This is a genomic window from bacterium (assembly GCA_013360195.1).
Lineage (GTDB): Bacteria > Electryoneota > RPQS01 > RPQS01 > RPQS01 > JABWCQ01.
Window position 1 is genome coordinate 57,672 of the sequence record JABWCQ010000015.1, and the last position, 55,389, is coordinate 113,060.

Genomic DNA, 55,389 nt, shown 5'->3' on the forward strand with positions numbered 1-55,389 from the left:
TTGTTTGATGATCCGTCTAAGTTCACAATTGGACTTCTGCTCGACCCGTTATCGCTCGTGATGCTCTTCGTCGTCGCAATAATCTCGTGGCTCGTCCAGTGGTACTCCCTGTCTTACATGGAAGATGACGAACGACAAGGCAAGTTCTTCGCATTCATATCGCTTTTCAGTTTCGCAATGATGGGTTTCACGATTGCTCCAAATCTTTTGCAATCGTTTATGTGCTGGGAGCTCGTGGGATTAGGTTCCTATCTACTGATCGGATTCTGGAATCATCTACCGTCTGCGGCAACGGCGGCGCGCAAGGCTTTCGTGGTAACCCGTTTAGGTGACTTAGGGTTCTTTGCGGCGCTATTGCTTGCCTGGACAGGTTTAGGCACACTAGACTTTGGAGTGATGTCCGGAAACTCAATGGGCGCAAGTTGGCAAGCTTCATTTGGCGGCGCAGATTATGGAGTCTGGATTTCGATTGCATTATTCCTTGCGGTCGCTGGAAAGAGCGCACAGTTCCCATTGTATGGCTGGCTGCCGGATGCAATGGAAGGTCCGACACCTGTCAGTGCGCTCATTCATGCTGCGACAATGGTTGCCGCCGGTGTGTATCTGCTTGCTCGAATGAGCTTTGTGCTTGTACTTGGAAGCGAAGCCGCGATTTCAGCCTGGCATTGGTTGGCCGTTATTGCCATGATTACTGCCTTAATGAGCGGCGCCGTGGCAATCGTTCAAAGCGATATCAAACGTGTTTTCGCCTATTCAACCATCAGCCAGCTTGGCTACATGATAGTCGGGATCGGAACCGGTGCGGTCGTGGCAGGGATGATGCACCTGTTCACCCACGCATTTTTCAAGGCACTCCTCTTCTTGACGGCGGGCGCTTTCATCCATGCCGCCCACTCAAATTCAATCACAGATATTGCCCGGGCGGGCGGCGCGAAGCTGAAGTTACCAATGATTGCGCTGTTCGCAGGATCAATGGCGCTAATGGGCTTCTTTCCGTTTGCAGGATTTTACAGCAAAGACGCCATACTTGAGCATTTATTCGCAGAAGGTGACTGGATCCTGTTCATAATGGCTCAAGTAGGTGTGTTTATTACTGCGTATTATACGGCACGAGTCATCTACCTGCTGTTGAAGGTCCCAGCAGAGACTAAACACGAACCGGGTCACAAAGACATTCACGGCCATGGACTTCATGTCGGAGGTTGGATGAAGCTTCCTCTGGGATTTCTTGCTTTTGCTTCCCTTATTGCAGGGAACGTGTGGTTATGGAAATCCCACAGCTGGTTCGCAATCCCAGAAGCGGAACATGGTAATGCAGCCCTGATAACCGCAATTGTATCCACGGCAATAGCTGTTGCCGGCGCGTACTATTCGGCCAGAGTTTTCTATTGGCGGAATTCGTCTGATCCGCTTGCGACGATGACAGGTCTCGCGCGGTTGCTTCGTGAGAAGTGGTATCTCGATGAAGCCTATCGGGTTATCGTTCACAATTTCTATTTGCCAATTACTGCCTTTCTCCAAAAAGTGGAAACCAATGTCGTCAAAGGCGCTTTGGACGGCATTGGCACTGTCAGTATGACATTGGCTCGCGGCTTTGCGAAGGCACAGACCGGCGAGGTGCAACATTACCTCGGCATGTCGTTTGTGGTCGTTGCCGCGGTCGTATTAATCATGATGAGTCGGTAAGAAAATATGGAATTTCCGATTCTCTCAATTATCATGCTCTGCCCGGCAATTGGCGTGGTATTACTATTCCTCGTGCCGGACGGTAATGACCGTATGGTGCGCGGCCTTTCGCTTGCCGTGTCCATCGTTGCCATGTTCTTTGCAGGATGGATGTACCTCGCGTACGACAGGGCGGCAGCTGGTTACCAGTTTATCGAGCAATACCCCTGGATGCCGGGCCTGAATTCGACCTATCATGTGGCGGTCGACGGCGTGGGGGCGACTCTTGTTCTCCTGAATGCCATAGTCCTTCTGACGGGCGTCATAACGTCTTTCAGCATTGACTTTCGTGTCAAGGAATACTTCATTCTATTCCTTCTCCTTGTGACGGGAGTGTTCGGCAGTTTCATCTGCATGGACTTTCTGCTGTTTTTCATCTTCTTTGAGATCGCCGTTCTTCCGATGTATCTTTTGATTGGCATTTGGGGATCAACTAACCGGGAATACGCGGCGCTCAAGTTGACAATTATGCTCCTCGCAGGAAGCGGTCTCGTGTTCGTCGGCTTGATAATGACGTACTTCACAAGCGATGTCAGGTCGTTTGACTTCTTCGCATTGCGGGACGGCGGCGGGTTTTCGCCTGGATTTCAGAACATTGTTTATCCATTGATGTTCCTTGGCTTTGGAACGCTTGCGGCCGTCTTTCCATTACACAACTGGTCTCCTGACGGTCACGTTGCTGCACCGACAGCAGTATCCATGCTTCATGCAGGCGTGTTGATGAAACTGGGTGCATATGGTGTGCTTAGGTATGGTATTGAGCTGTTTCCGCTGGGTGCCGACCATTGGGCACCGGTTGCCGCAGTTTTGGCTGCCTGTGGTGTCGTGTACGGAGCGCTTGTTGCAGCTCAGCAGACTGATCTTAAGTATATGATTGGATATTCATCAGTGTCTCATATGGGGCTTGTGATGTTCGGTTTGGCTGCGGGCAACGAGCTGGCAATTACCGGTGCCGTCTATCAAATGTTTTCACACGGCATTATGACAGCACTTTTCTTCTCGGCAGTCGGCTTCTTCTACGAGCAAACCCACTCGAGAAACATACACGAATATGGCGGTTTGGCGCGGAAAACGCCTTGGGTCGCGACATGCTTCATTATTGCCGGCCTTGCAGGCGTCGGTCTTCCCGGACTGGCGGGCTTTCCGGCTGAATTCATGATCTTCCTGGGCGGTTACGAGCGATTCCCTGTTCTGACCTTAATTGCAGTTCCCAGTCTTGTCTTCGGGGCGTTCTACATGCTTCGCGTGCTGCAACGAGTCTTCTTCGGCCCGGAAGCGGGTCATACTCCGAAAGTACATGATGTCGGAGTTTTCAGTGGTTCGGCGCGCGTTATTCTTGCCGGCCTGATCATACTGTTTGGAGTCGCACCGAGATTGTTGTCCGACCTGATTTCACCTTACGCAATGGAGTTTTTCAAATGATTCTCCAATTGCTCCCTGAATTTGCGGCACTTGGCGCATTATTGATATTGTTTATTGTCACACTTGGCAATAATGTCTCAGATCGCACGGCCCGCTGGATTACTCTTCTGCTTTCCGCGGTTGTAACTGTGGCTGCAATAATGGCTCAGAGTCAAAGTGGCCTGTTGTTCTCAGAGAGCTACAAGCTCGATAGCTATTCGCAGTTCTTCAAAATTCTAATGGCGGCCGGCCTGTTTGCGAATGCTCTGCTGGGCTGGCCCCTTCGTTCAGTACCCTCGGTGCAGCGAAGCGAATATTACTTCCTCTTCTTTGCCGCCGGGCTAGGTATGATGCTGCTGGCGAGTGCCTACAGTTTTCTTGTGCTTTATGTGTCGATGGAACTGCTCTCATACTCTCTTTATACGATGGTCGGTATGCGCCGCGCCCGAACAGAGTCTATCGAGAGTTCAATCAAGTATATCATCATCGGCGCAACAGCAAGTGCTATTGGCTTGTTCGGCGTCTCTTACATCTATGGCGCGACGGGAAGTTTGAATTTCGGCGACCTAATGAACATGTTGAAAGGCACTTCAACCCCGAGCGCGCTGTTGATGCCCGGTCTGGTCATGGTCCTCAGCTCGTTCCTGTTCAAGCTTGCGGCATTTCCCTTTCATGCTTGGGCTCCCGACGCTTACGAGACCGCTTCCTCTCCGGTGGCGATGTTTCTGGCTTCGGTTTCCAAGCTTGCAGGTATTGCATTTTTGTTTAGATTAGTCACTATGGTCAAGCCCTATATGCCGGAGTTCGAAATCGTAATCGGCATTCTCGCGCTTGTCACCATGACGTTTGGCAACCTTGTTGCATTCAGGCAGAAATCGGTCAAGAGACTTTTCGCCTATTCGAGTATTGCGCAGGCCGGCTATTTAATGCTTGGCATGATCGGCTTTGGAGACAGCGCTCCGGTGGCCGTAGTATTCTATTCCGCGATCTATCTGTTGATGAACCTCGTAGTCTTTGCCGTCGTACTTGAACTGGAAAGACAAGGTGAGGATCCGACCTTATCTGACTTTCAGGGCCTGTACAAGCGAAATGCTCTGATAGCCATGGCACTTCTTGTGTCGCTGTTTTCCCTTGCAGGAGTACCTCCGCTTGCCGGCTTCTTCGGGAAATGGCTGCTGTTTTCGAGTGCGGCCGAAGGTGGACATATTTGGTTTGTGGCGATCGCGATCTTGAATAGTGTACTTTCGCTGTACTATTATTTGTTTCTCGTCAAAGCCGCTTATTTCGGCGACGTCCCTGCCCAGGCCGCACCGCTGGACAAAGGTGGCCCGCGGCTGGCAATTTTGCTGACCACAATTGCCATCGCGTTGCTCGGAATATACCCCCGCGTGTTAACTGAGTACCTGAGCGGTCTGAATTTACCAGGCTCGCTGCTTCCTTAATATCACAGAATCAACTAAATACACTCAAGAAGGAGTCCATCATGGCGCTTCACATTGACGAAACCTGCATCAACTGCGGAGCCTGCGAGCCCGTTTGCCCGACAAAGGCAATCACGGAAGGACCGGACATCTTTGTCATCGACCCGAATACTTGTGTCGAATGTGTCGGTCACCATCCTGAACCACAGTGCGTCAAGGTCTGCCCGGTAGACTGTATTGCCAAAGCAAGTTAATCGCCCACTGAGCCAAGTCGCCGTGCGCCACTATGCACGCGGTGCAATGAATCGAGATAGTTTCCATGAGTAAGCAATATGCGACGGTGGACGGCAACGAAGCTGCGGCTCACGTTGCTCACCGTTTATCCGAAGTCTGCGCGATTTACCCTATCACTCCTTCATCCACAATGGGTGAATTGGCGGATGAATGGTCGGCGCGCGGCAAGAAGAATATCTGGGGCACCGTACCAACGGTCATCGAAATGCAGAGTGAAGGCGGTGCGGCGGGCGCAGTCCACGGATCGCTGCAGACGGGAGCGTTGACCACGACCTTCACAGCGTCGCAGGGTCTCCTTCTGATGATTCCGAACATGTACAAGATTGCAGGTGAACTGACGAGCACTGCGTTTCATGTCAGTGCCCGTACAATCGCCACGCACGCGTTGTCCATTTTCGGTGATCATTCCGATGTCATGTCCGTTCGCTCGACAGGCTGGGCTTTGCTGGCTTCCGCGAATGTTCAGGAAGCACATGACCAGGCGTTGATTGCAATGGCGGCGACCCTTGAGAGCCGCATTCCGTTTCTGCACTTCTTCGATGGATTCCGCACCAGCCATGAAGTGCAGAAGATTGAACTTTTGAGCGACGAGGACCTTCGTTCGCTGATTCGTGACGAATTAGTCTTTGCCCATCGGGACCGAGCCCTTTCGCCGAATCATCCTGTGATTCGCGGAACGGCCCAGAATCCTGATGTATTCTTCCAGGCGCGCGAAGCCTCTGCGCCGTATTACAAGGCATGTCCGGATATCGTCCAAAGAGTCATGGATGAGTTTGCGGCAAGAACTGGTCGGCCTTATAAGCTGTTCGAATATTACGGTGCACCTGATGCTGAACGGGTAATCGTACTGATGGGCTCGGGTACGGATCCTGCCTATGATACGATTGACAGTTTGAATGCCAAAGGCGAGAAAGTTGGAATGGTAAAGGTGCGTCTTTATCGTCCGTTTTCAGCGATTCACTTTGTGAACGCTTTGCCGAAAACCGTCAAGCAGATATCCGTTCTAGACCGCACAAAAGAGCCAGGCGCAACAGGCGAACCTTTGTTCATGGACGTCGTTTGCGCGTTGAATGAAAGGCAATACGAAGACTCAAGTACTGTTCGGCCGCGAGTGGTCGGAGGTCGGTATGGTCTTTCTTCCAAGGAATTCACACCTGCGATGATAAAGGCGGTCTTTGACGATTTGAGAACAGGATCACCAAAGAATCACTTCACGGTCGGCATAGACGATGATGTAAGCAATTCAAGCCTGAAATACGATCCGGCTTTCTCTGTGGAGGGCGATGACGTCTTTCGCGCGCGGTTCTACGGACTTGGCGCTGACGGCACAGTTGGTGCGAACAAGAATTCGATCAAGATCATCGGCGATGAGACTGACCTTTTTGCGCAGGGCTATTTTGTGTATGATTCCAAGAAGTCCGGTGCAATTACTGTGTCCCATTTGCGGTTCGGACCTCGGCCAATCCGTGCCAGCTATCTGGTCAGTAGCCCGAACTTTGTTGCCTGCCACCAGCCCGGTTTCCTTGACAAGTATGACATGCTTAGCGATGCGAAGGTCGGCGGTACGTTCCTGCTCAACACAGCGATTCCCGCTGACAAAGTGTGGGATACTTTGCCGCGAGAAGTGCAGAACGACATCTTGAACAAGAAACTTAATGTCTTCTGCATTGACGCTTACCGTGTGGCCGCGGAAGCGGGCATGGGTGGATTGATAAATACGATTATGCAGACGTGCTTTTTTGCGATTTCCGGCGTATTGCCTCGTGACGAAGCAATAGCCGCGATCAAGAAGACGATTCGCAAAACATACGAAAAGAAGGGCGAAAACATTGTCCAAATGAATTTTGCCGCTGTCGATCGCACGCTTGCGAACCTGTGCGAGGTCAAAGTTCCGGGCACAGCCACAGCCACTCGAAAAAGGCCGGACACAGTGTCTGATAAAGCGCCTGACTTCGTGAAGAATGTGCTTGCTGCAATCATCGAAGGAAGAGGTGACTCTCTCCCCGTTTCCGCCTTTCCACCGGACGGCACTTTCCCGCTTTCTACATCGATTTGGGAAAAACGCGCTATTGCCCAGGAGGTTCCGATTTGGGATACGGAATGGTGCATTCAATGCAACAAGTGTGTGATGGTCTGTCCGCACGCGGCGATTCGTTCCAAAGTGACAGCCGGCGAAATGGTAAATGGTCACCGCCCCGCTGACTTCAAGACGATGAAATACGGCGGCACCGATTTGCCGGGCGAAAACTTGCTTTACACTCTTCAGGTTGCGCCCGAAGATTGTACGGGTTGCGGGCTGTGCATAGAGGTTTGCCCTGCGAAGAACAAGCGTGAGCCGAAGCTCAAAGCAATCAATCTCGAGCCGCTGACCGATGTTCGCGAAAGGGAACGCAGGAATTGGGAGTATTTCCTTGAACTTCCTCAAGTTCCACGGGAAGATATTCGAATCAACACGGTTAAGGGCGCTCAACTGCTCGAACCGCTATTTGAGTTCAGTGGAGCTTGCTCAGGCTGCGGTGAGACTCCCTACATCAAGTTGCTGACGCAGCTATTCGGTGACCGTCTACTGATTGCAAACGCCACAGGCTGCTCGTCAATCTACGGAGCGAACCTGCCGACGACTCCATACTCTATAAATGCGGAAGGTCGCGGACCTGCATGGGCAAACTCGCTTTTTGAAGACAATGCCGAGTTTGGATTAGGTTTTCGCGTGACGATTGACAAACAGACTGAGTATGCACGCGAATTGCTTACTCAGCTGCGTGACGCAGTCGGCAGAACTCTGGCCGATGAACTTCTGTCCGCAAAACAGGATACCGAGCGCGAGATAAAGGAGCAGCGTGCGCGTGTGTCGGTACTGAAGTCCAAGCTGTCTCAGGTTAAGGCACCTGAAGCGCGGCAACTCGGTTCGCTTGCAGACAAACTTGTGAAACACACAGTCTGGATAGTCGGCGGTGACGGGTGGGCGTACGACATTGGTTACGGTGGTCTCGACCACGTGCTTTCAATGGGTCGAAATATCAATGTCCTTGTACTTGATACAGGAGTTTATTCAAACACAGGCGGACAGTGTTCGAAGGCAACACCGCTTGGTGCCGTGGCGAAGTTTGCGTTCGGCGGGAAGCCGGTTGCACGTAAGGATTTGGCGATGATGGCCATGAACTACGGTAGCGTTTATGTTGCCCAAGTCGCGCTCGGCTCAAATGACCTGCAAACACTAAAGGCAATTCAGGAAGCGGAAAGCTATGACGGACCATCCCTCGTCATTGCCTATTCTCATTGCATAGCTCACGGCATTGACATGGGGCAGGGACTCGGGCAGCAGAAGAAGGTTGTGGACAGCGCGTCCTGGCCGCTCTTCAGGTTTGATCCCCGCAGGCTTGCAGAAGGTGAGCGGCCACTTCAGTTGGATTCCAAGCCGCCCAAAATAAAGGTTCGTGATTGGGCCTACACTGAAACAAGATTCAAAATGCTGACGCGCAGTAATCCGGCTGAAGCGGAGCACCTGATGCAGCTTGCCGAAAACGAAGTGAAGCATCGTTGGGAATTGTATCAGGAACTCGCAGGTGTTGCTGACACGGCGAAGTCACCGGAAGGAGAGAGCAAATGAAACTGACGACAAAATACCTCGGATTGACATTGAAACATCCGGTTCTGTCATCAGCGTCCCCGCTTGCGCAAAATCTCGATGGTGTCCGCAGGCTTGAAGATGCGGGTGCCTCGGCGATAGTCCTGCCGTCACTGTTTGAAGAGCAAATCGAACAGGAGTCCATGCATATGCTGCATACAATGCAGCAAGGACGAGAAAGCTATGCAGAAGCCACAAGCTATTTGCCTGAACCCGAGAAGTTTCTTGTCGGGCCTGAAGAATATCTGACACTGATTTCACATTCGAAGAAGGCCTGCGAAGTTCCTATAATCGCCAGCCTGAATGGCCGCGCCCCCGGTTCGTGGGCGGAGTACGCCCGCTTGATGGAAAGTGCCGGTGCAGACGCGTTGGAACTGAATGTTTATTATCTTGCGACTAATTTCAATATTTCGGGTGCCGAAGTCGAAGAGAATTATTTAAGCATTCTGCGCGCGGTTAAGAAGGAAGTGAAGATTCCAGTCGCCATGAAGCTCAGCCCGTACTTCTCTGCAATGGCAAACATGGCCAAGCGCTGCGACGATGCCGGTGCCGACGCATTGGTTCTCTTTAATCGTTTCTACCAACCCGATCTTGACGTTGAAGAGCTCGAAGTTCAGCCCAAAGTGGATCTATCAACCTCCGCGGATATTCGGCTGCCTCTTCGCTGGCTCGCTGTATTACATGGACACATGAAATGTAATCTTGCGGCAACTTCCGGAGTGCATACGCCGGAGGACGCCATTAAACTCATTATGTCGGGTGCAGACGTCGTGATGATGTGTTCTGCATTGTTTCAATGGGGTGTTCGCAGACTGGGACGGTTAGCCGAAGAGATTGATGAGTGGGGAACGGAGCACGGTTACGACTCCATAGACGTCATGCGCGGATCGATGAGTCAGAGGTCGGTTAGGGACCCCGAAGCCTACGAGCGGGCTAATTACATGAAAACTCTGCAGAGTTTCCGGCACATCGCATAGATCAACTTCCAAGAGGAGTAGAAAGAGCCGGAACCCACCGGCTCTTTTGTTAAATATAGTCAAAACAACAAATATGGCGCCTTGAAGGCGGTCAAATGGCGGGGGACAGACTTGACATGAAAGGCGGAATGTGTTATTTTTCGGGTTCTAAAGTCGCAAGGAGACAGTCATAGCCGCACCACGCAAAGCCCCTGTGTCAGGCGGGTCTGAGAAGACCACTGGCAAGGGTCGTGAGACCCAGGCCCCGCGCTTTTCTGTGCCGTTTACGCGCAAGAACTACATGATTCTTGGCGTAGGGGTACTTTTGCTTGTGATCGGCTATTTCTTCATGAATCAACCGCCTCACGATGGCTTTATGAGCTTGACGTTGGCACCCTTGATTTTGACGGCTGCTTACTGTGTGATTATTCCGTGGGGTATTTTGGCTCGGGAGAAGACACCGACAGAAAGCCCGGCGGCCAGGGGCGATTAGCTCAGCTGGTCCAGAGCGCCTGCTTTACACGCAGGATGTCGGGGGTTCGAATCCCTCATCGCCCACGAAGTTCGACAGATTTCATTTTAGCCGGGGTCGTAGTTCAGTTGGTTAGAACGCTGGCCTGTCACGCCGGAGGTCGCGGGTTCGAGTCCCGTCGGCCCCGCTAAAAAAGCTTGTAAGTTCAATAATTGATGTTGAATTAGCAGGAATTGTTCTACGGTAGAAGCATTTTTTGACAATTTTAAGCTTGAAGTCCAGAAGGACAAGGATTCGAGTACAACCCCCCCAAGATGATCACGTTCTTTGAGCTTCCAGTTTTAGAACCAATCCTTGCCTTCTGGATGTTCAATGTTTGGAGTGGAAGCAACTGTAGTTAATGCAAATCGCAGTCCAGTACCAATATAAATGCGAATGCAATAGATTCGTGATGTTTTGAAACTATAAAGTTGAGTAAACATGGAAAGTGTTGCCGAGAATACCGTAAGCCCCGCCAGAAATGGCGGGGCTTACCATTTTGCTGACATCGGCAAATTGGTTACAGCGACTCGAGCTGAATGTACTTGTCGGCCTCAGCAAAGAGATTCGGACAGCCTGCGGCTTCCATGTCAGCCTGAGCGTCGGCGGTGAACTTCGCCCACGCGGCGTCGTCAATGCGGGTTTCCGTGGCGGTTTCAACGTATTTCTTGACTTCGGTGCCGCCGCACGCGACAGCCAGATACGCCATCTGCTTCTTTTCCTGATGCTCTGCCGGAATCTCACCGGTCAGACCATTGACAATCGCGGGCAATGCCGCAATGATCAGGGGTTCAAGCAATCCAAATGGGATTTTCATTTTCATCGTCCTTTCGGTTTTGTTCTAAGCTACCGTGATTCGGTTGCTTGTTTATTATCGTTCATTTTCAGGTTTCTTTGTAATCGGGAAGTTCAACCGTCTGTCCAGCAAGTTCATGCTCGCAATCACCTAAGAATTGTATCATGCCGTCAATCACAAACGAATGACAGCGCATTGGATGGTCTTGTCTGCGATAAGTCCCACCTTTAACAAGTAGTGATGGTGTGAATGTCGGCTTGTCCATTGAGCCGTTCCATATCCAGCGAGACAAATCAAACGGGTGGTCACATTGACAACCTGGACAAAAGAACACCATCGTAGATGGCCCGCCCGCGTGATTCTTGTATTCTTTAAGCTTCATTACCTTTTGAACTTCGGCACAATCGCCGCGAGAGAGTCAATCCACGTCTGATACTGCCAGTTGAATAGAATCACTTGCTGAACTTCGTAGTCGCGGACCGCTACCGCTGCCGAATCAATGTTGTTGGTTCCAAGATAGACTGCGGCAGCCACGGAACCCGTGTCAAATCGCGCAAGCTCCGCTCGCAGCGCGTTTGGTCGCGATTCATTCCATGCAAAGCCCAGAAACGGCGTGCCATCCGTCACGCCTTCATTTTCCATACCGAATGATGCTCGCGTGAAGGTCGTGCTGTTGTGCCCGCCAAGACAGTCGTTCCAGCCCCAGGATTCTTTTCCCCAAAGTGAATAGTTGAACCACGCGGCATCCGCCACAAGCTGCGCAAACGCTTCCCCTGCGTTCGGGGCACGGTCGTACTCATGTTGTCCGAGCAGCGCAACTTCGTCCAACGAAAACCAGACGCCCGCTATCGCCGGTTCATTCTGAAATTCCTGCCAGAATAACAGCGACTGCCGCATGGCGATCCCATAAAACGCCGCGGTACAGTCCGGATTCATGGTTCGCGCAAGGTAGAATCCTGTTTGACCGTCATGGCCATAGTACCTGTATTGCGCTTGCGCGCCCGTATAAGCCGGAGCCTCCGTCACGGTGGGTGCGCGCTCCGATAACCCGCGCACGAAAATGCGAGTCGGTGTGGAACCGGACGGCGAAAGGTAAATGAACCAGCCGGTGGAATTCTCAAGCGAATGAAACGTGAGGCTGCGTTGTCCCGGTTGCGCGGTGTATTTGGCAACAAGTTCCTGTCCGGGAGTGTCACGAAAAAACTGGATGTTCGCGGGTGCGCCAGAAACTTCGATTTCAAGATTAAATAGCCTGCGAGTGAACTGTTCAGGCAAGTCAAAGAATAGAAATTCGCGTTGCCCGGGCAGAATGGTGTAGGCCTTCCAAAATGTTTCTGCAAGTCCGACCGGCGCGGTCGTCTCAATGAAATCGGGATAGCCGTAATGATACTTCGAGCCATTCCACACCAGCGGCCGCAATTCAAGTCCCAGCGAATCACAGAGCCTGCACATGACGTGCATCGAATCGCGCCATCGGGCGTCCGCGCGCGGGTCTCCGTTCTTGCTCCACTGGTCAAGGCCGACAATGCCATCGCATCCGGCAGCAGCGGCCTTCGTAATCAATTCACGAGTTAGTCCAGGTCTAACGCCTTCCAGCACGTTAATTCGCTCGCCGATATAATAGTGGACGGACGGTTGTGCGATTGCCGGTGTAACAAGAAGAAACGTCAACAGCATAAACAGCGCGCCATTCTTCTGCACACGCTTAATGATTTTATGGCCGCCGCCGATACCGATGCCCAACGTAGCAAGCAGCGGCAGGATCCAGTCCCAGGGCACACACCAGCCACCGATAATCGGGATCTGCTGCGGTATGGGCAAGCAGTCAGGATACATCTGTACCAGCTGTGCGAGCTGATAGCCCAAGATTGTGCAGATGGTGCTCCAAAGCTTCTTACCATCAAGTCGTTGCCAGACCCACTGGAAGATTTTCTTCATTGTGGTTTTCCTTTGAATACTTCACGTTCGAGGTTTACGATTTTCTGATTGTGAACAGCAATGGTTGCGTTTGTCGCGGAGTCAGACTTATAGAGCTCGTCAATCTTGCTCATGATTCTGTCGGCGTTATCTTTCTCGCTGGCCTTTAGCTCATGCAATGAACGCGTGATTGACGTTGCCCATGCGCCGGCGAAGCCCGCGACAAGCAGGACCAGCACGCCGATTACCCACCAGAGAAGTGTCATGATTTGCTCGTAATTCTGTTCAGGGGTCATGGTGTTCCTACTTCAAAGAATGTGCTGGTGACTTCGTTAATGTTGGGGTCGAGCTCTTGCTCAATAAGTCTGAACCGGCTGCTGTTATTGATTGACGCCGGAAGCAAATCATGAGACAGTTTCACGAGGTCCAGAGGTTCATATTGAATCATTGCCAATCCGGTCTTTCCGGAGGGAATGTACGGACGTCTCGATAAGTGAGTCACGGCTGCTTTGAACAGCAATTCAGCGGTCGCCGCGTCCCGAATGTTCTTGGCAGTGTATTCCCAGCGGTTGACCTGTAGCGTTGAATTGTAAGCCGCCGCGCACAAATCCCAGTAATCTTCGCCGTCCGCGCTTAGATTCGTATAAGCAGAATCGAACGCGGCGGAATCCGGATTGGTCAGGTATAGCGTTTCCTCCGGCTCACCTGTGACAACGTTGACTTTGTAATGAAGCACAAACTCATTGTACCAGTACTTCAAGTTTCCACGCTTGACAGCAAACGAAGAGCGGTCGCCTATAAGCCGGAAATTTGAAATCGTCGGCGGGGTTTCAGCAACTTCACCGGCGTCAATGCGCGCAACGGTATCCTCGCCCAGATAATTCGTGAAGAATGCGATATGCGCTTCCTTGCACAGCTCCTTTATCATGTCCATGGAATTGCGCTGGTCAAGGTAGTCGCGTGCAAATTTCCATGCACTGCGCTTGGCCGCAACAATATCAAATCCCGCTGCGGGATAAGCCACGGATAAATCCGTTTCCTGAATCTCCGACTCAGTGAACGGAACTTTAGCGCTCGTTCCCGAAACATACCGCATGTTCGAATGATTGTTCGAAGATGCGGTATTTCCGTTTCCGGAATAATCTGTCGCGTTGAACGCGCCGCTGGGAGTGCTGCCGTCAGATTGCTCCCGTGCTGCATCGTCAAACCGCCACCATGCCTTTGTATTCCCGGGGAAATACGGTTTCGGATAACCGGCACCGCCGTTGTATAGCTGCTTTGCCTCGCCTTCCGAAATAACCCTGTCCCAAATCCTGAGTTCGTCAAGAATCATATTCGTGCGCGTGGTCGCGCCCGCGCGCAATCCGATTCGCAATACATTCCCCGAATCTGCTACGGCCTGAACAATGCTTGAGCCGTTATCGTACGCACCATTGATGTGAATGTACCGAGTAGCGCCTGAGCCGCCTGCGGCGGTTGCAACAATGTGATACCAGACACCTGTTGACAACGTGGCGGCGGATTCCAAATAATTTGAAGTGCTTCCGTCACCGCGCCAGAATCTGATTTTGCCACCGGTGGAAACTGACAGCGCATACGGTGAAATATCACCGCCCGCGTCAATCTTTGCCACAATGAAATTCTCGCCTGCGGCAACGAATGAAATGAACTTCACCCAGCATTCGATAGATACCACGGAATCCAAGGCGAGGCTCGAATGATGTGCGACCTGAAAAAACGGCGTTGAAATCGCAGCGTCTTGGAACTGAATGGCTCCGCCGTGCTGCTTGACCGCTAACCCAAGTTCATCTGTCAACAATGACTCAATAACATACGCGGGGTTCTGAATGAGGTCGCCGGAGTTGAATGCGTTCGAATGGTCAGGAGAGTCAATCCATGGGCCGAACTCCCTGCCTTTGCCGGTCTGCATGATTTCAACAAGTTCTTCGTCATCCGGCTCATCAATGTGAACGTACACGGATTTGATGCGAAACGAACAACCGGCATCATGGCCGCCGACGTCCACGTACTTGAACTCAATTTGATACCCTGCATACGAGCCGTTTTCAGAGCCTAATGCCGGTGAGGCAGCGGTAGCGATGTCAATGGTCACAAACGAACCATACGCCGGAACATCTGTCCACGTAATGTGAACGGAGTTGTCTTTGGATATGCGATACTGAACCTTGTCGTCAACACGGCTAACAGCATCAATCCGGAACTTCCAATCTACGTTTGACGCAGCCTTGCCTGTATCGCCGATGGTCGCAAGTATTTCATATGACGCAACTTCGCCATTTGCATCAAGGACCGTGTAATTTGTGTCGTCCTCGTCGACCGCGAAGTCCGGGTCTGTCGCCCCGCTTGTTGCAACAGTATCGACAACCGGAACAAGGTGAACCGTCCTGAACAGGGAATTTGAGGCCTTGAAAACTTCGTCTGCAGTAGCTCCGGAGACAACCGAACCAAATGCCGCCTGCGTGTGCCGAACGTTCGTCAATGAGTAAATCTTACGCTCGTCAATCCATCGGGTGAGCTTTCCGTCCGGAGTCGGATAACTGCGGGAATTCATATCATGTCCGCAATAGACGGCATACGGTCTCCCGCTACCGGTGCCAACGTCACTGTACTTAAGGCCTTTTGTCAAGTAGCCTTTGAAATAGTCATGATGCACGATGGAACTTGATCCAGGCGACAGGTTGCTCGCAATACCGGACTTGTTCAATCCGTTTCCGGAATTCTCAAGCCAGTCGCCAATGAGAATCGGATAAGGCTTGTTCTCATTGGCCTTTGGTATGTCCGGGTGTTCTGCCCGCGTCATCAGTCGCTTTGGCAGCATGCGATGGCGTTTCATCCAGCCGTCCACACAATAGAAAATCACTGCATCTTCATCCCAGTTCACGTCCTCTACAAATCCGGAAGGTGCAACCGGCAAAGCGTTCATCCATGAAGGTGCCGTTTGGTCGGTGAATATCAGCCGAATTTCCGCGCGCCGTCCGATAAATTCCTCAGCCGCCAATGAATCTGAAATCAAACCCTGGTTCAGAATCTTGACACTCCACTTTTGCACCTGCGCTACGTTTCCGCCCTCGCTGATGTCGATCGCACGCCGGATTTTTCCTAATCCCCGTTTGGCAATCTTCGACTCAAAACTCGGCCCCGTCCAGCCGGCTACATTGGTGGAATCGCAAGGGAAAGTCGCCCAGCGGTAAAGCGCGGACGCGCTTTCAATCTCGACCAGATACTGCGTTGCGCGGGAGTTTGCGGCAAGGCCTGCGCTAATGTTTGCTGACAACACCTTGCTCATGACGGCGCACCCGTGCCGGTGGAGCGATAGCGCACGGTGAACTTCTGCTCGTACAGGGTATTCGCATACAGGCGGTGCGGCGGGAGTTTGCCAATCAATCGTGCCGTGACGGCTGTGCCGTTTCCTACACCGAGGTCAACACTCGCGCCAGGCGTAAGCGTAAACTCGTGCTTCGAGCCTTTTACGGTGTTGATAAAGAAGTTCCGGAGAGTCGCAAGCTGGGCCTGTGTCATGCCCCGAATGTAGAACGTGGCAACCCAGATCGTCACGTCGCGGTCATCGACTTCAAGCGTGCCGTCTTCGTACTCACCGATGTTCTGCAGCCGCTCGGGTTGAATGTCCAGAGGCAGACGCGGTTCAAGTCGTCCCGTCAGCGTGACGGTCGTTGCAGAGTATTGTAATGTCATGCGGCGAAACTCATGCTGAATCTGCGTTCATCCAAGGCTCGTTCTATCGCACGTGGAAGCATCTCTTCCACGAGGTCACGAATCTCAAGCCGCTTTTCCAATGACAGACCCTGTCCGTCGATGTACAAGGCAATCGGGACAGTCACGCTTCCGCCGACAGAGCGACCGCTGTTCATTGCCTGCAATGCGCCGTAATTCTGTTGGGCTGCGGACCTGCGGACCACAAATTCACCTGGCTCCAGCATCGCCGGAACTTTGTCTCCAAACCCAGACCCGGGGACAACACCGCCCTCGGCAAACCGCAGCCCGCGAATAGCTGCGATAATCGCAGCAACAGTAGCGGCGGCAGCCGGAATGCCAAAAGGACCAAAAGACGCATACCAAGAATAAATCTTGGTCGCGAGCTGTGTCAGATAGCCTTGATTCGTGGCAGCAGTTGCCGCTTGCTCAGTCGCCGCTGCGCCTGTTACGGCCGCCGTGCCCGCAACCGTGCTCGTGACTTTGCTTTGTGTCATCAGGATATCAGAGGCAATAGCATGCTTAACCTGCTGACTCAGCAGCTGAATGGCGAAAGAAGCACCAGCACGAACAATTGCATCTCTGCGCTGCCGGCCGGTCATTTCGATGTTCACAAGCGTATTCGTGAACGTATCGAATCCCGCGCCGAGTATTCCCAAGTGCCCGCGCCACAACTCCTGCTCCGCAGCGTAGGCTTCTATTCGGCGCGCTCGAGCCTGCTCATCCGCCTGCTCCTGCAGTTCGATTCCCTGAATGTAAATCTGTCCTTTCGCGCCTACGAGGTCACGATAATCCGCAAGCTCCTGTTCATGAGCATCAGGCGACGTCGTCGATACTTCTTGAGTAGGGAGGACGGCGCCGCGAGCCAAAGCCGCGGCCTCCTGATACTCAAGTCCGGCATTCATCAGGTCTCGAATAGCAGAGGCGTTGATGCTGACCTGTTCTGCGGCTACCTTGTGCGCGGCGCTGTTCTTGTTAACCTGCTGCTCTGTCATTGCCAACGGTTCTTTCGCCGCGTACAAAGACAACACGTAGTTATCCCAAGCCGCACGCTGCGCATCGGTGCCGCTACGGTAATCCGCGAACTTTCCGAAAATCTCTTCCTGCTTAATTCGCAGAGACTGGTACGATACGCCCGTCTCTTCGGTGATTTTCTTCAGGTTGCCTTCGCTCTTGGCCGTGGCAGTCATAGCATCCGACAACTGCCACGCGACGCCCGCAACGGCAATGATTCCGGTGGCGACCACCGTCCACGGCGAAGCCGCCAGCGCGATGGCCGCTGTCTTCAGCATGGCCATGCCCGTCACGACTTTCGGGATCACCAGCGCAATACTGCTCGTGACCGTCAAGAATCCCGTTAAGCCGATTGCGCCCGCACCGATTGCCGCAACAACGCCCTGGTGCTCCGCCGCCCATTCACCGGTTTTCTGAACCACCGGCGTGAGGCGCTCGGCAGTCGTGCGGATAATCTCAAGAAACGGATTGCCTGCATTCTCTACAGCCGCCGCCATTTCCTGCTTGAGCTTATTGACAGCACCTGCCGTGTTATCAGCAGCAGCCGCCGCCCGGCCTTCAAATTGCGCCAATCGGTCGAAGATAACCGCAACAATGTCAGCCTGCTTCGCATTTTCACCGAGAGCGCGAACTTGCTCATCAAGCCCGGGCATGATTCGGGCGAGAGCGCCGATTTCGCCTTCCATGGCACGCGCAACAGCATCAGCAGCAGATGCCAGAGGAATTTTTCGCGCAACCGCCAGGTCAGCGACAAGGCCAAGATTGTCAATGGAACCCGCAGCGTCGCCCGTAATGTCGGTCATGCGGGCAGCAGCGTCTATGTATTCATCGTCAGCTATTCCCGTGAGCCGCTGGAGACGCATGGCCGTGTCATTCAGCTTATTCGAAAGTGCGTCAGCGTCACCACCAGCATTCTTGACGGCCGAACGGAAATTTGACATTCCCAATTCGCCCTGAGCGGCTTCACGCGCGGCAAATCCGATGCTGCCGGCCACAGCCGCGAAACCAATGGCCGCGACATTCCGAATCTTCGCAACCGAGTCTTCCCATGAACGCGAAGCAGCAGCGGCCGTGTCTTTCGCCACCTGCTCAGCACCGGCAAGCTCACCCTTCAATGACGCAAAGGCAGCATCAACGTCTGCCTTTGCTTTAAGAAGAATCGCCAGTTCTTTTTCGCGTACGTTACCCACGGTTCAATTGTTCGAATTGGTGTTGGTAGTTCATCTCATGAATCATGTAAACGCGGTCAAGCAGATTCTGAAGCTCTTCGCCGTTCATCCGGTATTCCCGCAATAACAGCACATGCTCCAGCTTGTCGATCTTCGGCAATCGCAGTTCATCACGACCGGAATATCGCAGAGCCTCAAAGTAGACGCTGATTGCCCTGTGGTCGTCCGGAGACAATTCTATCGGCGGTTCTTGCGTGAAGTGGCAGATGCCGCTGGCTTTGCCAGTTTCTTCGTCGGGGCGGAGGCACGGCGGGAGCCGGTCACTTTCCGCGTGGTCGTTGAAGCATTTTTCGCAGTATCCCCAGCCGTATTCGAGGCTGAGCTCGACGTACTGCCGGAGCGTTGCAAAGGGTCGATACCCTGCGCCTTCATCTTCTGCGCAGTGATGTCCTTCAGGACAAGCGCAAAGAGCTGGTCGCCGAACTCGGTTTCCGCGAACGCCGCAACAGAATCGGAATTCAGCGGTGCTGTTCCTTCGGTGTTCGAGTATCCGATACCGCTCCAGCTCTGGATTGACCATAAGAGCGTGCGATTCTTGACTTCAGGCCAATCAGTCTTGCTGATTTGCTGTCCGACCATGAGCAGGGAGTACAACCGCTTGGTCGCGGCCTCCTCATCAACGTCTCTGAACTGCCCGTCCTCAGCAATGATTTCCCGCAACAAAGTCAACAGCTGTGTCTTATCCACCGGCGCAGGACCACGGTCGTCAATTCTGCATTCACGGATAATTTCCTGATAACGCCGAGGACCGATTGGCCGGTATTTCACCTCCGCTCCGGGGAGTGGAGTGAATATCAGAACCTGCGATTCACTTACAAGCGAAATTACGTTTGACATCGTGCTTTCTTCCGTGGATTTGATTACAGTTGTGATTCGTTCGCCGCGGTGTCGGCGGGCGCGTCAACCTTCGGAGCATTCCACTCGTGGAACTTCCCTTGAATGACCTTGACCTTGCTTTCGGCAGGTGCATTACCGTCGACAATGCCGTGAATTTCTGCAAGTCGATTCGACAGCTCAGCGCGTTCTTCCGCAAGCGCGGAATTTGACTTCTGAAGTTCTTCAGCCGTGAGTTTCATGGTAAATCCTTATTCTTGATTCTGTGCCATAAAGGCGTTAAATGGATTCTGGTTTCGAGTCTGAATAATCAGTGGGCCGTTCTCAATGCCGTTACCGCTGGTGGGCGTCGGCATACCATTGGGATTGCCGGTCACAGAATCACAATGCAAAAGCCTGAAGCTGTGCTTTTCCGGACGAACGCCTGGACCGGGGATGCTCGTATCCGGCGTTTCAAGCCGCAAACGCCGCATCCAAAGCGTCAACGCATTGCTGATTCCGGTTGCGATTGTCGATCCCGTGAAGCTCAGCGACGCCATGAGATTCGTTTCATTCATGAACTGCGTGATACGGGCATTCGTGACATACCGCGCAACGGTAAACGAACCATAGATGTCACGCTTGCCGCTGCGTGCGGGCTCAATGCGGTACAGACCTGTCTCCGTGGTCTGCTGAGCGTCATCAAGCGGATTCTCAACAACAAGTTCGTAGTCGGCGATACCCAGATTGTCGCCGGAACCCAGCGGCGTTCCCGTGCTGAACGCACCGAGCCGGAATACCGCGTCCGGAAAGAGCACGCGCTCATATACCATGAAAGACGAACCCGCCAAGGGAACAGCGCCACTGCCGTTCGTGTATTCCCACAGCAAGCGGTCTTGAGAATTGGCATTGGTGAGGTCACGGTACAGCGGTACAAGCTCGAAACCAAACAAGACGCCGCCCTTCGGATCCAGCTTGATCGTCATTTTCTTGACGAAACAGAACTGCCATTCTTCATGCTGCCAGCCGTCCCAAGTAACAAGGACTCCGTGGCGATTGATGTACTTGCCGGTGCCGATGCCCGTAGCCCAAGCTCCGCTCATGATATCCTGCGGATTTTCACCGTGCATGTTCTTCGAGCATTCGAAGGTGTGCAGGAATTCGCGTGCGACCGCGAACGATTTGCCAGCCCCGGGGTCAGAGCCACCGCCCGTCGTCCATGACGGCGCAATCGTGACAGAGGTGCCGCTCGCGTACGCAGTGATTTTTCGTACTTGGTCAAACAGGTGCGGAGTGGTCGACAGCTCCTGAATTCGCACCCAGTCACCGACGTTGGACGCGGCGAACACGCTGGCCGATGCCACAAGCGCGGTTCCGGTCGTTCCCGCAGCCGTCGTGCCCGTAACCGGCGCGCCATTGCCCGCGACTCCAAATGCCGGACTCTCGACGGCAGACCCGCGAAACTTCTCAATACCCATTGCCGCGGCAATCAGCGCGTCAAGGCCAAGATACGCGCCGTTGCAATCGAGTGAACCGGCAGGCATGACAGATATTCCGTCATTGCGAGAATATCCGGCGATGCCGTCCAGCGTTTCATCCTTTTCAAATTCCCTGTTTACCTTCAGGCTGTGCTTCAGCAGCGGAATCTTGTCATATGCACCCAGCTTCGGCATCGCGCTGGACGCGCCAAATGCCGTGGCATAGGGATTGTTCTGACGGCTGACAAGACGGAATGCCGCAAGCGTATTAACACCAAGTGCAGGAGCCGGACTCATGATTTATCTCACTTTCTTAAGCTGATTGATGGTGCTCGCGAACTTGCAAAGTCAGCTCGCAGTAATGGCAAACGGTTTCGTAAAACTCACGTTCAGTGATTGTTTCGGCCTGCACGGGAAACGCCAGCTCACAGGCTTGATCGAGATCGCTGTCGTCATCCAAGGCGTTGGCCACGCCGCTCACAAGCCTTTGGAATTGCAGATCGCTATTGACTTCATTCAGCAGAGACAAATAACCGCGAATGCGAAAGCGATGAGTGACGTCGTGTAGATGGCCGGTTGCCACCTGTTCATCGCTGAAACCTTCCCGCGCAATGCTCCAAGAATGAATGCGAGACTGCGGTTCATAGAAATGGATTGCTCTGAACTCGTCAGAACTCTGGGTAAGCTTGCGTCCGATATGGACATTCCCGATTTCAGCTACTCCTCGCATCCGCCTGGCAATAGCCTCGGCAATTTCCTGATAATCCCTAGTCATTAGCCTTGAGCAATCTTCTGTACAACAGCTTCATGCATCGAATCGAATATCGCTTCAATCTTCGGTAAGGCTTGTTCAAATCCGTCTCGCATGAAATGCTTTCCCTTGGTTCCGTGGTGAGCAATCGAATAACGAACGCGGGTTGCAACGTCATAAGCCGTAAATTCATCATAACCGAACTTGCGCTGTGCCCAAAGCACAAGCGGTTCAAGCGGTGCCCAATGCGGCTTTGAACCGTCTTCTACGGGCAAACCATAGCTCGCGGCGTTCAAGAGCTTTCCTTCGACTATGTCCTTGCCTTCGACAAATTCGGAACCAAAGGCATTCGCCAAATTTCCCGTTGGCTGCTTTTCAATCTTTCTGTTCAGGTCAGCTAACACAGCCGGATGCAGTTCCGCTTGAATTGCGGTTCGAACCGCGATTCTCAAGGCCTCTAAGACAATAGCGGCGGCGCGATCTGGATTCGCGACCGCCGCCGACTTCAATGCGCTCTGGTCGAACTCAAAGCTGAACTTCAGCCCGTCTGCCATGTTACGTGATAGCTTCGGCTGTTACATATGTGACAGCTACAGAAGTCCCCGAAGTTATCGTGAGCTTAACACGAATATGCTTTGTGGGATGCTCAAGTACGACTCGCTTTTCAGTAGATGCAATAATGTCATCGAGTCTCTTGACAACTGAGAAGTTTGTTCCATCTGCGGAGCCTTCAAATTCAACGCGCATTTTCGGACTGCCGACTTCCGCCGAATGCGCCAACTGTACCGCAAATGTGTCAAACAAGCCAACGGTCAAAACCTCGGACGTGCGTTCAGATGTGCCGCCCGAAAGCTGATAAATTCCAATCAGCGTCGACAGTGACCAGTTATTGCGGGAGCGGTACATTAAATGTCAACCTCATACTCAAGGTAAGCGCCTTCGATCGTAGTAGTAGCGCCGGACGCGGCGGTCACTTCTATTCTGACATTTGACATCACGCCGCCGCCTGTCGAGGAATTGACATGCGTTGACGGGCTGATTTGGAGATAATAGCGGCCGCCCGAAGACAGTGTCCTTGAAGTCAAAGAAACAAAACTCACTACTGGCCAAGTATCGTCCGGTGGCGTTGACTTTCCGACAATGGAGATCGTGATATTACCGGAGGTTGAGCCAAGCAAAAACACGGCGACTACCGGCGAGCTCAGCGAAGGCTTTTCCCAGTCGCTTGCAAACGGTGTAGAATCGTTAACCGCAACCGCCGTAGCTAATCGCTTGCTAACTACTTTTTTCGGCATGGCATGCTCAATGTGTTAGATAGTTTTCGGTCGTTGACGTGCCGGGGTTTATAGGTCCCCAAGCCAAGGCCGCGCCGTCCATCAAACCGCTGCGCTCTTCATATTCCTTCGCGAGCTTCAGGTACTGCGATCCCCGTGATTCACGATTCGTCATTGACGCCAGCTCTTCAATGTTCTTCGAGGCGTTCACCTTCGCGGCCATCACACGCAGGCATTCCGCCGCCGCCCAATAAATAACAGAATCCTCGTCATCAACGGACTTCAGAGTCGTGGCATCGTTCGACACGCTGTGCTCGACTGTATAATACAGCCAAGCCTTTGACCCGCTTGCAGGGACGAGCGTTACAAAGTGAATCTTGAACGTGTCGTCCGGCTGGAGCTGAATCTGAACTTCTGCAATCGGGATTTCCGGTGCTAAAGACTGACTGCCTGTATCAACAGGGTACAGCACCTTTTTCAAGAAACTGAAGCCACCCTGCCAATCGCTCGGCGCGTTAAATCGGAAAGCGGTTCCGTCACCAGTTACTTCGTGAATCCGTACCCTCGGCCTGAACTGTGACAGTCGAGTAACTGCTCGCTTTATCGCTTCGTCATGCTGTCCGACGTTCGTGAATTTGTCCGCGTCCACAATCAACAAACGCAGAGCGTCCGACAACTCCTGAAGCTTGCGAGCAGCCATTAGCTAGGATACCACTCGATGTAAAGAACGCCGGGGCCGAATGCAGGGCTCGTGCCCGCGTCTTCGATTTCAAACGCCAAGACATCACCTTCGGCCATGGTCACGCCATTGACGTACGTGGCGTTCAGCGGAATGTTCTTGGCATCGAAAGCCACGAGGTTCACGGCGGGAGTCGCAGTGAGGTCGAGGTTTGCGACTTCTGCGGCACCGGTGGAGCCGTCCGCGCCCTTGTAGATGATGTTCAAGTTCTTGCGGTTCGTGTCGTGGCCGGTGAAGGCCGCGTTCGGCACGAACTCGATCTTCTTCACGACACACGCAACCGGCGCGCGAAACACCGGAAACGCAATCGTCGCGGCGTCAGCGGCAAGCGCGGGCGTCGCGTAGCTATGGGGAATCGGTCCCGGAATATCGCCAAATCGAGTCTTGCTCATGCGAGTATTTCCTTAAGTGAATTTGTGAATTGATTGGTCACCCGAAGGCGGGCAGGCACCACGGAAGGAAGCACCTGCACCGCCCTCATTGGGTGAATTAAGCGTAGTAACCGGCAACGCCGCGGTAGTCGACGCACTTCACGCCGACATCCCAACGCACGCGGTAACTGACCTTGTCCGCCGTGAAGTTGGAGCCGGAGCCCGCGACTTCCTGCATGAGGTCAGGTTCGCTTTGACCGCGCAGCGTGGCAACCACAATGCTTTCGACCTTCTTCGGGTCCGCAATCGCGTGCCAGTGAGCAGCGTTGGAATATCCCGGGTACAGGATATAGTCCATGCCATACTGCGAGTGCACGTTCGGAGCGCCGCCGTTCGGCAACAAGTCACCGGCGTTGTAACCGCCAGCCGCAAGAGCAACCTGAACGGTATTCTGAGCCTTGCACAGCGCGAGCGCCATGTCTTCGTAGTCCGGATGGATGACCAGCCATTTCGGCCAGTTCGATTCCATGAGACGCTCGGGATTGGTAGAATCCGAGCCGTATGCAGGCTGCATGTACATTTTCTTCCGGACGTCTTTCATGGTGGTCGGAGTCAGCGCACCGGACGTCAAGTTCGAGTGATTCGAATGCAGCAACGCAACCGAGTCGTAAATCGTGCTGTTTCCGGCCAATAAACCGAAGACCGCGCGATACGGACGAAGCTTCAGCGCCCGCGCCGCCCGAATCGGCAGCACGCGAATGGCCTTCATGTCATCGTTCACGATCATCTTGCGCGTAATGCTGAACAAGCCGCCGCGCGTTTCGAGGTTCAGCGCAACCTGCTCGTCACCGAGTGCCGGTAGGTTGTTGAAGTTTCCGCCGTCCGGGTCTACAGTCGGCAATTCGCCCCAGTAACCGAGGCGTACGAAGTTGTGATCGCGGAAGTCCGACACTTCTTCGTAGACAGAAATCTTTTCAAAGTCGCGGTAGTCCGGAAGCATATACTCGCGCATGAGTGCGCGGTGCATGGCATCGCCAAACACCTGATCGAAGCTCGCAGTTGTGAACGACTCTTTGAAGCGGGGATTCCTGCGCAATTCGCTGTTGTATTGGCGACTCGCAAGCAGTCCCAGGAACAAGTCAGCATTGTCCACGAGTTCACGGTCAACACGGAAGCCCTTGTAAGCGGCTTCCTTGATTGAAGAAAAGCGGCGGACAGTCCGCTTTTTGTCGTCCTGCAAATCTTGACCTGCAAAGAAGCCGTCGAGCGCAAGGACAGCATCGGACACGCCGACGTCATTGAGGCTGCGGATCGTCCCGTTGTTTGATCCGTAGCCCAGGGCTTCAAGCGCTTTTGCTTCGGCGGTGATTGCTTCCTTGACTTTCATAAGCTCAAGGCCGCGACCGCGCACGGACTCCTTCAGCTTTTCCTTCACCGGCGCGGGCAGGTTCGAGCCGTCGATTTCCGCAACGGCTTTCTCGTCGGCAAGCGTCTTCTGCAAGTTTTCGACGGTTTCCTTCAGCGCGTTGATGTCTTCGGGCTTGACGGCGGAGCCGCCGTTGGTCGCTGAAGAATCGGGCTTCGGAGTGGCGTCTTCTTTCTTCGGCTCGGTGCTGGGCTTGGTATCCGTGTTCTTCTGCGCCGCCTGCGCGGTTTCATAGTCGAGCAGCTTCTTCAGCGCAGCGGCCGCAGCTTCGGTATTGCCGGATTCGAGCGCGGTAAGCGCTTCCTTGGCAATGTCCTGCCACTTCACTTCGCCGGCCATTTCATCGCTTTGCTCCTGCAGCACTTCGGCGGCAACAGTCGTCGCGTCGTCACCTTCGGCTTCGAGAAAGCGCGTGAGGCGTGCTTCGGTCTTTGCGCTCTTGGACGCGGCGGCGCGTGCTTCAAGAATGCGAATAAGCAGCCGTTTAACGTGACCTTTCATGATTCTCTTTCCCTTATTTTGATTTGATGCAGCGATGCGAAGAATTTTACCGCCAGCAGCTGCGCTGTCCACAATATCGCAGGAATGAACAGACTCAATAAAACCGTTCGCCACGTCGATACCTTCAACGCGTGTCAGCTCATATGCACCGTCACCGTCGATTGACAATTCAGCAAAGTCTTTGAATCCGCTGTCCCAGGCATTCTTGATTCGCTTGGCAAGCTCATCGTCAACCAAGTGCAGGTCACAGATAATGCCTTCATTGCCTTCAGAATCTTTTCCCCAGCGCGGCTTACGATACACGCCGACTTTGTTCTTGACAAATCCGGTCGCACGTTTTGCGTCGTCCGACTCGTCACGGACATGCCCCTTTGAGCCATCGGGATTTTCAAAGACATATGCCGGAAGTCCTTCAAACTGCGGCATGAGCTGCTGAAGCATCTCTTTGCTGTAGAAGAACGGTACACCCTCCGGAGATCGGTTCTTCGAGAGTCCGACCTTTATGGTCATAACTTCGAGGACTTTGCCAGATTTGTCAGCGGCAAGAATGCGGCTGTCGCGGGAGCGTGTGAGTTTCAACCTGCTCATGGAACTAAGTTCGGGAAAGCACCGAGCGATTACAACCGACCAAATACAAAAACCCTGCAACGTTTCCGGAAATGTTGCAGGGTTTTCTACGAAACCGCTTGCGTGAATGCCGCAAGCAGATTACAGACTCAGAATCGCATTCGCCACAAATTCCGCGCTATCTTCAATCACGAGCTCAAATTGGCAACCGCAGAAAATCGTGTGCTCCGGTGGGCCTGCCGGATCGCGCGGGTACATGAGCTTTGTCCCATCCGGCATTACAAATGGTTCATTGAACGGAACGACCACTCCGTCCATTTCCTGATGCTGTGGTCTGCGGCCGGGTCGATTGCCGCCGCTCACCCATTTCTTTTTCATAACCTGAGCGGCATCCGGCACCATAGCGGCAAATCTCTGTATTTGGGCATCCAGAGTGACGCTGTAGATTCGTTGCACCTCGGTTCTGACAATTCGTTCGGCTTGATAGCTGACGCCTTCCATGCCGCCCTTACCAATCAGCGCGTCGATGCTCTGCATGGCTTCGTACGGCGATTTCCCGCCAAGCGCAGCCCGTGTGAGTTCACCGTTGACCTTCGGCATCAAATCGGCGGGGATAGACCGTACAAGGTCAGCCGTGTAATCCATGGAAATGCTCAGCAGATCAACCGTAGGCCCGAAGGCCGCGGCGGTGACACCCAGAGCTTCAGCAACCTCATAGCCAGCCGATAGCGCGGCGTCATAAGCGCCGAGTTGCGCCGTGCGAATTGCTTCAATGCTCTGATTCAGCGCGGCATTGACTTCCGACTGAATTTGCGCCGACAGCCTGGGAACGTCACCGGCCGGCAATGCCTTGACTTCCTTCGGGTAATTCGTAATCAGGTCTTTGACTCGGAGCCTGCTTTGTTCAATGCTCGAAAGCACCTGCGCCCGGGCTTCGTTGGATAGCGAGTTTGCGCTCCTTTGCAGGCCCCGTATCTTTGCCTCGAACTGTCTGACGTCTTTCTTCGTAACAGCCATTAGTTCCCTTTCTTCTCGCCCTTAGCGAGCCGAGCGATTGTGGTCTTCGCAAGCTTCAGCGCGTTCTCAGCGACCGTGCCGTCAGGCCATACCCAGCAGTGCAGCTGCGCTTCTCTGACATGAAGTTCGATGTATGTCATGGGAATTCGCGCGGCGATTGCGGCCTCTTCAAAATTCAATGCTACACCAGCCCAGATTTTCTGATTGTCCGGCAAATCGTCCGGCACTTCGGTCGGTTCGTTCGGCACATTCAACTTGATCAATGGCCATGCAATAATCAACCGCATGAGCGGCAACGCGCCGACCAGCGTGGCGATGTTGTCATTCTCGTTCGACGTTCCAGCGAGCGCCGCCTGTTTCTGTTTCAAATCCGCGATCAACTTCGCGCGGATCTCCTGCGTGATTATCAAAACGGCACCTTCAGCTTCGGGTTAATCGAAATCTCAGGATTGTACCGGACGATTGAAGAGCCCCATTTCCGGACCAGGCGCATAGCCTGCTCTCGTTCTTCCTGCGATGTGCGGTAGGCATTGCATCCGCCCGCATTGTCGATGTGCTTCGCCATGTAGTACCATTTGTCGAAGCGCAGCACTCGTCGGTATTTCAGGCAGTGCTGCAGAAAGAAATCGTAATCTTCTTTCAGGCCCAGCGACATATCGTATCGAAGCGGGTTCCGAATGTGACAGGTCAGCGGCCCCAGGACAGGCAGATTGAAGGCAATGGGTTTCCACGCATGATAGAACATCGGATCGCTCTGCACGTTCACGCCCCATAGATAGCACTTCAGTTCACGTGCAGTATCGAAACCCTTTCTCAGGAATTCCAGGAATCGTGACTCGTTCACGGCAATCTGTTGCCCCCGTTCATGAAAGCCGACCGCCCATACGTCATCGTCGATCATGACAATTTCATCATCGTCAACGGTGTCGAGGATCCAGTTGCGGATTCGCGCGATGTTGCCCTTTTTCGATTCCGGCAGGACCAGAATCTCGCCACCTTGGTTTTGGCGGTAAGCGTCAGCCTCGCTTTCGCAAACCACAAGGACAGCCGAGCTAAGCCACTTGCGCGTGAGCACGTTGTCCGCGCGTCGGTATGATGGACACAGGATTTTCATGCCGTCGCTCGGTTAATCATGCGTAACACGTCGGCACCGGCGATTACGGTGTTCAGGCCTGAACGTCCGACTTGTCCGTTAGGCTTTCGCGCGGCCTGGCCGACGCGGTCTGTGACTTTCTTCAGTCCGAATGTCTCAATCGCAGCGCGCCAATCCATTTCATTGTCGAAATACAGAATCAGGATGTTGTGTTCTTCAAGCAACTCCGGACCGAGTTCAATCTCACCTTTGATGTCTTTCGCATTCTCTTTGAACATGTCCGCAATCTCGTCATCGTCAAAGCCTGTGAGCGCGAGGTCTGCTCCGTGAGTCTGCAAATCCTTCAGAAGGTCATGAAGCAGGTTGTCATCCCAGTCACCGTGAATACGGTTCAACGCGATGTTTAACTGCTTCTCCTGTATGTCGTCAAGGTCGACAACCACGACGTCCGTTTCTGCGCAATGATTGGCAAGCAGCACCTTCACGCGCTGGTGTCCGCCGACCACGCGCTTGCTGCGCTTATTCCAGATAATCGGTTGAAGCATACCGAAAGTCTCAACTGATCGCCGCAGCTTCTCAAGTTCAGCGTGCGGCATCTTGCGGGGATTCCAGTCGGCGGGCTTTAATTGCGCGACTGCCATCCGCTGAATTGGAAAACCGTTAAGCGTTGGCTGTTTGCTCATTCTTCATTTCCTTGATTCGTTTCAGTTCGGTCTGCATCCATGATTCCTTGACACCGCCGTTAGCGTTCGGGTCGGGCGCGAGTATCGATTCAAGCGGCAGTTCGGCTTCTACGGCGATGTACTGAATGAGCTTTGCCGCGGCTGTGCTGTCAATCCAGTTATTCACACTCCAGACAGCCACAAGGTCGGTTAGGCCACGCGCAATTTCGACAAGAAGCTTTTTGTCATCGACTGCGATGGACGGCGCTGTCACAGACAAACCGAAGTCCGTCACTTCATTGAGCTCATTCGTGAAGATGCGCTTCTGGTCAATCACAAATCCGCCGACCTCTTCCCAAAACTCCACAAATTGCAACTGGGCGGATTCAAGCATCTGAAAGAAGGGAGGAGTGGTTTCCTTAGCGCCTGCCCATGTCGTATTGTCTGCTTCACCGAAAACCACAGGCGGATTGCCGCTGCCGATTTGGATGATGCTTTTGAACGTCCGCATGATTGTCTCAATGTCCGATGCCTTGATGTCCGGAGACACGAAGTTCAACTTAATCTTCTCGTTCGCGTAAGCCCAACTGGTCTCTTCGTTCGGGTTGAATCGCCGCGGCGGCGGAATGTAATTTGGTGACTCCGGATTCCGGTAATCGTTCAACTGCTTTGGTGTTGCGCCGTCGATCACGATCACGCCGACAACCGCGCTCTGATCTTCAACACGCTGTTTGTTAATCCACAGAATGTCTTCGGCACCGGCGCACCAGTCGATGATCGGGAGCAGCTCGGTCGCACCGCGTGAAGAGCCGATCACCATGTTGTACTGCAGGATGATCGCGCGTCCGACTTTCTTGTCGATCGTCACGAGTTGCTCTTTGCCGATGTATGCCCTTTTTGCACCGTAGAACTCAGGTACCAAATCAGCGGCACGGCCAAATTTGTCAGGCTTAACAATCGGCAATCTGTGTTTGCCTTCGACTGTCTTGATTTCAATGGCAATCGGCGTATCGCCATCGAATGGATCAAACTCGACGTTTGAGATGTTCAGGGGGTCAGCGAATCCGAGCCTGACATTGCCGGTAAGCGTGTTGACGTCGGGGACAGCGAACAATTCAGCAAAGAGAAATGCTTCACGTGCGCGCTTTTTCATCTTCTCGTGAATCTTGTTGTTCTCAAGGAACTGATCAATCACTGCTTGCACACGCTCGTCCTTTGCCTTAAACTCCAGACCCAGACCCACGACATAGTTCACCCACGTCTCGGTAATACGTTTCACAAAGGGATTGTACAGCCAGCCTTTGTAAGCACGGTCATTCGTGTCGTACAGAATCTCGCGAGTGATGTCACGCTGGAGCGCGTACTTCTGATTCTGGCCGAGCCGAATCCAGCCTTTGTTCGACACGCCGGATTCCTTAACGTGAATCGCGGCCTGTGATTTGTTCCGTGTGATGTTTAGCCCGAATATCTGCATGTTACCATCTCCTGCCTGTTCGGCTGCGGTTTTTTGATTGTGTCGAGTCCTGATGTGCTGCCGGTTGCGTGGGTTCGTTTCGCGTGATTGAATACGCGAATGCTCCGGTTTCCACGGCGAGCGAGTTGACAGTGCTGTCCGCTCTGTCCGGCGAACGGCCGAGTCTTGCCTTCACCGAGTCCTTGTTTTCCATCTTGATTTTTCCGCCGACAACGTGCGTGTATGTCGGAATCGCAAGCTCTTCCATGAGCAGCTCATCACGCGGTAAGATGTGACGCTCGTCAATCGGCAAATCCGGAGACAGGCACTCGCGCTGCGTCCAGTACAATTCTGTGCGCTTATTCGTGAATCCGAAACTTCCTGTGGCATCCTGCTTGTCGCTGCGCTCTGAACCTACGACCTTCACAACCGGCACGCCCTGGGCTTCTGCCGCCTCAGCGACACCGGCACCGATACCGATCACGTCCGCAGCGGCTTCAAATCCCTGCCGGTGCCGAATCACGATCATGCCTGCGATTTCCTGAGTTGTCAACCCATGATGTGTTTCAAGCGGCATGTGCAAGGAGCCGATGCGGGGGGCGAGCACGGTGTCATCTTCGCCGGTGCCGGCGACGTCCACGCCGAGGGCTTTGCGTCCTGCCCAGCGTTCAGCCAGGATTTCAACGGCCTGCTCTTCGGAGAGTTTGCGGTCGGCTTCGCGCACCTCTTCGATCAGCTCTTCGTAGCGATTCATCGCCGCTTCAATCCATGAAAGCGGAATCATGGCATTCTCGGAAGACATCGGGAATTCAGCCAGGACACGCGAACGGTAGAGCTGCGAATTCTCACCCCATTTCTTGCGCTTTTCTTCTACCCACTCATGGCTTACCATGCCCGGAATGATCTGCTTCCTGTAAACGACGTTCGGCGTGTCGAAGGCCGTGATCACAATCTTTGCCCAGTCAGATGCTTTGAACAGGCCCGCGTAGTGACTGAGTGGATCAATGGCGTTCCCGATGGCAGCAATCCGGTCATCGCCGCCTACTGCGAGTCGTTCCGCCAGTTCGAAAATTGCGCCACGAATGCCCGAAGCTTCATCCAGTGCAACAAACACGTTCTCTCCGTGATAGCCTTGAATTGCTGATTCGTTCTTCTGTGACGCAGGCAATCCAATGGCGAACCACTTGGGGCCAAGCTGAAGCCGGTTCTGCAGCGGCTTCCCGCCGAGCAGTATCTTTGCATTTCCGTGCAGCGAATTAATTTCAGCCCACAGAAGATCGCGAACCTGCCGCATGGTGGGCGCCGTCGTGATTACGCGCGAATTGTACCGCGTGTAAAGAAACCACAGGGCAATGCAAGCGAGGTAGAACGTCTTGGCTGAGCCGTAACAGCCCCGCGCCACGGTCTTTCGGTTCTGTGCGACAGACCAAACGAACTCCAGCGATTTCTTGAACATCCCACGAACGCCCAGGATGTCCCAAATGAAAGCCTCGGGATCGTCACGGTATTGCCACTCGCATTCTTTCAGCGGCTGGTTACGATAAACGAGAATGTCAGGTCGCTTACTCAAAGAGCGTGAACTTGGCTTCGATTGTGTAAGTTGATTCTGAAATCTCAGTAGCCAAGACGTTTCCGCGAATTGTGCCGACGTAGTTCGTGCCGGCGAATGTCACGCAAAACGGCTCGCGTGATTCCCATGCGTCCTGTAACGACTTGAAACCCGCATCGGTGCAGCGCACAGTTACCGCATATCGCTTCGATTCATCGCCAAATGGAAAACCATCTTCAGATTGCAGTTCGAGCGCCGTGACATGAAGGTCATCGGGGTTCATCGCATTGCGCGTTTCATGTTTTGAATCCAACGCGCCACGCTTAATACTCCATCGACAATAAATAGAACTACAGAAAGAGCACCTGCAAAAAGCACCGCAAGAATGGATAATCCAAACATGACTATAAGCACGTCACTCATGCTTGCCTCCTTCGGGGGCTTTGAGTTTCTTCGTGTCTTTAATAAATCCGTCGAGCAACATTTTGTCTGCAATCCGGCTTTTAATGTATCTTGCAATGCGTTCACCAGTATAGTGAGCAAATAATCCAGACGGATGCCCGATACAATAATTGCATTGTTCTACTGCGAACTTTAGTATTGTTTCTTTCTCTTGTTCCGCTCGCTCTTTCGCCTCCTTGAGTTCGGCTTCGAGGCGTGCGATGTCTTTTTTGAGTGATTCTGCGAAATCTTGATATTTGTCACGCCATTTTTGCGTTATACTAAGATGCTCTTTAAGCTCTTCCCGTTCCTTCTCCGCCGCTTCGAGGGCGTCGGCGGCACGGTGGATAAGGATAACATCACGCTTTATATCTGCGCTGTGGCTACAATCAATCGGCCCTGCAAATTCCCGCAGTTCCGCAATCAGTTCGGCGTTACTCATCTGTTCGCCCTCCGCGCCTTACGTGCGGCTTTGTTCTTGCGCTTGCGGTTAGAACGGTACGGTTGCATCTCACGGTCATACTGCTTTTGCATCGCCTGCCTCCGCGCTGGATCAACTCTCGATTCTGAGTCAAGAATTGACATAGACATTCCCGCCATAGTTGACATGAGCATTGCACGTATTGCTTTCTCTTTACGCTTTGGCTCGTCCGGTTGCTGGCTTGCGCGGCGGTCGATGATTGTCACACCTTTCGGTCCGTGTGGGCCTCTGTTCGCTTTTTCAGCGGCTCTAAATTCCGCGTAGCATTCTTGACAACTGAATGGGTTGTTGCCGTGTTTGCAGGGGTCACAGCTCATTTCTTTCCTTCCGTGGATTTGACTTCGGTGAAGTCTGCGTTTTCAATTTTCCTTGTTTGTTCGCGCTGTTGCGCTATCGCTTCCGCGAACGTCATGCGGAATGCATCGCCACCGGCCGCTACGCCTTCAGGTGACAGCACGTTATGCAGTTCGAGCAGGATCCGCGCGAAATCGCGTCGTGTGCGGTGATCCGGTGCGGCTGCGTAGTCCCAAATCCCGCCCGGGTATTCGATGCGCTTGATCGACTCAGCTTTCAGACCCTGAAGCAGAACGGCAGTCGCATGCGAAATACTTGCGCCCTGCATTTCGAGAATCAGCGTCAGCAACCCTTTGGCTTTTAATCGCGCGAGAATCTGCTTGCCCGATACGTGAGCCGACACCGGCGCGGCGTTGGGATTCAGCGCCATGTAGGCCTGCGCTGCGGAACGCGGACCACGGGCTTTCGGTTCGATTCCGCAATATGCGAGCAGGAACTTCACTTCCTGATCGCTAAGCTCCGGCAGCTGCTGGTTGCCCGCTATGGCCTGTAGTCTTGAGTCGTTCGGTGTACCGTTCACGGATTCTGTGTCGCGTTTCAAGTTCGTCCAGTAAGCCGCGGCTTTCGCCGTTCCAATGCGGCTCGCAGTTGCCGTTCTGCCAATTCCAAATCGTGCGTTCAGAGCAGTGCAGTGTCATCGCCAGCCGCGGCCTGCTCCAGTCAAGAGTCTCCAGCGCACGGTTGATTCGCGCTTGCCAAGACTCATTTAATCCTTCCGTTTCAGTCACTTAGAATAAACTGCTGTGGTTGATTGATTACCAACGTCGCTGACTGACATTTCTAACTGCTTGTTCCTGAGGTTTTTGCAGGATTGCAGGGGCGTTATCCGGTCGTTCTGGTTCACCGCGTTCAGCGGCCTCGAAGAGTTTTAGACGTTCATCTGCGGCAACGAAATTCCGTGGTTCGATCCAGTACTTGCGATATCGCATGATGGCGTTCCATTCGACAATGCCCTGCTGTAGAAACTTGCGTAGGGCCTTGCCGATAAGCTTTTGGTAGTTGTTTAGATCATCGTCCACCAGCTTCGGCTCGAGTATCCGTGCAACCTCCCCGGGAGCGAACTCCCGGGAAGGGTTGTCACGAAGCAGCCGTAGCACGCGGTGATAGGTTTTGTCCGCGTGAGAGCGGCGATCAGGAGAAGCGCGCCAGGGCATGCTTGATGAGGTTTTGCTTTTCGCCAGCGCTGCGCGTGTCTTCCTGCAGGGCTTTCAGGATGCCGCAGAAATCGCGCTTGAGCTGGGCATCAGCCTTTGCGGTGGCTTCTTCTTCGGTTAATTCGACTGTGGCCTTCTGTGGCTCAGCAGAAGCCAGAATCAGCAGGTCTTCAGCGGCTTTCGCGATGTCATTGGGATCCGTGAAGTCCAGCGGCGGGTTGTGGACCTCGGCCATGTACTGCTGCAGGGCTTCGGACGCTTCGTGAGAGAATTTGGGGTCTTTCGATTTGTCGGACATGATTGTCTCCGTGGTTAAGTTTGCGCTGGTGCGCGGTCAGTGTTGATGAATTTCTTGAGTCTTGCTCTGATGACGGCCGTGAGGTTCTCGGCGTTTGAATGTTCACCTTGCCGTAGTTCGGAAATCAGTGTGTGTACGTCTTGTTCGTTGCCTGACTGGACAACGTGGAAAACATCCCACGCGATGTCTTTGCGATCCTGCTTGTCACCGATTCCGCTGGCTTTGATCAGGTCTTTTGCCAGAAGTTCGATTTCCGGTGGTGGTTTCCAAGTTCCGTTCAAACTCGGCGGCCTCGCGCGCGTGCGCGCGTCGGAGGCCTTCGATGGTAAGTTATAATCTAATTCTGAAGTTATATTCTGAAGTTGGGTTCCGTCAGAATTATCTAAAACCGGAAGCACATTGGTGGTTTCGGCTGGTTTGCTTCCGGTGAACTTACCTGATTCATCTTTCGTGGGTTGATGTGACTCTGCGGTCTTTTGTCCACCCTTTGCCCCGGCGACCCGTTTATTGTGGATAAGTTCGGCCAGCGGTTGGTGGATAAACCAGTCCTTGACTTCCCATTCAGAAGTTAGAAAACCGGACTTCTGAAGCGCCTGAAGCAGAGTAGTCCCGGGGCCTTGATAGTAGCAGTAATCAGCGATGATCTCCGCGCTTTCGGGATCGATCACGGGTTCAAATGCATGGTTCGCAGCTACATACTGGATGAACCTCACGAGGTGCAGATAAGCCAGACCTTCAGAAAGGCCGAGAGTTCGCTTAAACAGCGTGAACTTCGGATTGTCATGTATGTCAATGGCGACGTTAAATCGATCAATGCCATTACGTCTGGGGCGCGCCATGATTACCTTTCCGGTTGTCCTTGCTTCATCATGAGTCTCATGTAATCCGTGGTGAACTCATTGTCATAGTGCTCAAGCACCCATTTCCATAGCGCGGTGATCAAGTTCTCGTTACTCTTTTTATTGCAGGTCGGACAGACATGCACTGTAAACTTGCGCTCCTGCACGGAAACTGTTCCTGGCACCGTCAGATGAACCAACAACAGGTAGCTCGGTTGACTGAACTGCAGCTGCACGTTACAGGACTTACAGACGGGCGTGCTCCGCGTGTGCGTGAGATGGCTGCGGTTGAGGATCGTAATCACCGGTAGTTCACCTCCAATGGCAGAGACTTGACACTTTTCGCAGCAAGTATGAGCATGAATCGCGTGAACTCCGCAAAGTGCAGGCGATCAGCAATTACGATGCAGCCGGCAGAACCCGGGATGTTCGCATCGCGATGGATTCCAAAGCCACTACGCTTGTCTGCGGCATTGTTCGGATTTATCAGTTCGACCGGATAAATCCGAAAGAAATCGCCTTCGATGCCCTTATCAGGCCGCACTTCCGGCGTTGTGGAAACCGTCCACTTGTCATGCGGCGGTATTGGCCCTTTGCCAGGCGTCCAGAGATTTGCCTGCGACTGGAAACCAATTAGCCCGCTCGTGGCAGGGAGGATGATTCCGGCGCCGTCCGAATTGTAACACTCAACCCGGCCTTCAGCTAATCGATCGTAGCCAAGTGCCTCAAGGTGCATGTAGAACTCAATGCGCGGTATGGTCATCGGTAGTCCTTGTGCATCTGACAGTATCCGTCTTCGATCACAATTAGTCCGTATTCCTGAAGCTGCTTGAAGAATTTGCCTGCATTGCTCGACGTGGGCGACACGTCAGCAATGTCCAGGACGCGTTCGCGGTCAAGTTTGCGATGCTTGTGAATGGCATCCAGCATTCGGACCGCGCCGGGCGCAAGTCGTTTCTTCCATGCTTGGAGCTTCGAGTCGGGGTCGTCGGGGAGCGGTTCATGGTCAGGCAGAATTTTGCATCCGAGTTCTGTCGCGGCATATCCGTAGGCTTTTAGCTCTAAGTAACCACCTTCTGTCAGGAGCTTCAGAAACTTGCCGACATTACTGGACTTCGAGCTAATCCGTGCGTAGGCAACCATGGCACCGCGAGTCACCGAATGCGGATAACGACTTGCCGCGTATGCCAACATGCGCTCAGCAGCGGTCGGCAAATGCACGCCGTTGATACGCTCCCGCTTCTTACCGACGCCACTTGCCACCGCAGACGTAAATTTCTTGACTCCCGCAACATCCAGGTTGCCACTGGAGACTACACTCAACGACTCTTGCTCGTCTTCCGGACCGCCAGATTCATACTCGGAAATGAACTCTTGCAAGTCTGATCGTGCATTACGCATGCCTTCAATCAGTCGTTCAATCCACAGGTTTGCTTTGCGCAAGTCAAGGTGCAGTTCAGCATTCTCGGTCCTGAGCCGCGTCATTTCTGCGGTGTCAACATTCGGACGCTGTTCAAGCTCCCTGATCCGCGTGCGCAGTTGTTCGATGGTCTGCGCCTTCTCTTTGACTTCTTGCTCGACGTCCTTCAGCTCACCGAGAGCGGCCAGCACCGCGCCCTTTGCCGGCGCGAGCCGGAAGTCTTTCCAGTTGCGCCGGTTCGGAGCGTGTGTAATCGTGTCATTGATCGTCACAAGCAGCGCATTATCCGCGCCCTGAATGGCCGGACCGGCGACAAAGAACTCGCCCCGGTGAAGTGACTGCAGCATATTTACCTGAGACTTGTTCAATCTCAGGCGACCAGCGGTTCGAGCTGCATCAATATCCACGACTCGGCCGCTGAAATAGTTATTCGATTGAAGCACGACTCCTTTCGCAACCTCCGGCAGACGCTGAGTCGTGAAGACGGCGAACATGCCCCGCTTCAGACCGCGCTTGGCAATGTTCATTATTTCATTGCCGCAGGCCGTTTCCTTGCCCTCCGGTGCCAGCAGATGCACTTCATCGAAGACCAGCATGGCTTCACGCTGTTCGTCCAGTTTCAGCGACATTAGACCGTCAACGAACCCGCGCACAAATTCGAGGTCATCCTTGTGCTTCATGCTGGACAGGTCAATGATGGCTGACGCGCCAAGCCTAAGCAATCGAACAGCAAGCTCCGCAGCGATGGCGGGGCTGGCCTTGAAGTCCCAGCCTTCACCGATTACCACGAAGTCAAAGCGTTCACGCAGTGTCACGTATTCGCCTTCGCGGTCAAACACGAATTGTGAACATTTGCCATGGGTCTGCTCAATCAACAGACGTGTCAAATGACTCTTGCCGGATCGTGTTTGCCCGATAATCAGTGAGTGCGTGGACATGAAATCCTGAACAGAGATTTCAATCGGAAACATATTGACGCTCTTTCCGAGCATGAAAAGTTCCCCGATCATTGTTTCACCGGCGTCAAGTGCCTAGTCACGAGCTTCGTCATTTCAAACATCGAAACCTGCTTCGGTACCACGCCTTTCTTATTCGCAAACACTTTTCCAAGCGCTTCGTCAACGTTGATGTTTCGCTTGTTCTTCTTGTCCTGGAGGCCGTGCTTCTTGATGTAGTCCCAGACTTTCTTGGTGACGTCGGTTCGCGGTTGAGGCTTGGTTCCGACAATAGCGGCTAACTCAGAAGACGCTTGCATGGGTGCCATGAAAGCGGCCTGCGGTTTGATACGCTTGGCTACTTTCTTAGGTGCCTTATTTGCCGCCTTTATCGCTGATGGCGGTTTGTGTTTGCCTTTGCCCTGCACGTAGTCGCCCCAATCCTTCTTGTCAGCCTTCTTCGCACAATCCTTGCAGATGTATCGGTGGCCAGGCGTGCGCTTCATTTCGCTCTTCTGACGTGCGACATTGCACTTCGAGCAGTTAACAGCCGTTGTGATTCTGTCAATGGACTTGCGCTCTTTCGCCGTGAGTTCCGGTGCTTTCGCCCGCTTCTGCGCCGGTGTCATAAGCGGAATGTTCAGCACCTTGGCAATAGTCTGCAGCAGCAGTTTCCCGCGAATATCAGCCGTGCCGGAAGGAGTTTCCTTATCCCACCAGATTGCACGTTCATAGGTCTTGAAACAGAACGTAGCACAACCGTTCGCCTTGAACGGCGAATCTACACCTTCAAGGCTGTCAATCCACGCCTCTTCGAGTTCAGCCAGTGTCGCACCCGTCTTCAGGTTAGCCCAGCAAGATTGACGTGCAGATGATCCTGTGAGCAACTTGCGCAGCCCGCGTTCACGCATGACATCATCGCTGCGAGAAACCTTCAGGCCTGTGCCGCTGTTCGTGGACCGCGAAATTCTTGGCAATGTGGTTCCTTTGTTTGTCAGCCGAGGAACTCGCGCTTTCGGTAGACCGACACGTTCAACACCAAACAGGTCAGGCTGCTTGTCATCAACGGGATGCGCATTCTGGACAGACAAGGTGGCAACGATATTGTTCAGATTCGTCTGAATAGATTTGGCACCCGGGCCCAGCTTGTGCAGTGATATTTCCACGCGGTCGCGCAAGTCCCGCGTCGTGGTAAGCAACTGCGCCTGTGTTATTACTTTGAGTTCGCTCATTGGTCGTCACCGTCAACTTCAGGATCCGGCTCATCCGCCGCGGCGCTGCCAAGCGGCAACTGAACCTGATTGGGATCCACGTCACCGGCGACGCTGCTCATTTCATCCAGCAATAACAAACGCGCGCTGTTCAGGTACGCCGCCACCTGCCGACCCTTCGGAACACGCTTCATGTTCTTCTCAACGCGGTCTGTCAGCTCACACAGGTCGGCATAAACACTGTATGGCGTGAAGGCAGCCTGAGCCGCAACACCGTTATTGCGGTCGGTCACGCCCTGGTTATGCTGCTCAATCTTGTCCAGATTCTCTGGCGAGTCAGCGGACTTCTGGCCGCGAACGTCAAGTGTAGGTCCGTACTTCTTGTGATAACCACAGAGCGCCCAGCCGTTGACTTCGACAACGGCTTTGCGATCGCACTCACTGCCGCCTGCTTCATATTCGCAAGCACCGAGCACCTTGCCTTCAGATTCGTCTTTTTTCTTTCTCTTTGTCATTTCTGTTTCCTTCCGTGGGTTTGAGGTGTATCATAATGCGCTGTTGTGTATTCCAAGAGCAACAGCGCATCAGACAGATTATCGTCCATCAGTTCGCCGGAGCGATTCATCATATCGGTCTTGTCAGCCCTTCCGTATCCGGTCGCCCACTTCTTCAATGTGGCAGCAGGAACCATTTGAACGGGAATGAAGTGTCTGGTCGCGTAAAGTTCAACCACTGCGCCGAAACCATGCAGCAACCGCTTGCCCTTACCTGTGCCAATCAGCACCTCATGCACAATCAAGTCTGGTACAGGTTGGGCTTCGAGAGCGCGATGGAGTTTCATTAGACTGATGCCCGGTCTATCTTTGGCATTGCGCGTGCAATCAATCAGGCCTAGTCTTGGCCTGTTCCCGTAGTTGCGCGCGAACGCCCCGCGCTTTCCGATGTCAAGCGCAAGCACCTTCATTGATTCGCCGCGGCGTGGAATGTCTTGAGTCCGTCTTCAGTCAATCGTATTGTCCGGCCAACATGGTAAGTGCGGGTAAGTAGGCCCTGGTCTTTCAGAGCTTCAACAATGTACGTCACGCCGTTAGTGGAGCTCGTACCAATGGCGGCACCGATTTCGCGTGTGGTAGGGCTGTATCCGTGATCAGCAATGTATCTTCCCACGAATATCAGGGCTTTCAATTGCTTATCTGTAAGACTTTTTTGACGTGGCATTCTTAGGCTTAGGTGTTGCTATGGTGAATTCGCGAGCAGAATGAGGCATTAAATGAACATCTATTAAGTTGAGAGTAATCAGAGTATTCAGTCTTGCATAGAGGTCGGCGCTTGTCATCCGCAAATCCGCGAGCATATCCACGTAGTTCGCGCGTCCCTTCGCTCTGATGTAATCGAGTACAGGGTCGGTCATACCTGCGCGAACATCTGTGCTTGACCGCGTGAATCAAACACCGGTTGCTTCATTTGTTGTTCCAAATCCCAAAGGTGGTTAAGCATATCCTTTGCACGTTCTGCTTCAGCCTCAGCGTGCGCTTTCATCTTGTTCGCAGCATGTTCAAGCAACTGAATATCACGCTCGGAAGCCCGAGGAATCCAATAGCCACGGCGCCCAGGTCCGGAAACGACAAGCCGCCCCTGCTGCTTCAGCTCGGCGTTGAGAATCTGAATCTCGTCCTGGATGTCCCGGACGTGAATCTTCTTCTGCAACTGCTCGAAGAGCAGCTCCTGAATCTGCTCGCGCGAAAGTGGCTCACTGCTGTCACGTGACTCCAGATAACGCAAGATATGCTCACCGATCGAAGTCATTAGTCGAAATGGACTTCGCCGAACCGTTTCTTCTGCCTGCTAATCCACGTTAGCCGCCTGTGCATGTACCACGTGTATCTACGGGCCTGCCAGAGCGCGAATTGCTTGCGCCGACCTTCCGGAACTGGCAGGGCGTGGATACGCCTCATCTTTCGCGCAACGCTAAGATTCCCATCACCGCGTAAAGTCAGGATTCCCGCGAACGGCCAGTTTTCTTCAATAATCGGTCGAGCCTTGTCAAGCAGTTCATGGGGAATGCAGAATACAAAGTAGTTAGCGACCGAGCCATCGGCTTGCCTTCGAGCATTCTGCCAATGGCGGTGCTTGCTCTTCTTGATTTCTGCGCGGAGGTCGCTGATGCTGACCTTGATTTCGCAGTCTATTCCCATGCCGTTGGCATTCAGAAAATACACGTCCGTCAAGCACGACCCCATTTGACATTCGTCAATCACGATTAGTGGCCTGTAATTCCGCGCCGCGTAATAGAACAACGCCGCACGAATCTTCACGGTCTTCTGCGCGTCACTATCCGGTGCGCGATCAACGAGTGGCATGGGCTTCGTCACAGTTGCTCCTCGATCATTTCTTTAATCACGTCTGCATGACAGGCCAAAGGTGCGCAATGGCAAATAAGTACCACGTCATGCGTGCGCGCCGTGTTCAGGATTTGCTCAAACACACGCTGCACCTTTTCGTCCATCTGAAGCGAGTGCTCCAGCCAGTAGCGGTAGTAGTGAATTGCGCGTTCACGGTTCGGGCCACGAAACGGGTTGCCAAGCGTGCAAGTTTCCGCAGCCGCAGATTTCCCGCGTCCGACGTAGAAGCCGACCTTGCCTTTGCGTTTAGCGTCATACAAGGTGTAGGGATGTCTAACTACCGTAATCACGGTTTCTCCGTGCAGCGCAGCAGTGCGAGCTCATGTTGTAGCTGCGCAAGGTTATTACTCAGCTTCGATACCTGCTCTCGATAACTCAAGACCGACTTTGTCGATTCAGCTTGCATCTCGCTGTGACGCCGCTCCAAAAACTCTATATATGTTTCACCGCCCTTTTGAACGGCAATCTCGCCGGCTTTTGCAAATACACAAACTGCAGCGATGTCGAGCAGCTCCTCAATGACGTTCGTAAGATTTCCTAAATCTGATTCACGCTCAACCTCACGAAGTTCAGCGCGGACACGTCCAATAATCTCATGGTCATTCAGAAAGGCACCGCGCCCATGCTTTTCGACCGCATGATACAACCGTTGTGTCAGTGATGAAACTGCCAAACTAATTGAGTGGTCGTCAACTTCGATTCGTCCGGGACTTGTTCGCTCTGGCCACATTACAGAGCCTCACGCTTGATTCGGTGCTTCAGCATCTTATCTTCTATCCAGCAAATCGCATAACCGAAGCAGAAATAGATTGCGAATGCGGCCACTGCTGTGACGGCAAGCCACAACAGGGCTTCGCTTGCCGCGTTGCTCGACTGTGGCACGAGTTGAGTGATAGCTTCGTGTTTGGTCATTGCTTGCCAGCATGGTTAACCATGAAATCAATGATGTACGACAGACAAGTTGCGTCAAAAACAGCGTCTTCTTCTGGCGCAAATGTGTAAGTTTTCCAGCGCGGATAGAACTCGATCAATCCAAGCAAGCTGTCACCTTTGTTTGAATGCACGCCATAGACAATCTTGCCGTCAACTTCATTGAAAGGTGTGACTGTAATGTGTGCATACTTCTTCTCGCTCATGTTATAGCCTTCCGTATACTGAAATGTTAGAGATTGCGCTATGGCGTGTTTTGCCGAGGGTAGAGTTCGCCGCGAACTATTAAGAATTGCTGAATAGTTCAACGGCTTTCACTCCGCCCGTGGGTGCCGTCACGGGCTATATTTGTAGCCAACGCTGACCTGGGTGCAACCTCCGGATCCGTCTATATGACAGAGCGTGGTCAGCGTTGGCGTTTGTGGCCGAATCGGATTTGCACCCGTTGCATTGGTGATGACTCTCCCCGCACCGCACTACGCTTCTGGCAATCTGCCGCAGACTTACTTGTTCTATCCGTCTGCGAGGGAGTCAACCGGCATTCTTTGCGCTCCGATTCGAGCCTACGGCTTTTTGTATAGCGGTCTATAGTTCCGCTGCGGACGGCATTCTACTCATTGTCCTGCTTCTGACGCAGTTCATCGCGGGCACGACCAAGCGCAGCCTTGATAACGTCGTCAGGGGCTTTGAAGAGGTCTGCAATACTTGTGGCCTCGTCATTTGTCCAACGGCCAGCCGCTTGATTGCGCTGAAGCCCAGCTGTGATACCGAGATCCTTCATTGTCTTGCCGATCTCGTTGATCATGTCCTCACGACTCAGTTGGGAATCGCTAAGAGGCAATTCGCCGCCGCTATTCGTAGTCGAGGCGGATTCATTTTCAGGAGCTTGCGCGGTCGGTGTTGAAGCTTGCGAAGTGGGTACAGGATCAGCCGTATCTTTCGGCGCGAATATCACTGATACCTTTTCGCGGCCTTCCTTCAACGCATTGTAAACGCCTTTTAGCTCAATCATGTCTGCCGCCACCCAGCTTGCAGACGGCTTTTCGACATATTCCGCGAGCATCTCTTCTGTCACACCCCACTTGTCCTGAAAGGCGTGAATTGTTGCGGCAATCGCCTTTTTGAGCTTCTCGCCGGTAAGGCCATCAGCCAAAGCATTGCGCCCTGCTTCAATCATTCGCGCATGCAACCATCCGGGTGTTGCTGCCAGAATCGCGTTGCGTACCGCCTTTGAGACCGCGATCTGAAGAGTAATATCTTCCTGCCGCGCAATCTCTTCCGGATTCGCTTTCTGCTTGTCCGACATTTTGCGATTCTTGTTCTGCTTGAACGGACGGCTGATCGTCGAGCCGTTTTCAAGGTCAATGAAGCTGGCCGAAATCAGATAGTGCGTCGGCCTATCTTCGACGACAAACGCTTCGGTTGCGCAGTTGCCCCAGTTGCGAGCTACGATCATTGCAAGCCCGATGGTCTCGCCAGAGATTTCCTTTCCGCCCTGCTTCCAGCCGTACCAAAGCGAGTCACCTGCATATTGTGCTTCCTGCTCGCACTTCTTCGTGATTTCGGCGAGGTCGCGCTTCTTCTGAACACTGACCGCCGTCATGTAGCTTGTGCGGATTTGCTGAATCGTGTTTCCAGCAGCCAACATTCCGCCGACACTGGATTGGTCCGGGTCGTTGCCGTGAATCTCATTCACTATTTCCGGTGTGAAAACCGGAAAGTCGCCGTTACCGTTACCGCTCATTGTTCCGTCCTTCTGTGGGTTATTTTGGGTCTTTGTTTCATGATCGCTTACAATGCCACCTGTACCGTCTGCTTTGCGCCGAATGGGCAGATACCCCAGTACCCGCACGACTTCTCGCTACACCACCATGCGTCTCGCGGTGCGGGTTGAAAGATACCGGCTTGCAATGCGCGCTCAAGCACACGAGCGCGCTCAACGATGTTCACGCGCGATTGCTTGTTCACAATTGCGGGAATCGTCACGTTGTCCTGTTTGGTCTTCTGTATCACCAGATACTCGTAATCGAAGTCAGGCGTTTCGCCGTCAAGGACTGATTCGGCGAGCATCGTGTAGAGCGGTGCTTGCAGTGTGTGTGTTGCAATGCCGTCAAACATTCGCTTCTCGGTCGTCTTGATGTCCTGAATCCTGTGCTTGCCGTCAGCCACATGCACAAGGTCAATCGTGCCGCCGAGCGGGTAACTGAGGCCGTCAACGTCCATCGTGACAGTTTCTTCTATCAGCTTTGGCGTGCGAATGCGCTTGGCAACCTCATTGCCGTAGAGTTTCGTTGCAACGATGGCTGTATCCTTCGCGTCTGCCTTCAGCGTATTTGCGAATTGCGCTTCTTCTGCGTTCAGGTAAACGCCGTCCTCGCTGACTTTCTTCTCGAAAGCATCGGCAGCCACGTCAATCATTTCAGCAACGGTCAGTCCGAACTCGCTCTGCTTTTCGCGCTTCGCTTCAGCGTCAGCTTGCGCGGCCTTATGGACAGCCGTGCCGCGATGCGCCGCGAATCCAGGCGGAATGATGATTCCCTTGATATGCCGGTGGTACACCTGCATTCCGCACTTGCCAGCCATATTCAACAGGGACTGACTAATGTATTTGAACAGAGGTTCGCTCATTGCCTTGCCTCCGCAATCCCACGTAACAAGTCATTCGCAAACTGCGGCATGTCAATCTTCGGCAAGTGTGCTTCAACACGCAGAATTGCGCTTCTGCGCTCTTCGGCCGCTTCACGATCACACACTTGGTCAAACAGTCGCTCAAGCTGATGCTTGAAGTCAATCAGTTCAAGGTTCACGAGCCGAACCCGAGCGTGTTCGTCGGTGTTTGGTGCCTTGTGCGATTCGATGGCCGCTTCAAACTGACTCAGTATTTCCAGCATGCCTTCCAGGTAACCGGAATTGATTTTCTGCACAGGTGTCGGCGTCATAGTTGTCAAATCCATTATGCGGCCTCCGTCATGCAATCCGATACATAGGCTTCAATAGCGTTCTCAATCGCGGCCAGAATCTCAGCCTCAGGAAACGGATAGGGCTCCCGGTACATGCAGTCGAAGCTGGGCTGAATGTCATAACGCTGAAATCGCTGCCCCCACAGTTCAGCGATTTTCCATGCGTTCAGCAGTACGGCCTTTATCCATTCCGGTGCGTCACCGTCAAACTCGAAGTCGTCGTGGTCTCCGTCCTGTTCGTAATAATTCCCGCCGACAAGTGACGTAAACTTTTTTGGGGCGTCCCAATGCACACCGCCGCCGTAAACGATCGACGTGTAATACAACGTTGCGCGTGAAGCCCAGTCAAAGAATTCAACTTCGGCGGCTTCGTGTGTTTTAAGTTCTGCAATCATTTGTTTCTCCCTTCCGTGGAGTTCTGAAAAACAAAAAAGCGCAGCTACAGGGACTGCCCCGCAGCTGCGCGCTTCGACTTAACGCGTGAAATAATTTGATCTACTGATTCATGCTGTTCAGCGCCGTTGTCGTTGGCGGCGTTGCGGAGTTTCTCTACATACGCTTCAACCGACTTACGCGTGAATCGCACTTCCGTTGCCGTTGCGCCGCGCCCTGGGACAGGGTATTCAACAAAGAAATGGCGATGCTTAATGACCCATGAACGCGACCGCCCGAGGATCGTGGCCACCTGTGTCGGAGTGAAATCCTGAAGGTGCTCAGCTTGACTCGCTGAAGTTTTTGGGGTATCTTCCAAATGAGAGTCCTCCCGTACTGGGTTGGGCTTTATTGGTGCCCCCCTCGCTGTCTTGTCTTGCCGGACGCCAGCGTGTGGGGGTCATTTAATTCAATGGTTCAAATATAATCAATAATTGGATAGTTGTCAAGCAAAAACGTACAACTTTTTACGTTTTCTCCTAATTAGTTGAAATGGACAAACTTAGCGAACTACGGAAGGCGCTAAGCGTTCGGGGGGTGAAAGCCAGAATCCGAAAGGAAACTGGGATTTCCCTTCAAACCTTGCACAACATCCAGACCGGAGCTCACGCCCCCAACGACGGGACGCGCCGTCTCATTGCACGAACCTTGGGGCACAACGAAACGCACTTTCTTGACGACCAGCCTGACAGTGACACGGCCACCGGACACGAGATCACAGTGCAGTTGTATGTCCCGCCTGATTTCAGAATGACAAACGACCGCCTGAATAGAATCACAAGTGCAATGATTGACGCTGGGAATCATATCATAAATACCATTAAAGAAATAGACAGCGAGACGCAAGGGAGACCTGATGGCGAACATTCCACAAAAAGTAGTTGACCGCTACAAGGCGACGGTTCCGAAGTTTCAGAAGGTCTTGGTTGATGCAAAAAAACGAGACTTAAATGAGGCTGACACAGTGACAATCGTCAAGGACGTTCTGGCAGATGTGTTCGGTTATGATAAATACACGGAGATCACCGGCGAGTACGCGATTCGAAGCACGTATTGTGATCTCGCGATAAAGATTGAGAATAAGATTCAGTTCTTAATTGAAGTGAAAGCCATTGGCTTGGAACTAAAAGAAAATCACCTGCGCCAAGCCATTGAGTACGGAGCAAACCAGGGGGTACCATGGGTGATTCTTACAAACGGTGTGAATTGGCAACTCTATAAACTACGTCTGGATAATAAAGTTAACTACGATCAAGTTCTGTCGTTCGACTTCACGGCAATCAATTTGCGCTTGGACGATGACAAAGACAGGCTCTTCGCGCTATCGAAGCAGGGTCTTGCTAAATCCATTCGCGAGAATCTGTATGAGCGTACACAGTTGGTAAACCGTTTTGCTATTGCTGCACTCATTCAATCAGAAATCGTAGTTGACGTGATTAGGCGCGAGCTCAAACGGACGGCCGAAAACCTGAAAGTAGAATCTGACGAAGTAACTGCAATACTTCGTAACGAAGTATTGAAGCGCGACGCCATTGAAGGCGATGAAGCAACCAAGGCACAAGCTCGAATCAAACGCGCGAGCAACAAGTCGCTTCGAACCGTGAAAGACAAGGCAGACGAAACGCCGTCACCAGCTTCTGCTGCACAAACGCCACAGACCCCCTCCACTTGAACGTGAGTTCAAATTAGGCCAACAGAGCGACACCGTCAAGCACCTGTAACTCCGGGTCGATCAAGCTTTAGTGTAGGACTGCCTCAGTGGTCACAAGCCGTTGACAGCTGAAAAACTGAGGAGGATTGAAGTCGTAATCTCTTGTTTTTGTGACTTAAAATTGTTTTCCTTAGATTTGTGGTGCCGAAAACACAGAGGAGGAATTATGTATCGGTTTGTCTTGATTCTGGCAACTTTGGTCGCAATTGGTTGCGATTCGACAGACAACAACAGCAAGAAGGATTATCAACTGGTGATCGACAGTGACCGTACATATTGGGTTGTCACGGTTGAAGGGGATTCAATAAGGGGTGGTACGCCTTCAAATCCAGACGCAGTGTTCGATATACCGGATGAAGGATGCTTCACAATTTCTAAGACTGACGGCGGTTACGTGCAATGGAGCATCTCACCGTCAAGTCAGCAAGGTAGAATCGAATTAGCAGGACCGCACGAAATATGCATTGAATAGCAGCATATGAAGATAACGATCAATAAGAATGACGTCCTGCGTCGAACAGCAAAGGAACTCGTGCGCAAACACGGACTCACGCCACTGGAAGCCAGCGAAAGGACGGGCGTGCCGGTAGCGGAAATTATTCGCGAGTATGAAGAGCCGTCGCCGAGTTTCACGAGCATCGCGCCTGACGGCAAAGTGGAACAGCACGGGCGGGAATAGTGGCGAGCTTCTACAAACGAAAACTGAAGTCTGGCGACGTCTGGTACGTAAACCTCGTCCTCGCTGATGGCCGGCGAAAGAGTATCAATACCAAGTGTGAATCAAAAGCGGCGGCCAAAGAGGTCGCCGCTGAATTTCAGAGGAAGATACTGCTGGGCCTTGATCCGACCAAGCCTGAGCCGCCGAAGCAGAACGTGATTGCGCTATTTCAACGTTTCATTGAAGAGTCACGGCGGGACTGGTCACCGGACACAATCGCGCTGTATCGTGACACGCAAACCGTTCTGCAGGACACAATAGGGGCAATTCCTTTGACGGACATGAGCCGCAGTCACCGCGAAGTCATTATCAAGTATTTGACTGAGCGCGGTGCTGTCATGCGCGATCGGTCTGGGCGGGTCCGCAAGCTGCGGGCAATCAGTCCGCACACCGTCAACCGGCACTTACGGAACATCACGCGGTTCCTGAACTGGTGCGTAGAAGAGGAAATCATCAAGGGATGGCAACCGCCGCGACTGAAGGCCATGCAAGTCATTGCAGTTCCGCGTGAGTCGTTCACGCCGGACGAACTTGCGAAGATTCTCGAAACCGCGCGAGCGTTCCGGCAAAACGGACAGCCCGTTCATCTGTATTTCGCTTTCCTCGCATTTTCTGGACTGCGTAGGAACGAAGCCTTGAGCTTGACGTGGCAGGACGTTGACCTTGCACGTGGTCTGTTGCACGTGCCGCCAGGCAAAACCAAGCGCCGCGAAACTGTACCGATTACGGCTCCACTCTTGAGCATTCTGAATGCCGTTGAATCACCGCGTTCAGGCCGAGTGTTTCCCGCTCTGAGTGAAGAAGTTAGCGACACGTTCAAGGCCGTATGTGAGGCCGCTAATGTGCCATACAGGCCGCTGCACAGATTACGTGCGACTTTCGCAACGCAACTCTCCGCCGAAGGCCTACCGCCAATGGCAATCCAGCGACTTGCTCGTCATCGTAAGGTTGATACAACGCATGACTGGTACTACCAGCCGGAACAAAATGCGCTGAAGGAAAGCGCGAACAAAGCACTTGATGGCTCTGCATTTGCGACCGCTCTTCTACGGATTCTTGACAAATAATTTACAATCAAGAACCTAAACTCGGCCTGTCACGCCGGAGGTCGCGGGTTCGAGTCCCGTCGGCCCCGCTAAAAAAAGAGATGGTAAACCCTTTTGATTTGCTGGGTCCCTTTGTCGCTCATTCTCTCCGTGGTCAAAAGGACGGGGGTGGAATTTTATGACTTGGGAATCAGCGTGCTGACTTCGTTGATACCGGGACGCGTAACATGAGTAATGCTTAGCCCCGACACGATTCCTTTCTTGAGTATTGATTCAATGCGGCGTGTCGGTCAGGAAGCAGAACTGGGTGGCAACAACGCTCGGTGGCTCCCATGTAGGACCTGAGTCCGAATCGCGTTGTATGAAAGCAAAATATACCGGTCGCAAACGTGACACGGCAACTGAATCACTTAACCTAGCCTAAACATCCGTGCGCATAGGGACACACCCACCTAGAGGTAATCTCATCGCTTGCCCGCGCAAAAACCATCGGCCGGACCCGCCCGCAAACATCGCAAGCGTGTAGTGCACTAACCGTTGTTGAAACATCCATCTTCGCCCGGTAACTGCTTCAAATCCCGTTCATCTTTCTGGCTTGTGCGCACACTGCGCCCATCATTCCGACAACTCTCCAGTTAATTGTCCGAGAAATGGTGTACATTTCAATACGCGGGCCAGGACTAGGATGTATGCTCGAAGTCCACTTCCATCAAGCTAGGGGTTGTTCACGATGACAATGTAGTACTGCTGCGTTGCTGGTCCAGCCAGCACGCCCGCGTCCGTGTAGAACGTGTCCGTCACGGTCGCCACAAAATTCCCCGGGCCAGGTGTGAACTCGATCGTCGGTGCGCGGTGGATCGAGTAGCTGCCTGCGCCGGCACGCGTTTCCCAATAGAGCCGCGCATCCGGTGTTGATTCCTTAATCACCAGCCTCTGAATCGGTGAGAGTGGTGATACTTGCAACACGGGCGAGAGAAATCCCGCGTATAAATTGAAATTCGCGCTCGACTGCACGCCAATCGGCGTCGGCTGGCCGAATGCCGATACAAGTCCGAAATTTGCTGAGCTCGATGCGCCGCCGCCGGCATCCATCACGCTCTTGGTTAATCTGAAATTCTCGCTCTGCGATTGCGCCCACAACAGGGTGGGGAGGAGGAGAAGAAAAAGTGCCTTCTTCATGGTGTTTTTCCTTACTGCTTATCTGAATTGTTCAAACTGCCAAATTGCAAAATCGCCGCTTCCATCAGCTTCATCCGCGCTTCAAGGTCGGCAATCTTCTTGTCCTTCTCGCTGTTCAGCTTCGCCAACTCCTGCACCGCCGCGAACAGCACACCGTCCGCGTCAATGGTCGAGATACCGAGCGAGTCGCTGCCCAGTTGGAACGCCTTCCAAAAATCCTGAGCCATCGGGCCGACGTGCTCGATTCCTTCTGCTTCCGACTTGTATTCCCAGTTCTTGATGGGAAGCGCCGCAACCTTCTCCAGCACAGCCTTGGTGTCGGTCAGGTGAATGTCGCGCTTCTTTGTGGAATCGGACACCGCAACCCAAGCGCTGCCGCCTGGTGCCAACGTCACGCCGGATGAAAGACCAGAATTGGTGTAAAGCCGTATTCCACCCGCAGCGCGCACGTTGAATTGGTTTGATACCGAGGAAGAAAAGCTCGAACCGCTGTTGTCCGCATAGACAAAACTCCCGGCATTGTTCGCCTGAGCTTGATGTCCCATTGCCACCGAGTAGTTCCCCAACGCCTGATTGCTCTGCCCGCCCGGCACCGTGGCATATTGTCCCGAAGCAATATTCGCATTGCCGCCGCCAATGAACGCGTGTGTGCCTGAGGAGAGATTGGCAGAACCGCCGACGATGGAGCTGTTCAAGCCCGATGCCAATTGATCTTGGCCACTGCCGATGAATGCATAAGTAGCGCCTGCTCCAATAGTGTTGTTGAGTCCGCAACCGATAAAGGCATTCCATCCTTCTACGTCATTGCCCAGCCCGCAGACGATTGCAGAGTGTTCGCCGCGAACCGAATTTGTGTCCGAGTCGAGAAGTCCGCCGCCGCCGCCGATGAAAGAGTAGCCTCCCCGCACAAAGTTGCGCATGCCACCGCCAATGAAAGAATGCGTGCCGGATGCCAATTGATCTTGGCCACTGCCGATGAATGCATAAGTAGCGCCTGCTCCAATAGTGTTGTTGAGTCCGCAACCGATAAAGGCGTTCCATCCTTCTACGTCATTCCCCAATCCGCAGACGATCGCAGAATGCTCTCCTCGTACTGAATTTGAGTCTTGACTCAACCACCCCCCGCCTCCCCCGATGAATGAGAAGTCGCCGCGCGAATTGTTACGGATTCCTCCACCAACAAAGGATCCCGGGCCGGATGCCAAATTCCTCGACCCGCCCACGACAACCGCGAATACGTTGCTAGCCGAATTTGAGTCCGAGATAAAAGTTCCACCGCCTCCCCCGACGAATGAATAGTCGCCGCGCGCTATGTTTCCGCCGCCACCGCCGACCGTCGCGGACGCACCTAAGGCATCATTTGAGACGCCGCCGCCGACCGTCGCCGCCCCACCTGAGGCGACATTGGTGATTCCACCGCTGACTGTCGCAGAAAAGCCTGCGGCGACATTTTCATATCCGCCGCCGACCGTAGCGTATTCTGCGCTCGCTTCACATAGAATTCCTCCACCGATTGAAGTATAGGAAGTGGAGGCATTATTAAACCGTCCTCCACTTACCGTCGAATAGTACCCCGACGCAGTATCCTGCTGCCCTCCGCCGACAAACGAGAATCTCCCCGACGCCACGTTGTTGTTTCCTCCCGCCACGACCGCAAAACTATCCGACGCCGTATTATTCAATCCGCCGCCGATGCGCGCACCGTATCCGGTGGCGTCGTTGTCTTGTCCGCCACCAATGGAAGCAATCCAATTCGTCGCACGATTGGCGTAACCCGATTGAATGCCGGAGTATGGACCCTGCGCGTAGTTGCCGCCTCCACCACCCACCGCGGAGTAGTTGCCTCGTGCACTGTTCGAGTCAATCGCGCTTGCTCCACCGCCGCCGCCAACGGTTGCATATTGTCCGTTTGTGCGATTGTTGCGACCGCCGCCAATATTGGAGTTCAAACCTACTGCTCCATTGTCGTTTCCTCCGGCCACAACTGTGTTCTGTCCGCTGGCGGTATTATCCGATCCGCTGAGAACCGCCGCGCGGTTGGCAGATGCCGTGTTCGTTCCACCCAGTGCAACCGAGTTCGACCCCGAGGCTGTGTTGTTCGAACCTGCCACAAACGAGTTGCTCCCCGAGTTTGTCTGTCCGGGTCCGAATGTCCCCTTGCCCGTGACGGTGAGGTCGTTCAAGACGGTGCCACCCAGCGCACCGTCCACCGTTCCCACGCGATAAGCGTGACCGACCGAGACGACTTGATTTCTCGGACTCATTTCCGTATCTGCACCAATCGTCACGCCCAGCCAACGGTTGACAGCAAACGAGTCCGGCAGCACGGTCACGGAACCTAACAATACGTTGAACAGCCCATCTGTCACCGTTACGGCTGGATGCGACTCTGTCCAAATCGCCGTTCCGCCGCCTGCGGAACCGTAAAGTCGAAAGGTCATCGCCACCGTCGTGTCCAGCGGCGCACCGCCCAACGAGGTCAATTGTCCCTGATAGTTGACAAGTTGCGGTATCGCAAAGGCGTTCAGGGCCGCGGCCAAAAGGGCTGCAAGTGCGGTTTTCATCGGGATTCTCCGTGATTTCAGTATTCAACAAGGTATTCTACAATTTACCCTTTAATAAGCAGACGTGTCAACAAACTCATATGTGCTCAAGTATTGTGGTTCGATATGCTTCAAGGGTGTTAAAATAATGTAAAATCAAGTTTTAAACATCCGCGATGGGTCATCAAAACAGTGTATACACAAAAACCGAGGCGAAGCACTAATTGTGGCAGTTTATGCAGCTTGCGAACAAAAATCTAATCCGGTCAGGCCACACAGCTCCCTGGGCTACAACCCGCCCGCGCCGGAAACGAAAAAACAATTACTTCCGTCCCCGCTACGCTACGACGGAAGTAAGCAAGTGTAATCTTGCAACTGGTACAGAAAATGGGGGCAGACCAGTGCTCGATGACCTTGACAAGATTACTTTCACCAGTCTTCCCAAAGGCGTAACCCGGGAATTTGCCGGACAATCTCAGGAATACAAAGAGTCAAGCACAGGACTTTACTACTTCTTCCTCCTCGCGCTTGTGTTCATTTTCCTGGTGCTTGCGGCGCAGTTCGAAAGCTTCGTGCATCCCTTCACGATTCTTCTGTCTGTGCCGCTTGCTGTCTTCGGAGCGCTGGTCTCGTTGTTCGTGTTTGGACAATCAATGAACATCTACTCGCAGATTGGTCTCATCATGTTGATAGGATTGGTGACAAAGAATGCAATTCTTATTGTCGAGTTTGCCAATCAGCTCCGCGCGCGAGGCAGGGAGGTGAAAGATGCCATTGTCGAGGCTTCGCTCATTCGCCTGAGACCTATTCTCATGACCTCTTTTGCGACAATCTTCGGCATTCTGCCCATTGCCATCGGACTGGGTGCGGGCGCCGAAGCACGCAGGCCGCTTGGAATTGCCGTGGTCGGCGGTATGCTGTTCTCAACCTTCCTCACTCTCGTGTTGGTGCCGGTGGTCTATTCGATTTTTGCCAAATACACTCCGGTACATGAGGTGGAAAAAGCTATCGTCGAAGAGCAGGAGGCTGACCTTGCTGCATCGCCACAACACGCGAGCTAAGTTTCTGTAGCTGAATGTAAAAAGCCCCCGGAAATACCCGGGGGCTTTTTTTGAGGTTCGTACCCTCAATGCCTCTAATTCAGCAGATTTTTCTCTAAGATTGGTTAAAACAATGTCTTGCTAAGTTCAATATTTGAGAAAAATCTCTTGACCATGTGTTCATATGAATGTATATTATGACAATCTTAATAGCAATTTGTTCAAAACAACATTATGCAAATACAACAATGGAGTTATGAAGAACGGGCGATCCGAAGACCGCCCGCCTCGTCATAGGCTAACGCTGCTAGTGTGGGTGACGAAATGTTAGCCTACTACCTGTACAAGGAGAGAAACGATGAGTCCTTGCGAGTTAGATTGCGATGCTTGATGGCACTTGCACGGTTTGTCGGTTCATGTTAAGCGAATGACGAACCGCACGCGCCAACTCTTTTATGCTGAATGGCTTGTCGAGTATTGCACTGTACTGTCCAAGATTGGATGCCTGTGCACTGAATCCCGAACAAAGTATAATCGGTATGTCGCCGCGAATTTCGTGTATCTGCAGCGCAAGGTCTTCGCCCGAGAGATCCGGAATGGAGGAATCCGTGATAATAAGGTCAATATCGTGCGACGACTCCCTGAATTGCATCATGGCGGAGTGTGAGCAATCCGCAACGGACACCCTGTATCCAAGATACTCAAGCATTTGTTTGCCGAGTTCAAGAATCAGCGGTTCATCGTCAACCCAGAGAATGTGCTCGCCGCCCTTGACGTCGAGGACATGATTCTCAGTGCTCACATGCGCTTCCGCTATAGATCGCGGAAACAGAATCGTAAATGTCGTTCCGCACCCCGGCTCGGACTTAACGTGAATTGATCCGCCGTGTCGGCGTACAATGCCCTTTACGACGAACAGGCCAAGTCCCGTGCCTTCCTCATTGTCCTTGGTTGTGAAGAACGGTTCGAAAATTCTC

General features: G+C 53.1%; 68 protein-coding genes and 2 tRNA genes (2 of these 70 running past the window's edge). 15 read left to right on the top strand and 55 right to left on the bottom strand.

The window, feature by feature from the left end:
• The 9 genes from HUU59_10820 to HUU59_10860 all read left to right on the top strand — a co-directional run.
• Positions 1-1,686 carry the 3' portion of an NADH-quinone oxidoreductase subunit L gene (locus HUU59_10820; protein NUO19931.1) on the top strand. Its footprint begins 210 nt before the window's first position, so the window shows 1,686 of its 1,896 coding nt (coding positions 211-1,896); its start codon lies off the left edge, out of view; its stop codon occupies positions 1,684-1,686.
• A 6-nt stretch (positions 1,687-1,692) separates the two neighbouring features.
• Positions 1,693-3,147, top strand: a complete 1,455-nt coding sequence (locus HUU59_10825; protein NUO19932.1) for an NADH-quinone oxidoreductase subunit M — start codon at positions 1,693-1,695, stop codon at positions 3,145-3,147.
• Complete coding sequence (locus tag HUU59_10830; GenBank protein NUO19933.1) at positions 3,144-4,568, top strand: NADH-quinone oxidoreductase subunit N; 1,425 nt, start codon at positions 3,144-3,146, stop codon at positions 4,566-4,568. The genes HUU59_10825 and HUU59_10830 overlap by 4 nt, the downstream gene beginning before the upstream one ends.
• A gap of 41 nt (positions 4,569-4,609) precedes the next feature.
• On the top strand, positions 4,610-4,801 hold the full coding sequence (locus HUU59_10835; GenBank protein NUO19934.1) for a YfhL family 4Fe-4S dicluster ferredoxin: 192 nt from the start codon (positions 4,610-4,612) through the stop codon (positions 4,799-4,801).
• A gap of 65 nt (positions 4,802-4,866) precedes the next feature.
• Positions 4,867-8,451 carry a pyruvate:ferredoxin (flavodoxin) oxidoreductase gene (gene nifJ, locus HUU59_10840; protein ID NUO19935.1) on the top strand — a complete coding sequence of 1,195 codons (3,585 nt, stop codon included), beginning with the start codon at positions 4,867-4,869 and terminating at the stop codon, positions 8,449-8,451.
• Positions 8,448-9,446, top strand: coding sequence for a dihydroorotate dehydrogenase-like protein (locus tag HUU59_10845; protein NUO19936.1), 999 nt, complete (start codon positions 8,448-8,450; stop codon positions 9,444-9,446). Before nifJ ends, HUU59_10845 begins: the two co-directional genes overlap by 4 nt.
• Before the next feature lie 280 nt (positions 9,447-9,726).
• Positions 9,727-9,918 carry a hypothetical protein gene (locus tag HUU59_10850; GenBank protein NUO19937.1) on the top strand — a complete coding sequence of 64 codons (192 nt, stop codon included), beginning with the start codon at positions 9,727-9,729 and terminating at the stop codon, positions 9,916-9,918.
• Positions 9,909-9,983, top strand: a tRNA-Val gene (locus HUU59_10855). Before HUU59_10850 ends, HUU59_10855 begins: the two co-directional genes overlap by 10 nt.
• A gap of 27 nt (positions 9,984-10,010) precedes the next feature.
• A tRNA-Asp gene (locus tag HUU59_10860) sits at positions 10,011-10,084 on the top strand.
• A 372-nt stretch (positions 10,085-10,456) separates the two neighbouring features.
• On the opposite strand, the gene HUU59_10865 is transcribed toward HUU59_10860, so the two are convergent.
• From HUU59_10865 to HUU59_11120, 52 genes are all read right to left on the bottom strand, one after another.
• A complete protein-coding gene (locus HUU59_10865; protein NUO19938.1) occupies positions 10,457-10,753 on the bottom strand; it encodes a hypothetical protein in 297 nt (98 codons plus the stop codon).
• Between the two features lie 67 nt (positions 10,754-10,820).
• A complete protein-coding gene (locus tag HUU59_10870; protein NUO19939.1) occupies positions 10,821-11,114 on the bottom strand; it encodes an anaerobic dehydrogenase in 294 nt (97 codons plus the stop codon).
• Positions 11,114-12,670 (bottom strand): hypothetical protein, encoded by a 1,557-nt coding sequence (locus HUU59_10875; GenBank protein NUO19940.1) that lies wholly within the window; start codon positions 12,668-12,670, stop codon positions 11,114-11,116. The genes HUU59_10870 and HUU59_10875 overlap by 1 nt, the downstream gene beginning before the upstream one ends.
• Positions 12,667-12,945: a hypothetical protein gene (locus HUU59_10880; protein NUO19941.1), complete on the bottom strand. Its 279-nt coding sequence runs from the start codon at positions 12,943-12,945 to the stop codon at positions 12,667-12,669. The genes HUU59_10875 and HUU59_10880 overlap by 4 nt, the downstream gene beginning before the upstream one ends.
• Entirely contained in the window at positions 12,942-15,956 is a 3,015-nt protein-coding gene (locus HUU59_10885; protein ID NUO19942.1) for a LamG domain-containing protein, read from the bottom strand. Before HUU59_10885 ends, HUU59_10880 begins: the two co-directional genes overlap by 4 nt.
• Positions 15,953-16,363 carry a hypothetical protein gene (locus tag HUU59_10890; GenBank protein NUO19943.1) on the bottom strand — a complete coding sequence of 137 codons (411 nt, stop codon included), beginning with the start codon at positions 16,361-16,363 and terminating at the stop codon, positions 15,953-15,955. The genes HUU59_10885 and HUU59_10890 overlap by 4 nt, the downstream gene beginning before the upstream one ends.
• Positions 16,360-18,585 carry a hypothetical protein gene (locus HUU59_10895; GenBank protein ID NUO19944.1) on the bottom strand — a complete coding sequence of 742 codons (2,226 nt, stop codon included), beginning with the start codon at positions 18,583-18,585 and terminating at the stop codon, positions 16,360-16,362. The genes HUU59_10890 and HUU59_10895 overlap by 4 nt, the downstream gene beginning before the upstream one ends.
• A complete protein-coding gene (locus tag HUU59_10900; protein NUO19945.1) occupies positions 18,578-18,799 on the bottom strand; it encodes a hypothetical protein in 222 nt (73 codons plus the stop codon). Before HUU59_10900 ends, HUU59_10895 begins: the two co-directional genes overlap by 8 nt.
• A gap of 2 nt (positions 18,800-18,801) precedes the next feature.
• Positions 18,802-19,461 carry a hypothetical protein gene (locus tag HUU59_10905; GenBank protein ID NUO19946.1) on the bottom strand — a complete coding sequence of 220 codons (660 nt, stop codon included), beginning with the start codon at positions 19,459-19,461 and terminating at the stop codon, positions 18,802-18,804.
• Between the two features lie 23 nt (positions 19,462-19,484).
• A complete protein-coding gene (locus tag HUU59_10910) occupies positions 19,485-19,700 on the bottom strand; it encodes a hypothetical protein (protein NUO19947.1) in 216 nt (71 codons plus the stop codon).
• 9 nt (positions 19,701-19,709) lie between these two features.
• A complete protein-coding gene (locus tag HUU59_10915) occupies positions 19,710-21,212 on the bottom strand; it encodes a hypothetical protein (GenBank protein NUO19948.1) in 1,503 nt (500 codons plus the stop codon).
• Positions 21,213-21,228: 16 nt separating this feature from the next.
• Positions 21,229-21,690, bottom strand: coding sequence for a hypothetical protein (locus HUU59_10920; GenBank protein NUO19949.1), 462 nt, complete (start codon positions 21,688-21,690; stop codon positions 21,229-21,231).
• On the bottom strand, positions 21,690-22,220 hold the full coding sequence (locus HUU59_10925) for a hypothetical protein (protein ID NUO19950.1): 531 nt from the start codon (positions 22,218-22,220) through the stop codon (positions 21,690-21,692). The genes HUU59_10920 and HUU59_10925 overlap by 1 nt, the downstream gene beginning before the upstream one ends.
• A gap of 1 nt (position 22,221) precedes the next feature.
• On the bottom strand, positions 22,222-22,572 hold the full coding sequence (locus tag HUU59_10930; GenBank protein NUO19951.1) for a hypothetical protein: 351 nt from the start codon (positions 22,570-22,572) through the stop codon (positions 22,222-22,224).
• Positions 22,572-22,961, bottom strand: coding sequence for a hypothetical protein (locus tag HUU59_10935; GenBank protein ID NUO19952.1), 390 nt, complete (start codon positions 22,959-22,961; stop codon positions 22,572-22,574). Before HUU59_10935 ends, HUU59_10930 begins: the two co-directional genes overlap by 1 nt.
• 7 nt (positions 22,962-22,968) lie before the next feature.
• Positions 22,969-23,640: a hypothetical protein gene (locus HUU59_10940; GenBank protein ID NUO19953.1), complete on the bottom strand. Its 672-nt coding sequence runs from the start codon at positions 23,638-23,640 to the stop codon at positions 22,969-22,971.
• A complete protein-coding gene (locus tag HUU59_10945) occupies positions 23,640-24,071 on the bottom strand; it encodes a hypothetical protein (protein NUO19954.1) in 432 nt (143 codons plus the stop codon). Before HUU59_10945 ends, HUU59_10940 begins: the two co-directional genes overlap by 1 nt.
• 97 nt (positions 24,072-24,168) lie before the next feature.
• On the bottom strand, positions 24,169-26,565 hold the full coding sequence (locus HUU59_10950; protein NUO19955.1) for a hypothetical protein: 2,397 nt from the start codon (positions 26,563-26,565) through the stop codon (positions 24,169-24,171).
• A 120-nt stretch (positions 26,566-26,685) separates the two neighbouring features.
• Positions 26,686-27,561 carry a hypothetical protein gene (locus tag HUU59_10955; protein NUO19956.1) on the bottom strand — a complete coding sequence of 292 codons (876 nt, stop codon included), beginning with the start codon at positions 27,559-27,561 and terminating at the stop codon, positions 26,686-26,688.
• The gene (locus HUU59_10960) at positions 27,561-27,971 is read right to left on the bottom strand and encodes a hypothetical protein (protein ID NUO19957.1); all 411 of its coding nucleotides are present in this window, start codon (positions 27,969-27,971) and stop codon (positions 27,561-27,563) included. The genes HUU59_10955 and HUU59_10960 overlap by 1 nt, the downstream gene beginning before the upstream one ends.
• Positions 27,968-28,675, bottom strand: a complete 708-nt coding sequence (locus HUU59_10965; GenBank protein NUO19958.1) for a hypothetical protein — start codon at positions 28,673-28,675, stop codon at positions 27,968-27,970. The genes HUU59_10960 and HUU59_10965 overlap by 4 nt, the downstream gene beginning before the upstream one ends.
• Positions 28,672-29,337, bottom strand: coding sequence for a ParB N-terminal domain-containing protein (locus HUU59_10970; protein NUO19959.1), 666 nt, complete (start codon positions 29,335-29,337; stop codon positions 28,672-28,674). Before HUU59_10970 ends, HUU59_10965 begins: the two co-directional genes overlap by 4 nt.
• Positions 29,315-30,790, bottom strand: a complete 1,476-nt coding sequence (locus HUU59_10975) for a hypothetical protein (GenBank protein ID NUO19960.1) — start codon at positions 30,788-30,790, stop codon at positions 29,315-29,317. The genes HUU59_10970 and HUU59_10975 overlap by 23 nt, the downstream gene beginning before the upstream one ends.
• 1 nt (position 30,791) lies before the next feature.
• The gene (locus HUU59_10980) at positions 30,792-32,339 is read right to left on the bottom strand and encodes a hypothetical protein (GenBank protein NUO19961.1); all 1,548 of its coding nucleotides are present in this window, start codon (positions 32,337-32,339) and stop codon (positions 30,792-30,794) included.
• Positions 32,332-32,601, bottom strand: a complete 270-nt coding sequence (locus tag HUU59_10985) for a hypothetical protein (GenBank protein ID NUO19962.1) — start codon at positions 32,599-32,601, stop codon at positions 32,332-32,334. Before HUU59_10985 ends, HUU59_10980 begins: the two co-directional genes overlap by 8 nt.
• Entirely contained in the window at positions 32,598-32,741 is a 144-nt protein-coding gene (locus HUU59_10990; protein ID NUO19963.1) for a hypothetical protein, read from the bottom strand. The genes HUU59_10985 and HUU59_10990 overlap by 4 nt, the downstream gene beginning before the upstream one ends.
• The gene (locus HUU59_10995; GenBank protein NUO19964.1) at positions 32,734-33,201 is read right to left on the bottom strand and encodes a hypothetical protein; all 468 of its coding nucleotides are present in this window, start codon (positions 33,199-33,201) and stop codon (positions 32,734-32,736) included. Before HUU59_10995 ends, HUU59_10990 begins: the two co-directional genes overlap by 8 nt.
• Positions 33,198-33,446: a hypothetical protein gene (locus HUU59_11000; protein ID NUO19965.1), complete on the bottom strand. Its 249-nt coding sequence runs from the start codon at positions 33,444-33,446 to the stop codon at positions 33,198-33,200. Before HUU59_11000 ends, HUU59_10995 begins: the two co-directional genes overlap by 4 nt.
• A 107-nt stretch (positions 33,447-33,553) precedes the next feature.
• Positions 33,554-34,114, bottom strand: coding sequence for a hypothetical protein (locus HUU59_11005; protein ID NUO19966.1), 561 nt, complete (start codon positions 34,112-34,114; stop codon positions 33,554-33,556).
• The gene (locus tag HUU59_11010) at positions 34,047-34,322 is read right to left on the bottom strand and encodes a hypothetical protein (protein ID NUO19967.1); all 276 of its coding nucleotides are present in this window, start codon (positions 34,320-34,322) and stop codon (positions 34,047-34,049) included. Before HUU59_11010 ends, HUU59_11005 begins: the two co-directional genes overlap by 68 nt.
• Positions 34,323-34,349: 27 nt before the next feature.
• Entirely contained in the window at positions 34,350-34,748 is a 399-nt protein-coding gene (locus tag HUU59_11015) for a hypothetical protein (protein NUO19968.1), read from the bottom strand.
• Complete coding sequence (locus tag HUU59_11020) at positions 34,726-35,046, bottom strand: hypothetical protein (GenBank protein NUO19969.1); 321 nt, start codon at positions 35,044-35,046, stop codon at positions 34,726-34,728. Before HUU59_11020 ends, HUU59_11015 begins: the two co-directional genes overlap by 23 nt.
• Before the next feature lie 14 nt (positions 35,047-35,060).
• On the bottom strand, positions 35,061-35,885 hold the full coding sequence (locus tag HUU59_11025) for a hypothetical protein (GenBank protein NUO19970.1): 825 nt from the start codon (positions 35,883-35,885) through the stop codon (positions 35,061-35,063).
• Positions 35,886-35,887: 2 nt separating this feature from the next.
• Positions 35,888-36,190 (bottom strand): hypothetical protein, encoded by a 303-nt coding sequence (locus tag HUU59_11030; GenBank protein NUO19971.1) that lies wholly within the window; start codon positions 36,188-36,190, stop codon positions 35,888-35,890.
• Positions 36,187-36,648, bottom strand: coding sequence for a hypothetical protein (locus HUU59_11035; GenBank protein ID NUO19972.1), 462 nt, complete (start codon positions 36,646-36,648; stop codon positions 36,187-36,189). The genes HUU59_11030 and HUU59_11035 overlap by 4 nt, the downstream gene beginning before the upstream one ends.
• The gene (locus HUU59_11040; GenBank protein NUO19973.1) at positions 36,645-38,276 is read right to left on the bottom strand and encodes a DUF87 domain-containing protein; all 1,632 of its coding nucleotides are present in this window, start codon (positions 38,274-38,276) and stop codon (positions 36,645-36,647) included. The genes HUU59_11035 and HUU59_11040 overlap by 4 nt, the downstream gene beginning before the upstream one ends.
• 35 nt (positions 38,277-38,311) lie before the next feature.
• Positions 38,312-38,746: a hypothetical protein gene (locus HUU59_11045; protein ID NUO19974.1), complete on the bottom strand. Its 435-nt coding sequence runs from the start codon at positions 38,744-38,746 to the stop codon at positions 38,312-38,314.
• 722 nt (positions 38,747-39,468) lie between these two features.
• The gene (locus tag HUU59_11050; protein ID NUO19975.1) at positions 39,469-39,966 is read right to left on the bottom strand and encodes a hypothetical protein; all 498 of its coding nucleotides are present in this window, start codon (positions 39,964-39,966) and stop codon (positions 39,469-39,471) included.
• Positions 39,963-40,415 carry a hypothetical protein gene (locus tag HUU59_11055; GenBank protein ID NUO19976.1) on the bottom strand — a complete coding sequence of 151 codons (453 nt, stop codon included), beginning with the start codon at positions 40,413-40,415 and terminating at the stop codon, positions 39,963-39,965. The genes HUU59_11050 and HUU59_11055 overlap by 4 nt, the downstream gene beginning before the upstream one ends.
• Positions 40,412-40,669 carry a hypothetical protein gene (locus HUU59_11060; GenBank protein NUO19977.1) on the bottom strand — a complete coding sequence of 86 codons (258 nt, stop codon included), beginning with the start codon at positions 40,667-40,669 and terminating at the stop codon, positions 40,412-40,414. The genes HUU59_11055 and HUU59_11060 overlap by 4 nt, the downstream gene beginning before the upstream one ends.
• A complete protein-coding gene (locus tag HUU59_11065) occupies positions 40,641-40,862 on the bottom strand; it encodes a hypothetical protein (protein NUO19978.1) in 222 nt (73 codons plus the stop codon). The genes HUU59_11060 and HUU59_11065 overlap by 29 nt, the downstream gene beginning before the upstream one ends.
• Positions 40,859-41,257, bottom strand: a complete 399-nt coding sequence (locus HUU59_11070) for a hypothetical protein (GenBank protein ID NUO19979.1) — start codon at positions 41,255-41,257, stop codon at positions 40,859-40,861. The genes HUU59_11065 and HUU59_11070 overlap by 4 nt, the downstream gene beginning before the upstream one ends.
• Positions 41,257-41,823 carry a hypothetical protein gene (locus HUU59_11075; protein NUO19980.1) on the bottom strand — a complete coding sequence of 189 codons (567 nt, stop codon included), beginning with the start codon at positions 41,821-41,823 and terminating at the stop codon, positions 41,257-41,259. Before HUU59_11075 ends, HUU59_11070 begins: the two co-directional genes overlap by 1 nt.
• Complete coding sequence (locus tag HUU59_11080) at positions 41,820-42,143, bottom strand: DUF4326 domain-containing protein (GenBank protein ID NUO19981.1); 324 nt, start codon at positions 42,141-42,143, stop codon at positions 41,820-41,822. Before HUU59_11080 ends, HUU59_11075 begins: the two co-directional genes overlap by 4 nt.
• Positions 42,140-42,583, bottom strand: coding sequence for a hypothetical protein (locus HUU59_11085; protein ID NUO19982.1), 444 nt, complete (start codon positions 42,581-42,583; stop codon positions 42,140-42,142). Before HUU59_11085 ends, HUU59_11080 begins: the two co-directional genes overlap by 4 nt.
• Entirely contained in the window at positions 42,583-42,765 is a 183-nt protein-coding gene (locus tag HUU59_11090; protein NUO19983.1) for a hypothetical protein, read from the bottom strand. The genes HUU59_11085 and HUU59_11090 overlap by 1 nt, the downstream gene beginning before the upstream one ends.
• The gene (locus HUU59_11095; protein ID NUO19984.1) at positions 42,762-42,989 is read right to left on the bottom strand and encodes a hypothetical protein; all 228 of its coding nucleotides are present in this window, start codon (positions 42,987-42,989) and stop codon (positions 42,762-42,764) included. Before HUU59_11095 ends, HUU59_11090 begins: the two co-directional genes overlap by 4 nt.
• Before the next feature lie 404 nt (positions 42,990-43,393).
• Positions 43,394-44,527, bottom strand: coding sequence for a hypothetical protein (locus HUU59_11100; protein ID NUO19985.1), 1,134 nt, complete (start codon positions 44,525-44,527; stop codon positions 43,394-43,396).
• Between the two features lie 47 nt (positions 44,528-44,574).
• A complete protein-coding gene (locus tag HUU59_11105) occupies positions 44,575-45,411 on the bottom strand; it encodes a PD-(D/E)XK nuclease family protein (GenBank protein NUO19986.1) in 837 nt (278 codons plus the stop codon).
• Positions 45,408-45,737, bottom strand: a complete 330-nt coding sequence (locus HUU59_11110; protein NUO19987.1) for a hypothetical protein — start codon at positions 45,735-45,737, stop codon at positions 45,408-45,410. Before HUU59_11110 ends, HUU59_11105 begins: the two co-directional genes overlap by 4 nt.
• Positions 45,737-46,138 (bottom strand): hypothetical protein, encoded by a 402-nt coding sequence (locus HUU59_11115; GenBank protein NUO19988.1) that lies wholly within the window; start codon positions 46,136-46,138, stop codon positions 45,737-45,739. The genes HUU59_11110 and HUU59_11115 overlap by 1 nt, the downstream gene beginning before the upstream one ends.
• Positions 46,139-46,182: 44 nt before the next feature.
• Positions 46,183-46,494: a hypothetical protein gene (locus HUU59_11120; GenBank protein NUO19989.1), complete on the bottom strand. Its 312-nt coding sequence runs from the start codon at positions 46,492-46,494 to the stop codon at positions 46,183-46,185.
• Between the two features lie 263 nt (positions 46,495-46,757).
• Between HUU59_11120 and HUU59_11125 the strand changes: the two genes are divergently transcribed.
• The 5 genes from HUU59_11125 (at position 46,758) to HUU59_11145 (ending at position 49,671) form a co-directional block, all read left to right on the top strand.
• The gene (locus HUU59_11125) at positions 46,758-47,060 is read left to right on the top strand and encodes a hypothetical protein (protein NUO19990.1); all 303 of its coding nucleotides are present in this window, start codon (positions 46,758-46,760) and stop codon (positions 47,058-47,060) included.
• Positions 47,032-47,847, top strand: a complete 816-nt coding sequence (locus HUU59_11130) for a type I restriction enzyme HsdR N-terminal domain-containing protein (protein ID NUO19991.1) — start codon at positions 47,032-47,034, stop codon at positions 47,845-47,847. Before HUU59_11125 ends, HUU59_11130 begins: the two co-directional genes overlap by 29 nt.
• A 205-nt stretch (positions 47,848-48,052) precedes the next feature.
• The gene (locus tag HUU59_11135; GenBank protein NUO19992.1) at positions 48,053-48,358 is read left to right on the top strand and encodes a hypothetical protein; all 306 of its coding nucleotides are present in this window, start codon (positions 48,053-48,055) and stop codon (positions 48,356-48,358) included.
• Between the two features lie 6 nt (positions 48,359-48,364).
• A complete protein-coding gene (locus HUU59_11140) occupies positions 48,365-48,565 on the top strand; it encodes a hypothetical protein (protein NUO19993.1) in 201 nt (66 codons plus the stop codon).
• Positions 48,565-49,671 (top strand): site-specific integrase, encoded by a 1,107-nt coding sequence (locus tag HUU59_11145; GenBank protein ID NUO19994.1) that lies wholly within the window; start codon positions 48,565-48,567, stop codon positions 49,669-49,671. Before HUU59_11140 ends, HUU59_11145 begins: the two co-directional genes overlap by 1 nt.
• 693 nt (positions 49,672-50,364) lie before the next feature.
• Here HUU59_11145 and HUU59_11150 read toward each other — a convergent pair.
• Positions 50,365-50,829 carry a hypothetical protein gene (locus HUU59_11150; protein ID NUO19995.1) on the bottom strand — a complete coding sequence of 155 codons (465 nt, stop codon included), beginning with the start codon at positions 50,827-50,829 and terminating at the stop codon, positions 50,365-50,367.
• Positions 50,830-50,840: 11 nt separating this feature from the next.
• Entirely contained in the window at positions 50,841-53,393 is a 2,553-nt protein-coding gene (locus tag HUU59_11155) for a tail fiber domain-containing protein (protein ID NUO19996.1), read from the bottom strand.
• Between the two features lie 215 nt (positions 53,394-53,608).
• Between HUU59_11155 and HUU59_11160 the strand changes: the two genes are divergently transcribed.
• Positions 53,609-54,433 carry an efflux RND transporter permease subunit gene (locus HUU59_11160; protein ID NUO19997.1) on the top strand — a complete coding sequence of 275 codons (825 nt, stop codon included), beginning with the start codon at positions 53,609-53,611 and terminating at the stop codon, positions 54,431-54,433.
• A 352-nt stretch (positions 54,434-54,785) separates the two neighbouring features.
• On the opposite strand, the gene HUU59_11165 is transcribed toward HUU59_11160, so the two are convergent.
• Positions 54,786-55,389, bottom strand: partial view of a PAS domain S-box protein gene (locus HUU59_11165; GenBank protein ID NUO19998.1) — the 3' end only. Its footprint extends 1,457 nt past the window's final position; only the last 604 of its 2,061 coding nucleotides appear in the window; its start codon lies off the right edge, out of view; it ends in the stop codon at positions 54,786-54,788.

What these genes read in the sequence shown, in the direction of transcription:
- HUU59_10905 (NUO19946.1), bottom strand. Translation starts at nt 19,461, where the DNA reads ATGTCAAACGTAATTTCGCTTGTAAGTGAATCGCAGGTTCTGATATTC.
- HUU59_11055 (NUO19976.1), bottom strand. Translation starts at nt 40,415, where the DNA reads ATGAAGGTGCTTGCGCTTGACATCGGAAAGCGCGGGGCGTTCGCGCGC.
- nifJ (NUO19935.1), top strand. Translation starts at nt 4,867, where the DNA reads ATGAGTAAGCAATATGCGACGGTGGACGGCAACGAAGCTGCGGCTCAC.
- HUU59_10845 (NUO19936.1), top strand. Translation starts at nt 8,448, where the DNA reads ATGAAACTGACGACAAAATACCTCGGATTGACATTGAAACATCCGGTT.
- HUU59_10850 (NUO19937.1), top strand. Translation starts at nt 9,727, where the DNA reads ATGATTCTTGGCGTAGGGGTACTTTTGCTTGTGATCGGCTATTTCTTC.
- HUU59_10875 (NUO19940.1), bottom strand. Translation starts at nt 12,670, where the DNA reads ATGAAGAAAATCTTCCAGTGGGTCTGGCAACGACTTGATGGTAAGAAG.
- HUU59_11130 (NUO19991.1), top strand. Translation starts at nt 47,032, where the DNA reads ATGGCGAACATTCCACAAAAAGTAGTTGACCGCTACAAGGCGACGGTT.
- HUU59_10950 (NUO19955.1), bottom strand. Translation starts at nt 26,565, where the DNA reads ATGAGCAGGTTGAAACTCACACGCTCCCGCGACAGCCGCATTCTTGCC.
- HUU59_11140 (NUO19993.1), top strand. Translation starts at nt 48,365, where the DNA reads ATGAAGATAACGATCAATAAGAATGACGTCCTGCGTCGAACAGCAAAG.
- HUU59_11050 (NUO19975.1), bottom strand. Translation starts at nt 39,966, where the DNA reads ATGACAAAGAGAAAGAAAAAAGACGAATCTGAAGGCAAGGTGCTCGGT.
- HUU59_10935 (NUO19952.1), bottom strand. Translation starts at nt 22,961, where the DNA reads ATGCCGAAAAAAGTAGTTAGCAAGCGATTAGCTACGGCGGTTGCGGTT.
- HUU59_10990 (NUO19963.1), bottom strand. Translation starts at nt 32,741, where the DNA reads ATGAGTGACGTGCTTATAGTCATGTTTGGATTATCCATTCTTGCGGTG.
- HUU59_11085 (NUO19982.1), bottom strand. Translation starts at nt 42,583, where the DNA reads ATGTGGCCAGAGCGAACAAGTCCCGGACGAATCGAAGTTGACGACCAC.
- HUU59_11100 (NUO19985.1), bottom strand. Translation starts at nt 44,527, where the DNA reads ATGAGCGGTAACGGTAACGGCGACTTTCCGGTTTTCACACCGGAAATA.
- HUU59_11040 (NUO19973.1), bottom strand. Translation starts at nt 38,276, where the DNA reads ATGTTTCCGATTGAAATCTCTGTTCAGGATTTCATGTCCACGCACTCA.
- HUU59_11045 (NUO19974.1), bottom strand. Translation starts at nt 38,746, where the DNA reads ATGAAGCGCACGCCTGGCCACCGATACATCTGCAAGGATTGTGCGAAG.
- HUU59_10915 (NUO19948.1), bottom strand. Translation starts at nt 21,212, where the DNA reads ATGAGTCCGGCTCCTGCACTTGGTGTTAATACGCTTGCGGCATTCCGT.
- HUU59_11135 (NUO19992.1), top strand. Translation starts at nt 48,053, where the DNA reads ATGTATCGGTTTGTCTTGATTCTGGCAACTTTGGTCGCAATTGGTTGC.
- HUU59_11070 (NUO19979.1), bottom strand. Translation starts at nt 41,257, where the DNA reads ATGACTTCGATCGGTGAGCATATCTTGCGTTATCTGGAGTCACGTGAC.
- HUU59_10890 (NUO19943.1), bottom strand. Translation starts at nt 16,363, where the DNA reads ATGACATTACAATACTCTGCAACGACCGTCACGCTGACGGGACGACTT.
- HUU59_10940 (NUO19953.1), bottom strand. Translation starts at nt 23,640, where the DNA reads ATGGCTGCTCGCAAGCTTCAGGAGTTGTCGGACGCTCTGCGTTTGTTG.
- HUU59_10955 (NUO19956.1), bottom strand. Translation starts at nt 27,561, where the DNA reads ATGGCTGTTACGAAGAAAGACGTCAGACAGTTCGAGGCAAAGATACGG.
- HUU59_10920 (NUO19949.1), bottom strand. Translation starts at nt 21,690, where the DNA reads ATGACTAGGGATTATCAGGAAATTGCCGAGGCTATTGCCAGGCGGATG.
- HUU59_10865 (NUO19938.1), bottom strand. Translation starts at nt 10,753, where the DNA reads ATGAAAATCCCATTTGGATTGCTTGAACCCCTGATCATTGCGGCATTG.
- HUU59_11035 (NUO19972.1), bottom strand. Translation starts at nt 36,648, where the DNA reads ATGACCATACCGCGCATTGAGTTCTACATGCACCTTGAGGCACTTGGC.
- HUU59_11095 (NUO19984.1), bottom strand. Translation starts at nt 42,989, where the DNA reads ATGAGCGAGAAGAAGTATGCACACATTACAGTCACACCTTTCAATGAA.
- HUU59_11115 (NUO19988.1), bottom strand. Translation starts at nt 46,138, where the DNA reads ATGATTGCAGAACTTAAAACACACGAAGCCGCCGAAGTTGAATTCTTT.
- HUU59_11110 (NUO19987.1), bottom strand. Translation starts at nt 45,737, where the DNA reads ATGGATTTGACAACTATGACGCCGACACCTGTGCAGAAAATCAATTCC.
- HUU59_10885 (NUO19942.1), bottom strand. Translation starts at nt 15,956, where the DNA reads ATGAGCAAGGTGTTGTCAGCAAACATTAGCGCAGGCCTTGCCGCAAAC.
- HUU59_10975 (NUO19960.1), bottom strand. Translation starts at nt 30,790, where the DNA reads ATGCAGATATTCGGGCTAAACATCACACGGAACAAATCACAGGCCGCG.
- HUU59_11060 (NUO19977.1), bottom strand. Translation starts at nt 40,669, where the DNA reads ATGCCACGTCAAAAAAGTCTTACAGATAAGCAATTGAAAGCCCTGATA.
- HUU59_11020 (NUO19969.1), bottom strand. Translation starts at nt 35,046, where the DNA reads ATGTCCGACAAATCGAAAGACCCCAAATTCTCTCACGAAGCGTCCGAA.
- HUU59_11105 (NUO19986.1), bottom strand. Translation starts at nt 45,411, where the DNA reads ATGAGCGAACCTCTGTTCAAATACATTAGTCAGTCCCTGTTGAATATG.
- HUU59_10825 (NUO19932.1), top strand. Translation starts at nt 1,693, where the DNA reads ATGGAATTTCCGATTCTCTCAATTATCATGCTCTGCCCGGCAATTGGC.
- HUU59_11150 (NUO19995.1), bottom strand. Translation starts at nt 50,829, where the DNA reads ATGAAGAAGGCACTTTTTCTTCTCCTCCTCCCCACCCTGTTGTGGGCG.
- HUU59_10985 (NUO19962.1), bottom strand. Translation starts at nt 32,601, where the DNA reads ATGAACCCCGATGACCTTCATGTCACGGCGCTCGAACTGCAATCTGAA.
- HUU59_11155 (NUO19996.1), bottom strand. Translation starts at nt 53,393, where the DNA reads ATGAAAACCGCACTTGCAGCCCTTTTGGCCGCGGCCCTGAACGCCTTT.
- HUU59_10835 (NUO19934.1), top strand. Translation starts at nt 4,610, where the DNA reads ATGGCGCTTCACATTGACGAAACCTGCATCAACTGCGGAGCCTGCGAG.
- HUU59_11025 (NUO19970.1), bottom strand. Translation starts at nt 35,885, where the DNA reads ATGGCGCGCCCCAGACGTAATGGCATTGATCGATTTAACGTCGCCATT.
- HUU59_11160 (NUO19997.1), top strand. Translation starts at nt 53,609, where the DNA reads ATGCAGCTTGCGAACAAAAATCTAATCCGGTCAGGCCACACAGCTCCC.
- HUU59_10910 (NUO19947.1), bottom strand. Translation starts at nt 19,700, where the DNA reads ATGAAACTCACGGCTGAAGAACTTCAGAAGTCAAATTCCGCGCTTGCG.
- HUU59_10830 (NUO19933.1), top strand. Translation starts at nt 3,144, where the DNA reads ATGATTCTCCAATTGCTCCCTGAATTTGCGGCACTTGGCGCATTATTG.
- HUU59_10870 (NUO19939.1), bottom strand. Translation starts at nt 11,114, where the DNA reads ATGAAGCTTAAAGAATACAAGAATCACGCGGGCGGGCCATCTACGATG.
- HUU59_10880 (NUO19941.1), bottom strand. Translation starts at nt 12,945, where the DNA reads ATGACCCCTGAACAGAATTACGAGCAAATCATGACACTTCTCTGGTGG.
- HUU59_10965 (NUO19958.1), bottom strand. Translation starts at nt 28,675, where the DNA reads ATGAAAATCCTGTGTCCATCATACCGACGCGCGGACAACGTGCTCACG.
- HUU59_11015 (NUO19968.1), bottom strand. Translation starts at nt 34,748, where the DNA reads ATGCCCTGGCGCGCTTCTCCTGATCGCCGCTCTCACGCGGACAAAACC.
- HUU59_11090 (NUO19983.1), bottom strand. Translation starts at nt 42,765, where the DNA reads ATGACCAAACACGAAGCTATCACTCAACTCGTGCCACAGTCGAGCAAC.
- HUU59_10945 (NUO19954.1), bottom strand. Translation starts at nt 24,071, where the DNA reads ATGAGCAAGACTCGATTTGGCGATATTCCGGGACCGATTCCCCATAGC.
- HUU59_10995 (NUO19964.1), bottom strand. Translation starts at nt 33,201, where the DNA reads ATGAGTAACGCCGAACTGATTGCGGAACTGCGGGAATTTGCAGGGCCG.
- HUU59_10970 (NUO19959.1), bottom strand. Translation starts at nt 29,337, where the DNA reads ATGAGCAAACAGCCAACGCTTAACGGTTTTCCAATTCAGCGGATGGCA.
- HUU59_10930 (NUO19951.1), bottom strand. Translation starts at nt 22,572, where the DNA reads ATGTACCGCTCCCGCAATAACTGGTCACTGTCGACGCTGATTGGAATT.
- HUU59_10925 (NUO19950.1), bottom strand. Translation starts at nt 22,220, where the DNA reads ATGGCAGACGGGCTGAAGTTCAGCTTTGAGTTCGACCAGAGCGCATTG.
- HUU59_11065 (NUO19978.1), bottom strand. Translation starts at nt 40,862, where the DNA reads ATGACCGACCCTGTACTCGATTACATCAGAGCGAAGGGACGCGCGAAC.